At 26.3% G+C, this 57,335-nt stretch carries 54 protein-coding genes and 1 pseudogene (1 of these 55 cut by a window edge); 43 read left to right on the top strand and 12 right to left on the bottom strand.

Annotated features, from left to right (window positions below; genetic code table 11):
• The coding region (locus CSBG_RS12620) for a transposase (protein WP_008680072.1) at positions 1-201 on the bottom strand (201 nt) is incomplete at its 3' end.
• 720 nt (positions 202-921) lie between these two features.
• On the opposite strand from CSBG_RS12620, the gene CSBG_RS12615 reads away from it, so the two are divergent.
• Complete coding sequence (locus tag CSBG_RS12615) at positions 922-2,094, top strand: 5-bromo-4-chloroindolyl phosphate hydrolysis family protein (protein WP_008680070.1); 1,173 nt, start codon at positions 922-924, stop codon at positions 2,092-2,094.
• 27 nt (positions 2,095-2,121) lie between these two features.
• Positions 2,122-3,267, top strand: a complete 1,146-nt coding sequence (locus CSBG_RS12610) for a toxic anion resistance protein (protein ID WP_008680069.1) — start codon at positions 2,122-2,124, stop codon at positions 3,265-3,267.
• Positions 3,268-3,358: 91 nt separating this feature from the next.
• Here the strand turns inward: CSBG_RS12610 and CSBG_RS12605 are convergent, their stop codons facing one another.
• Positions 3,359-3,724: a helix-turn-helix domain-containing protein gene (locus CSBG_RS12605; RefSeq protein WP_008680067.1), complete on the bottom strand. Its 366-nt coding sequence runs from the start codon at positions 3,722-3,724 to the stop codon at positions 3,359-3,361.
• Positions 3,725-4,117: 393 nt separating this feature from the next.
• On the opposite strand from CSBG_RS12605, the gene CSBG_RS19035 reads away from it, so the two are divergent.
• From CSBG_RS19035 to CSBG_RS12585, 5 genes are all read left to right on the top strand, one after another.
• Positions 4,118-4,294, top strand: coding sequence for an aldo/keto reductase (locus CSBG_RS19035; RefSeq protein WP_311315509.1), 177 nt, complete (start codon positions 4,118-4,120; stop codon positions 4,292-4,294).
• Between the two features lie 289 nt (positions 4,295-4,583).
• Complete coding sequence (locus tag CSBG_RS12600) at positions 4,584-6,071, top strand: aryl-sulfate sulfotransferase (RefSeq protein ID WP_008680065.1); 1,488 nt, start codon at positions 4,584-4,586, stop codon at positions 6,069-6,071.
• A gap of 12 nt (positions 6,072-6,083) precedes the next feature.
• Entirely contained in the window at positions 6,084-7,004 is a 921-nt protein-coding gene (locus CSBG_RS12595; protein ID WP_008680063.1) for an ABC transporter substrate-binding protein, read from the top strand.
• Positions 7,004-7,732, top strand: a complete 729-nt coding sequence (locus CSBG_RS12590; RefSeq protein ID WP_008680061.1) for an ABC transporter ATP-binding protein — start codon at positions 7,004-7,006, stop codon at positions 7,730-7,732. The genes CSBG_RS12595 and CSBG_RS12590 overlap by 1 nt, the downstream gene beginning before the upstream one ends.
• On the top strand, positions 7,719-8,465 hold the full coding sequence (locus CSBG_RS12585) for an ABC transporter permease (protein WP_008680059.1): 747 nt from the start codon (positions 7,719-7,721) through the stop codon (positions 8,463-8,465). Before CSBG_RS12590 ends, CSBG_RS12585 begins: the two co-directional genes overlap by 14 nt.
• Positions 8,466-8,552: 87 nt before the next feature.
• Here the strand turns inward: CSBG_RS12585 and CSBG_RS12580 are convergent, their stop codons facing one another.
• Together CSBG_RS12580 and CSBG_RS12575 are read right to left on the bottom strand one after the other, a co-directional pair.
• Positions 8,553-9,206, bottom strand: coding sequence for an elongation factor G-binding protein (locus tag CSBG_RS12580; RefSeq protein ID WP_008680057.1), 654 nt, complete (start codon positions 9,204-9,206; stop codon positions 8,553-8,555).
• A gap of 96 nt (positions 9,207-9,302) precedes the next feature.
• Positions 9,303-9,578, bottom strand: coding sequence for a CD3324 family protein (locus CSBG_RS12575; RefSeq protein ID WP_008680055.1), 276 nt, complete (start codon positions 9,576-9,578; stop codon positions 9,303-9,305).
• Between the two features lie 604 nt (positions 9,579-10,182).
• Between CSBG_RS12575 and CSBG_RS12570 the strand changes: the two genes are divergently transcribed.
• The 5 genes from CSBG_RS12570 to CSBG_RS12550 all read left to right on the top strand — a co-directional run bounded on the left by CSBG_RS12570 (position 10,183) and on the right by CSBG_RS12550 (position 22,023).
• On the top strand, positions 10,183-12,162 hold the full coding sequence (locus CSBG_RS12570) for a fructose-specific PTS transporter subunit EIIC (protein WP_008680053.1): 1,980 nt from the start codon (positions 10,183-10,185) through the stop codon (positions 12,160-12,162).
• 83 nt (positions 12,163-12,245) lie between these two features.
• Complete coding sequence (locus CSBG_RS12565; RefSeq protein WP_008680052.1) at positions 12,246-14,867, top strand: glycoside hydrolase family 38 C-terminal domain-containing protein; 2,622 nt, start codon at positions 12,246-12,248, stop codon at positions 14,865-14,867.
• 61 nt (positions 14,868-14,928) lie between these two features.
• Positions 14,929-15,723 (top strand): MurR/RpiR family transcriptional regulator, encoded by a 795-nt coding sequence (locus CSBG_RS12560; protein ID WP_008680050.1) that lies wholly within the window; start codon positions 14,929-14,931, stop codon positions 15,721-15,723.
• A 448-nt stretch (positions 15,724-16,171) separates the two neighbouring features.
• Positions 16,172-19,465 carry a sensor histidine kinase gene (locus CSBG_RS12555; protein ID WP_008680049.1) on the top strand — a complete coding sequence of 1,098 codons (3,294 nt, stop codon included), beginning with the start codon at positions 16,172-16,174 and terminating at the stop codon, positions 19,463-19,465.
• Positions 19,466-19,800: 335 nt separating this feature from the next.
• Positions 19,801-22,023 carry a GGDEF domain-containing protein gene (locus tag CSBG_RS12550; protein ID WP_008680047.1) on the top strand — a complete coding sequence of 741 codons (2,223 nt, stop codon included), beginning with the start codon at positions 19,801-19,803 and terminating at the stop codon, positions 22,021-22,023.
• 120 nt (positions 22,024-22,143) lie between these two features.
• On the opposite strand, the gene CSBG_RS12545 is transcribed toward CSBG_RS12550, so the two are convergent.
• Positions 22,144-22,695 (bottom strand): TetR/AcrR family transcriptional regulator, encoded by a 552-nt coding sequence (locus CSBG_RS12545; RefSeq protein ID WP_008680045.1) that lies wholly within the window; start codon positions 22,693-22,695, stop codon positions 22,144-22,146.
• Positions 22,696-22,910: 215 nt separating this feature from the next.
• Between CSBG_RS12545 and CSBG_RS12540 the strand changes: the two genes are divergently transcribed.
• From CSBG_RS12540 to CSBG_RS12525, 4 genes are all read left to right on the top strand, one after another.
• The gene (locus CSBG_RS12540; RefSeq protein WP_008680044.1) at positions 22,911-23,612 is read left to right on the top strand and encodes an ABC transporter ATP-binding protein; all 702 of its coding nucleotides are present in this window, start codon (positions 22,911-22,913) and stop codon (positions 23,610-23,612) included.
• A 9-nt stretch (positions 23,613-23,621) separates the two neighbouring features.
• A complete protein-coding gene (locus CSBG_RS12535) occupies positions 23,622-27,029 on the top strand; it encodes an ABC transporter permease (protein WP_008680042.1) in 3,408 nt (1,135 codons plus the stop codon).
• Positions 27,030-27,359: 330 nt separating this feature from the next.
• Positions 27,360-27,902, top strand: a complete 543-nt coding sequence (locus tag CSBG_RS12530) for a hypothetical protein (protein WP_008680040.1) — start codon at positions 27,360-27,362, stop codon at positions 27,900-27,902.
• A 262-nt stretch (positions 27,903-28,164) separates the two neighbouring features.
• Complete coding sequence (locus CSBG_RS12525; RefSeq protein WP_008680038.1) at positions 28,165-28,707, top strand: hypothetical protein; 543 nt, start codon at positions 28,165-28,167, stop codon at positions 28,705-28,707.
• Positions 28,708-28,786: 79 nt separating this feature from the next.
• On the opposite strand, the gene CSBG_RS12520 is transcribed toward CSBG_RS12525, so the two are convergent.
• Together CSBG_RS12520 and CSBG_RS18055 are read right to left on the bottom strand one after the other, a co-directional pair.
• Positions 28,787-28,975, bottom strand: a complete 189-nt coding sequence (locus CSBG_RS12520; RefSeq protein WP_008680037.1) for a hypothetical protein — start codon at positions 28,973-28,975, stop codon at positions 28,787-28,789.
• Entirely contained in the window at positions 28,972-29,166 is a 195-nt protein-coding gene (locus tag CSBG_RS18055; protein WP_051005288.1) for a DUF3788 family protein, read from the bottom strand. Before CSBG_RS18055 ends, CSBG_RS12520 begins: the two co-directional genes overlap by 4 nt.
• Positions 29,167-29,430: 264 nt before the next feature.
• On the opposite strand from CSBG_RS18055, the gene CSBG_RS12510 reads away from it, so the two are divergent.
• From CSBG_RS12510 to CSBG_RS12495, 4 genes are all read left to right on the top strand, one after another.
• Complete coding sequence (locus CSBG_RS12510; protein WP_008680033.1) at positions 29,431-29,970, top strand: DUF4342 domain-containing protein; 540 nt, start codon at positions 29,431-29,433, stop codon at positions 29,968-29,970.
• On the top strand, positions 29,963-30,643 hold the full coding sequence (locus CSBG_RS12505; RefSeq protein ID WP_008680031.1) for a response regulator transcription factor: 681 nt from the start codon (positions 29,963-29,965) through the stop codon (positions 30,641-30,643). Before CSBG_RS12510 ends, CSBG_RS12505 begins: the two co-directional genes overlap by 8 nt.
• Entirely contained in the window at positions 30,636-31,886 is a 1,251-nt protein-coding gene (locus tag CSBG_RS12500; RefSeq protein WP_008680030.1) for a HAMP domain-containing sensor histidine kinase, read from the top strand. Before CSBG_RS12505 ends, CSBG_RS12500 begins: the two co-directional genes overlap by 8 nt.
• Positions 31,887-32,171: 285 nt before the next feature.
• Positions 32,172-32,528, top strand: coding sequence for a hypothetical protein (locus CSBG_RS12495; RefSeq protein ID WP_008680028.1), 357 nt, complete (start codon positions 32,172-32,174; stop codon positions 32,526-32,528).
• Between the two features lie 790 nt (positions 32,529-33,318).
• Here the strand turns inward: CSBG_RS12495 and CSBG_RS12490 are convergent.
• Positions 33,319-33,945: a hypothetical protein gene (locus CSBG_RS12490; protein WP_008680022.1), complete on the bottom strand. Its 627-nt coding sequence runs from the start codon at positions 33,943-33,945 to the stop codon at positions 33,319-33,321.
• Between the two features lie 229 nt (positions 33,946-34,174).
• On the opposite strand from CSBG_RS12490, the gene CSBG_RS12485 reads away from it, so the two are divergent.
• From CSBG_RS12485 to CSBG_RS18785, 6 genes and pseudogenes are all read left to right on the top strand, one after another.
• Positions 34,175-35,296 carry an SGNH/GDSL hydrolase family protein gene (locus tag CSBG_RS12485; protein WP_008680020.1) on the top strand — a complete coding sequence of 374 codons (1,122 nt, stop codon included), beginning with the start codon at positions 34,175-34,177 and terminating at the stop codon, positions 35,294-35,296.
• A 13-nt stretch (positions 35,297-35,309) separates the two neighbouring features.
• Entirely contained in the window at positions 35,310-36,059 is a 750-nt protein-coding gene (locus CSBG_RS12480) for a hypothetical protein (protein ID WP_051005287.1), read from the top strand.
• A gap of 177 nt (positions 36,060-36,236) precedes the next feature.
• Complete coding sequence (locus CSBG_RS18335; RefSeq protein WP_156804381.1) at positions 36,237-36,392, top strand: hypothetical protein; 156 nt, start codon at positions 36,237-36,239, stop codon at positions 36,390-36,392.
• 340 nt (positions 36,393-36,732) lie between these two features.
• Positions 36,733-37,002, top strand: a pseudogene (locus tag CSBG_RS18795) (glycosylase); the annotation flags it as partial.
• Positions 37,003-37,365: 363 nt separating this feature from the next.
• Positions 37,366-37,851 (top strand): hypothetical protein, encoded by a 486-nt coding sequence (locus CSBG_RS18790; RefSeq protein ID WP_008680017.1) that lies wholly within the window; start codon positions 37,366-37,368, stop codon positions 37,849-37,851.
• A gap of 18 nt (positions 37,852-37,869) precedes the next feature.
• Positions 37,870-39,225: an ATP-binding cassette domain-containing protein gene (locus CSBG_RS18785; protein ID WP_008680015.1), complete on the top strand. Its 1,356-nt coding sequence runs from the start codon at positions 37,870-37,872 to the stop codon at positions 39,223-39,225.
• 124 nt (positions 39,226-39,349) lie between these two features.
• On the opposite strand, the gene CSBG_RS12465 is transcribed toward CSBG_RS18785, so the two are convergent.
• On the bottom strand, positions 39,350-40,489 hold the full coding sequence (locus CSBG_RS12465; protein WP_008680013.1) for an SLC13 family permease: 1,140 nt from the start codon (positions 40,487-40,489) through the stop codon (positions 39,350-39,352).
• Between the two features lie 74 nt (positions 40,490-40,563).
• Here CSBG_RS12465 and CSBG_RS18980 point away from each other — a divergent pair, with 74 nt between their 5' ends.
• Positions 40,564-40,692: a hypothetical protein gene (locus tag CSBG_RS18980; protein ID WP_268875696.1), complete on the top strand. Its 129-nt coding sequence runs from the start codon at positions 40,564-40,566 to the stop codon at positions 40,690-40,692.
• Positions 40,693-40,786: 94 nt separating this feature from the next.
• Complete coding sequence (locus tag CSBG_RS12460; protein ID WP_008680011.1) at positions 40,787-41,425, top strand: nitroreductase family protein; 639 nt, start codon at positions 40,787-40,789, stop codon at positions 41,423-41,425.
• A gap of 60 nt (positions 41,426-41,485) precedes the next feature.
• Here the strand turns inward: CSBG_RS12460 and CSBG_RS12455 are convergent, their stop codons facing one another.
• On the bottom strand, positions 41,486-42,139 hold the full coding sequence (locus CSBG_RS12455) for a pentapeptide repeat-containing protein (RefSeq protein ID WP_008680008.1): 654 nt from the start codon (positions 42,137-42,139) through the stop codon (positions 41,486-41,488).
• Between the two features lie 368 nt (positions 42,140-42,507).
• Between CSBG_RS12455 and CSBG_RS12450 the strand changes: the two genes are divergently transcribed.
• The 5 genes from CSBG_RS12450 to CSBG_RS12435 all read left to right on the top strand — a co-directional run bounded on the left by CSBG_RS12450 (position 42,508) and on the right by CSBG_RS12435 (position 46,754).
• Positions 42,508-42,879, top strand: coding sequence for a PH domain-containing protein (locus tag CSBG_RS12450; protein WP_008680004.1), 372 nt, complete (start codon positions 42,508-42,510; stop codon positions 42,877-42,879).
• Positions 42,880-42,907: 28 nt separating this feature from the next.
• Positions 42,908-42,967, top strand: coding sequence for an SHOCT domain-containing protein (locus CSBG_RS18780; RefSeq protein ID WP_097033772.1), 60 nt, complete (start codon positions 42,908-42,910; stop codon positions 42,965-42,967).
• 304 nt (positions 42,968-43,271) lie between these two features.
• Complete coding sequence (locus tag CSBG_RS12445; RefSeq protein ID WP_008680002.1) at positions 43,272-44,804, top strand: membrane protein; 1,533 nt, start codon at positions 43,272-43,274, stop codon at positions 44,802-44,804.
• A 74-nt stretch (positions 44,805-44,878) separates the two neighbouring features.
• Positions 44,879-45,895: an oxidoreductase gene (locus tag CSBG_RS12440; RefSeq protein ID WP_008680000.1), complete on the top strand. Its 1,017-nt coding sequence runs from the start codon at positions 44,879-44,881 to the stop codon at positions 45,893-45,895.
• A gap of 148 nt (positions 45,896-46,043) precedes the next feature.
• On the top strand, positions 46,044-46,754 hold the full coding sequence (locus tag CSBG_RS12435) for an SDR family oxidoreductase (protein ID WP_008679998.1): 711 nt from the start codon (positions 46,044-46,046) through the stop codon (positions 46,752-46,754).
• Positions 46,755-47,136: 382 nt separating this feature from the next.
• On the opposite strand, the gene CSBG_RS12430 is transcribed toward CSBG_RS12435, so the two are convergent.
• Entirely contained in the window at positions 47,137-47,601 is a 465-nt protein-coding gene (locus CSBG_RS12430) for a GreA/GreB family elongation factor (RefSeq protein ID WP_008679997.1), read from the bottom strand.
• 122 nt (positions 47,602-47,723) lie between these two features.
• Between CSBG_RS12430 and CSBG_RS12425 the strand changes: the two genes are divergently transcribed.
• Together CSBG_RS12425 and CSBG_RS12420 are read left to right on the top strand one after the other, a co-directional pair.
• On the top strand, positions 47,724-48,434 hold the full coding sequence (locus tag CSBG_RS12425; RefSeq protein WP_008679995.1) for a hypothetical protein: 711 nt from the start codon (positions 47,724-47,726) through the stop codon (positions 48,432-48,434).
• A gap of 156 nt (positions 48,435-48,590) precedes the next feature.
• Positions 48,591-49,358, top strand: a complete 768-nt coding sequence (locus tag CSBG_RS12420) for an SDR family NAD(P)-dependent oxidoreductase (RefSeq protein WP_008679993.1) — start codon at positions 48,591-48,593, stop codon at positions 49,356-49,358.
• Positions 49,359-49,753: 395 nt separating this feature from the next.
• Here CSBG_RS12420 and CSBG_RS12415 read toward each other — a convergent pair whose 3' ends face one another.
• Positions 49,754-50,077, bottom strand: a complete 324-nt coding sequence (locus CSBG_RS12415) for a hypothetical protein (protein WP_008679991.1) — start codon at positions 50,075-50,077, stop codon at positions 49,754-49,756.
• Positions 50,078-50,310: 233 nt separating this feature from the next.
• On the opposite strand from CSBG_RS12415, the gene CSBG_RS12410 reads away from it, so the two are divergent.
• The 8 genes from CSBG_RS12410 to trkA all read left to right on the top strand — a co-directional run.
• Positions 50,311-50,859: an isochorismatase family protein gene (locus tag CSBG_RS12410; RefSeq protein WP_008679989.1), complete on the top strand. Its 549-nt coding sequence runs from the start codon at positions 50,311-50,313 to the stop codon at positions 50,857-50,859.
• Between the two features lie 58 nt (positions 50,860-50,917).
• Positions 50,918-51,289 (top strand): hypothetical protein, encoded by a 372-nt coding sequence (locus tag CSBG_RS12405; protein WP_316136668.1) that lies wholly within the window; start codon positions 50,918-50,920, stop codon positions 51,287-51,289.
• Positions 51,290-51,863: 574 nt separating this feature from the next.
• Complete coding sequence (yidC, locus tag CSBG_RS12395) at positions 51,864-52,502, top strand: membrane protein insertase YidC (protein WP_008679984.1); 639 nt, start codon at positions 51,864-51,866, stop codon at positions 52,500-52,502.
• Positions 52,503-52,651: 149 nt separating this feature from the next.
• Positions 52,652-53,380, top strand: coding sequence for a D-Ala-D-Ala carboxypeptidase VanY (locus tag CSBG_RS12390; protein ID WP_008679982.1), 729 nt, complete (start codon positions 52,652-52,654; stop codon positions 53,378-53,380).
• A gap of 19 nt (positions 53,381-53,399) precedes the next feature.
• Positions 53,400-54,092, top strand: a complete 693-nt coding sequence (locus CSBG_RS12385) for a response regulator transcription factor (RefSeq protein WP_008679979.1) — start codon at positions 53,400-53,402, stop codon at positions 54,090-54,092.
• Positions 54,082-55,203 carry a HAMP domain-containing sensor histidine kinase gene (locus tag CSBG_RS12380; RefSeq protein ID WP_008679977.1) on the top strand — a complete coding sequence of 374 codons (1,122 nt, stop codon included), beginning with the start codon at positions 54,082-54,084 and terminating at the stop codon, positions 55,201-55,203. The genes CSBG_RS12385 and CSBG_RS12380 overlap by 11 nt, the downstream gene beginning before the upstream one ends.
• A 179-nt stretch (positions 55,204-55,382) precedes the next feature.
• On the top strand, positions 55,383-56,183 hold the full coding sequence (locus CSBG_RS12375) for a Tim44-like domain-containing protein (RefSeq protein ID WP_008679975.1): 801 nt from the start codon (positions 55,383-55,385) through the stop codon (positions 56,181-56,183).
• 346 nt (positions 56,184-56,529) lie between these two features.
• Positions 56,530-57,335 carry the 5' portion of a Trk system potassium transporter TrkA gene (trkA, locus tag CSBG_RS12370; RefSeq protein ID WP_008679973.1) on the top strand. 571 nt of this gene lie beyond the right edge of the window, so 806 of the gene's 1,377 nt are visible here — the first part of the coding sequence; it begins with the start codon at positions 56,530-56,532; its stop codon lies beyond the right edge, outside the window.

Raw genomic sequence — 57,335 nt, 5'->3', positions numbered from 1 at the left:
CTTTTTTAATTCATCTGGAGTTTCTTTTCTTTCATATTTATTTCTACCTAAATGTTCTTCCATTTCTCCTTCTAATATATTTTCAAGAACATCTTTAACAAGCTTCTGAATAAGCCCATTTTTCCCCATAACATCATCAATAGTTTTACATTTCTTTACTTCCTCATTGTAATCAAAGTTGGTATTAATATTCTTTGTCATAATTTTTCCTCCTAAATTTATATAGTATATTATTCCAAAACCACCAGCTGTTCATACAAAAAAACAGTAGTTAGTTTTGTTTTTACACAAAACTAACTACTGTCCCGTTATTTTTATTATGTAGCAAGTACATCAATTCATAACTAATTAAGTTATCACTTTAAAATAATAATACTAAAGAAACATCCATAAAAGTATTTTATGTTCTAATATAGGTGTTTCTTTATAATGTTTTCTATTTGTAAGAATGCCAAAGAATAAATTTAATCTATAGAGTATCTTAACTAATAAAGATCTGGCTACTATTTAATTGCTTTTTTCTTTTTACTAATGTAATAGATAATAACAGCAATTAAAGCTATTATAATTAAACTAAATAATAGTATTCTGAAGCTACTATATATTTCATATTCAAATTGTAAATTTGTATTGTATATTATCTAACTATAAAGTATTTAGAATACAGTTATTAATTTGAGAAAATATAATTTAAATATTTTGTAACTAATAAGCTAGTTATCCCTGTTTACAATCAAGAAAGAGAACTATTATCTAGATATGATGATAGTTTTTTATTTATAGAGTATAGTTGTTATAAATTGTAATTGACCTAATAATAAGATATAATTAATTTGAAATATTATAATAAAGATATATTATAATATACATTTAAATTTATAATTTATATTGAATATAAGAAAATGATCTGGAGGAAGAACCATGGGTAGAAAAGATTTTTCTGATTTAGAAGATCAAATTGTATCGACAGTAAAAAGTGCACTTGATGCTATAGATTTTGTTAATTTGAAAAAGGACATTAGTAATAAAACAGAGGACACTTTAAATGAATTTAAATCAAAGCTAAAGGAATATAATGTAAAAGTAGAAAATAAATATGGATTTTTAAATAAAAAGCCTAAAAATGATATATCGGAATATATTAGCAAAAGGCCAGCGGGAAGTGTATCGGGAATACTTTATTCAATATTTGGCTTGATTGGAAGCGTAGTTTTTGGAGTTTTGGTATTTATATTCCTAATATTCATGTTATTTTTTAATGGAATTATACCAGGTACTTTTGCTACTTTTGGTGTTTTACTTGGATTTTTAGTATTAAGCTTAGGTTTGTTTTTTAGAGGAATAAATTTAAGAAACAGATTAAAGCGTTTTAAAAAGTATGTAAGATTTGTTGAAGATAATAGTTATTGTTTAATTAAAGATTTAGCTAGATTTGCTAAAGAAAAAGAAGAGTTTGTTCTTAAAGATTTAAATAAAATGATTGATTTAGGTATGTTTATAGAAGGACATGTTGATGAAGAAAAAACTTATTTTATATTAAATGATGATGTTTATAGTGACTACCTAAATTTAAAAAAGCAACAAATTGCTAAAGAAAGTAATAAAGAAAAATTAAATAAAAAAGAAGAAGCAAATGAAGGTTTAAGTGATTCAGAAAGAGAAGAAATAAAATCTATAATTGAAATGGGAAGAAACTATATTGAACAAATAAAGAAAGTAAGGAATGAACTTTATAAAGAAGAAATAGCTATAAAGTTAGATAAATTACAAAATATTGCAAATCAAATACTTGATTATATTGAGAAAAATCCTAAGAAGCTTCAAGAAGTTAATAAATTTATAAATCACTATCTTCCTATTACAATAAAACTTATTAATTCATATAAAGATTTAAGCAATCAATTAGTTCAGGGAGAAAATATAAAAAATGCTAAAATTGAAATTGAAAAAAGTATTGATATTATAAATAATGCTTTTGAAAATTTATTAGATGATTTATTTGAAGATATTGTTTTAGATATTTCTACAGATATTTCTGTTCTTAAGACTTTATTTAAACAAGAAGGATTAACAGAAGAAGATTTTAAAAAATAAGTTTAAAGTAAAAGGGAGGAATTTTAAATGAGCGATGAATTTAAAGAACCTATTAATATAAAACCAGAATTAAGCTTTGAACCATTTCAAGAGGAAGTTCTTGATGTAAAAGTACAGGAAGAAAAAATAGAAGAAGAAAAGGTTGATGAAATCCAATTGACAGAAGAAGAAAAAAGGATGGTAGATCAATTTGTAGAGAAGATAGAAATAAAAAATTCAAATTCTATTTTACAATATGGAGTAGGGGCACAAAAGAAAATATCTGATTTTTCAGAAACAGCATTAAATAATGTGAAAACTAAAGATTTAGGTGAAGTTGGGGATATGCTTTCTAATGTAGTTCTTGAGTTAAAGAACTTTGAAGAGTCAGAAGAGAAAAAAGGTATTTTGGGGTTTTTAAAAAAAGGCAAAGATAAGATTAATCAAATGAAAGTAAAATATGATAAGGTAGAGGATAACATTAATAAAATGTGTAACATCCTTGAAAAACATCAAATACAGCTTTTAAAAGATATTGCTATGCTAGATAAGATGTATGAAATAAATAAAGTGTATTTTAAAGAACTTTCTATGTATATCTTAGCTGGAAAAAAGAAACTTCAAATATTAGAAAAAGATGAACTTCCTAAACTACAAGAAAAAGCAAAAAGAAGTGGGCTGCCTCAGGATGCTCAAGAAGTAAATGATTTTATTGCACTTTGCAATCGCTTTGAAAAGAAAATTCATGATTTAGAATTAACAAAAATGATTTCTCTACAAATGGCACCTCAAATTCGTTTGATTCAAAATAATGATTCATTAATGTCTGAAAAAATACAATCAACAATTGTAAATACTATTCCGCTTTGGAAAAGCCAAATAGTATTAGCTCTTGGGGTTGCTCATTCTACTAATGCAGCAAAAGTTCAAAATGAAGTAACAAATATGACAAATGAACTTTTACGCAAAAATGCTGAAATATTGAAAACTTCGACTATAGAAACTGCTAAAGTAGCTGAAAGAGGAATTGTTGATATTGATACACTTAGAACTACTAATGAGTCATTAATTTCAACTCTTGACGAAATACTTAATATACAAACAGAAGGACGTCAAAAGCGTAGAGAAGCTGAATTAGAATTAAAAAATATTGAAGATCAATTAAAAAATAAGCTTTTAGATTTTAAATATTAATATTTAAATTTAATAAAAAATAGAATTTCATAAGAATTTAATAAAAGAAAAACGTCTATGTACAATATGATTACATAGGCGTTTTTAAATTTTAATTAGAATCCTTTGAAGAGGAATATTCGCAACTACCATTTAACTCAGGGTAATATTTAACAGACCAAGCTTCAAACTCCTTGATAAGTTTAGTCATTTCTTTTCCTTTATCAGTTAGATAATATTCAATTTTAGGGGGGATTTCAGCATATAATACCTTATATACTAATCCATCAGTTTCCAGCTCTTTTAAATTTTGATTTAAAATCTTTTGGCTTATGCCTTCAACCATTCTTTGAAGTTCTAAAAATCTTTTGGGTTCATTATATAAATTACATAGTATAAGAGCCTTCCATTTACCACGTATAAAATCCATCGCAAAATCTAATAAACAAACATATTTTTTGTTATTGAAAGAAATCATTAAATTAACTACTTTCAAATATTTTTACATAAAAAATTATACTAAAATTATTAATATAAATAAAGAATATTGATTATAGTAATAATTTATTTTCTTATGTGACTAAGATATTATAATAAATCTTACTTTTAGGTAAGGTATCTAACTTAAAAGTGCGTACTTGTTAAGTAATATAGGTGTTTACATAATTAGTACATAGGTTGAGCTAAAAAACAAAAAAAGGGAGATGTAATATATGAAGGTAGTTGCTTTTAATGGGAGTCCTAGGAAGAATGATGGTCACCTTTAATGGCTGGTAATGGATTATTAGAAAATGAAACATTAAAGGAAATAGCTAATAAGTACAATAAAACATCAGCACAAGTAGTATTACGTTGGGATTTATAAAGTCAAATAGTAACTATTCCTAAATCTACAAATGAAAGAAGATTAGTTGAAAATATAGATGTATTTAATTTTAATCTAAGTGATGATGAGATGGCTAAGATAGATAGTTTAAATAAAGATTTAAGAGTAGGACCAGACCCAGATAATTTTGACTTTAATTATAGTTTATTCTTTTTAGTTTAGTAAATTTAAATAAATAATTAATAAGCATAGGAGCGGTTAAAAATAACTGCTCCTATGCTTATTTGGGTATTTTTCAAGGTGCTAAAGAAATGGTTTTATATCTTTTATGTGTTGTCTCTAAAATTTTATAGATTGTTTATGTGATATATTAGAAATAAACCAATAATTAGTAAATTAATAAAACGTAAAAGTAATTGTAGTAAAAGTGTATAATATTTAGTTATTTTTTAGAAAATATAATCATGTTATAATATTAAGCGCTAATAATTAGAGTATAGTAGGTGAACATATGGAAGAGTTATTAAAAAAACAAAAGGATATAGAGCACAATATAGAGAGTAAGTATTTAGAAGGTAACTATACAGAAGAAAATCCTTTTATAGTATTGAATCCATTTGAAACTTGTCCATTATCAGCTTTAATGAAATTTAAAACTAAAGAAGAGTGTTCAGTAACTATGTTTATTGAAGATGATATTGAAAAAGAGTTTAAAGAATTAAAAAAGGAACATGAAATACCTATATTAGGTTTAATGGAGGATAAGGAAAATTGCATAAGAGTTATATGCAATTATAAAGATAATAATAAAAAGGAAGTTATTCATTATATAAAAACCTCAAAATTATCTATAGAATATCCTAGTATAGAGTTAATTAAATGTGATGAAAGTGGTATATATGATGGAATGATAGCAATGTCTTTAGGAAAATCAGAAGCTGTAAAAACTATAGAGCATTTATATTCTATCATAGATAATAAAGCAAGATTAAGATGGCTATACACAGGGGTATCCTGTCATGTGTTTATGAAACTTAAAAATGGAAACTTAATAGTAGATGCACCAATATCAAGCGGTATTTGTGGTGCTTATACTGCAGCTGGATTTATAGAAATTGATATGCTTGGAAGAATAAAAAATTTCTTTCCTATAAGGTTTGGTTTACATCATGATGTTATAGAATTAACAAATGGAAACTTTTTAGCTATTACTCAAAGAGAAAATACTAAACAAGATTTATTAGTCGAGATAGATAGAAAAACTAAAGAAGTAATTAATGAATGGGATTTTAGAAAAATACTAGATTTTAATAGAGAAACAGTAATTGATAAGATATCGGTAAATCATCCATTGGATTGGTTACATTTAAATTCATTAGTATATGATGAAGAAAGTAATTGCATAATTGCATCATCTCGAAATCAAAGTACTGTAGTAAAGTTTAACAAGGATACATCTGAAATAAAGTGGATATTAGCTCCTCATTATGGATGGAATAATAAGCTTAAGAAGTATTTACTTAATCCAATAGGTGATAATTTCGAGTTTAGCTATGCTCAACATACTCCTTCATTAACTTATAATAGAAATCTTGTTATATTCGATAATGGTAACTTTAGAAGCTATAAATTAGAGGATGCTGTTTTAGCACACAATAATTATAGTCGTGCAGTTGAATATGAAATAGATGAAGAAAAAATGACAGTTAAGCAAGTATGGCAATATGGTAAGGAAAGAGGTAACGAACTTTACTGTGCATATTTAGGGGCAGTGAGAGTTCTTGAAAATAATAATAGATTAATATGCTTTGGTGGTATAACTAAAGATATATTTGGTAATCCAATTGATGATATGAAGAGTAATAGAATGAAAAATCAAATAACTATAGTAGAAATAGCAAATGATAAAGTAGTTTTTGAAATAAAAATTAAAGATACAGATATAACTAAGCCAATAGGCTATAAATGTTATAGAGCAGAAAAAATAAATTTATACTAAAGGAGAAACATTATGAAGAATATTAAGAAAAGCTTATTATTAGTAGTGATGTCACTAGTTATGACAATTTCATTAATAGGATGTACTTCTAATAAAGTAAAAGTAGAAGAAAATAATACAATTAGATTAGGAGTAATGTCTGCAGCTGACTCAGCACCAATTTTATTAGCACAAGAAAAGGGATACTTTGAAGAAGAAGGTGTAAATCTAGAATTAGAAATATTTACAAATGGAGCTACAAAGCAAAGCTCAATTCAAGCAGGTGAGCTTGATGCTGCAATGCTTAGTATGATTCAATTTCTAAATAATGTTAAAGGTGGATTACAAGCTAAGATAACTACAACTACTGATGGAATGTTCCCAATTGTATTATCAAAGGATTTTAAAGAGAAAAAAGATGTTAAAGTTGGATTAATGGAAGTTAGTGTAATAAACTTTTTAGCAGATCAATATTTAACTGATTATAATGTAGAAAAAGTATTTATTAATGAAATGCCTTTAAGAATGCAAGCTTTAATGGAAAATAAGATAGATATGGCAGTTTTACCAGAACCTTTAGCTTCAAATGCAGAGCTTAAGGGATTAGAAAAGAGAGTATATGGAGATCCAGATGATTACACTCCAAATTCAATTATATTTACAGATGAATTTATAAAGAATAATCCTAATACTGTTAAGGGATTTCATAATGCCTATAACAGAGCTATTGAAGATATAGTAAATAATCCAAATGAAGCAAAGGATATTTTAATTTCAAAATTAGAGTTAAACCCACAAATAAAAGATTTAATTGTATTACCAACATATCATAAAACAAGAGTACCAGATGAAACTTACATAAAAGAAATTGAAGATTGGACTGAAAAATTACAAGGAAGTGAATTAAACTTAGATTACAATGATATAGTAACAAAGGATTATGTATCTAAGTAATGTTAGAAATAAATAATTTATATGTTAGTTATGAGAAAAGAGATATTTTAAAAAACATCTCTTTTTCTTTAGCTAAAGGTGAAACACTTTCAATAGTAGGTCCATCAGGATGTGGGAAAAGTACGCTTTTATTATCTATTGCAGATTTAAAGAATAATAAATCAGGAAATATTTTAAATAAATTTAAGGATACTAGTCTCATATTACAAAGTAATGGTCTTTTTCCTTGGAAGACAATTAAAGAAAATATACAATTAGGTCTTTTAATAAGAAATGCATCTAAAGAGGATATAGAAAAATATACAAAAAAGATAGTTAAAGAATTAAATATAGAACATATTTTAGATAAATATCCTTCTGAAGTTAGTGGTGGAGAAAAACAAAGGGCAGCAGTTGCAAGAGCATTAGTTTTAAATTCAGAATTATTATTAATGGATGAACCATCATCAGCACTAGATTCAATTAATAAAGAAAATTTTCAAAATTTATTATGTAAAATACAAAAGGAATATAACATGTCATATATTATAGTTACTCATAATATAGAAGAGGCTGTAATACTAGGTAAAAAAATAGCTATTATGATAGATGGAGAAATAAAAGAAATTATTAATAATCCATACTATGGGCAAGGAGAAGCAAGGAAAAGTTATAATTTCTTTGATAAGTGTAATGAAATAAGAACTATTTTAGAAAGGCTTGGAGATGGGACTTATGACAAGATTTAAAAAGGCATATAAATATATCTATGCTATATCAGTAGTATTAGTATTTTGGTATTTACTTCACATAATATTAAATTCATTTGTTGTTCCTAACCCAATTGATGTAATAAAAAAGCTATTTCAAGTAGGATTTAAAGTTATGTCCACTCATCTTGTAGCAAGTTTATTTAGATTGCTTATAGCTTTAACAATAACTATAACTTTGGGATATTTAATAGGATTATTAATTGGAATAAATAATAAAATAGACAATTTAATTAGTCCAATAGTATATTTATTTTTTCCAGTGCCTAGAATAGCGTTTTTACCAGTGTTTATGATTCTTTTTGGACTTGGTAATACTTCAAAAATAGTACTTATAATAGCCATTGCTATTTTTCAAATAATAATATCAGTTAGAGATGGTGCTAAAGAAATTTCAAAAGAGTTAATATTATCAGCAAAGTCTTTAAAATTATCAAAAGCTCAAATGATAAAGCACATATATATTCCAGCAACTTTGCCAAGATTATTTACATCTCTTAGAATAGCATTAGGTTCAAGTATAGCAGCGTTATTTTTTGCTGAAAACTATGCTACTAAGTATGGAATTGGATATTATATTATGAATTCTTGGATTAAGGTAGACTATGAAGGTATGTATGCTGGAATTATCTTAATAAGCCTTTTAGGAATAACCATGTTTAAGATAATAGATATTTTACAAAATAGAATTTGTAAATGGGAATCGAAATAAAAAAGTTACTTATAAATTTTTATGTTTCCAATAAAATACAAAGGAGGATGCCTCAAAATAATTTTAAAATTATTTTGAGATATCCATTTATTTTATATTATTAACAGTTTTTAAAAGATCTTCAAGCTTATCAATAGAAACTATTCTTTCGTTACAATCTTTACTGTTTAAACAGATATCAAATCCTATAGATTTATAAGCATCTTTAGATGATTGTTTACATATTGGTGAAACAAATGCCACTTCATTTTCTTTGCCAATATGATTACAAAGTACGCATCTATGAGAACTTTTAGGTTCTGGATTAGATATCCTACAAGCCATACCAACAAGATTTCCATTTAAATTATAAACAATAAATAACTTTCTTATTTGATTATCAATCCATCCTAAGTAAGTATTTTTGATATTGAAAATATCTTCACTAGGTAATTTAAATTTCTTTTCTTTTTTAAATAACCTATTGATTTGTGCATTTGTTATATTAGGTGATTCATATACGTAATTTAGTAATTTTTCTAAATAAAAATTAATTTGATATTGTTCTTTTATATTTGTTACATCAAGTAGATCTTTTTGGTCCTTAGATAAATTTGAAAAGTTATCTAAGATTTTTTGATTTATATATAATTTATTAGCTTGAATAATATCTTTATCTACGCAGGATACCAAAGAATTACTTAAATCCTTCATACACCTTTTTATATAATTAAATTCATGATTTTTAATAAAAGTTTCCATTACTTTTCCTCACTTATCAAACTTATTTTATGTTTTACAAGATAAGAATATAGTGGTTATAAGATATATTCAAGCTATTAAATGATTCTGCAATAATTATGAGCAATTTTTTTGCAGATAAATTATTCTTCTTATACTTTTTTCAGATAAAAAGTATTCTTCACATAATTCATGAATACTATAACCTTTAAGATATTTTTCATAAATTTCATCATTTCTAATTTTTAATGAGGCTTTTATGCCACTTTCTTCTCCCCAAGATTTATGCGTAGCACTCTTTTTAGGGATATAAAGATATTTTCCATCTACATATTTTTGTATTAATTCAATTATTTCATCTGGTAACACATCATTTGCTTTTGCATATTTCATTTTTCTTACTCCTTAATTTTTTAGTAAAGAATTAAGGCAAAGAATACAATAAAACTATGTGTTACAGAACTTAAAAAGTATAAAGCTTTCAGCTAATTAAACAGTTTAAGCTCTAAACAAAGCATAGCTGACTTTTGTAGTCCTTGCAAAGAGCAAACTGATTTAAGGTTGAACGTATTATAACCCTTCATTAAAAAACACCCCCTAATATAAAAAACTTAAAAATATTATAGCATAGTTAACAAATAATAATAAAAGCTTTTTATTATTTAAAATATAAAACTAGAATATATTTTGAAATAACAGATAAAAAAGTTAATTATGAAATTATGATGACTCAGAACATAGGCAATTTAGATTATAATAAAATAGAGTCTTATCTATTTTGAATAGCTATAGAAATGGTTATAGTTTATGATAGAAAATGTTTATATATGAAAATATTATTATGTTTTGCTTAAAAGATAATGAAAAAATAATAGAAATATGAAAATATTTTCATTAAAAAAATAAAAAAAGAAAACTTACACTAAAGGAGTTCAAAAGGTTTACATAAGACTTTAGTGATGGCATAATTGGAATTGTGATGAGGAGGTAATGATTTATGAATAGAAAAATTATAGCAGTTACAGCATGTGCAGCAGGTATTGCACATACATATATGGCAGCAGAAAGCTTAATTAAAGCTGGAAAGAAAAAGGGGTATAATTTAAAAGTCGAAACTCAAGGATCAATTGGAGCAGAAAATGTATTAACTGAAAAAGATATAGAAGAAGCTGATTTAGTAATCATAGCAGCAGATATAAATATTGATTTAATGAGATTCTCAGGAAAAAGACTTTTATCAGTAAAGTCAATAGATGCAATTAAAAATCCAGAGGGTTTAATTGATAGAGCATATAAAGAAGCAACAGTTTTTGGAGCTAAGGGAACTAAAGTAGGTAAAGTTACATTAGGAAAAACAGAAAGTAGTTTTGTTAAGCATATAATGAGTGGAATATCATATATGACACCAATGGTTATTGCATCAGGTATATTACTTGCAATTGCAAATATATTTGCATTCCAAGAAAATGAACTTGGTCAAATAGTAAATTGGGGATTTGATAAATCAACTCAAATTGGATTCTTCATGTCCAAGCTTTTTGAAGTTGGACAAATTGGATTTAAATTAATGATACCATTATTTGCAGCATTTGTTGCTAATTCTATAGCAGACAAACCTGCAATTGCACCAGCTATGATTGGAGCATATTTAGTTAATGATGCAACATATTTAGGAACTCAAACAGGTGGAGGTTTCTTAGGAGCAATTTTAGTTGCATTTATTGTTGGTTATTTAGTAAAAGGATTAAAGAAAATTAAATGGCCTAAGGTACTACAACCATTATTAGCAATAATGATAATTCCATTAATAGCTACATTAATAATTATGATTATAGTAACTTATTTAATTGGAAATCCAATAGCCAATTTAATGGATGGATTATATAGTGGATTAACTACATTAAATGAAACATTTGCTGGGGCTCCATTTATAATTGGAGCAATAATTGGAGCAATGATTGGATTTGACTTTGGTGGTCCTGTAAATAAAACAGCACTTATATTTGGTACAGCAGTTTATACAGATACAGTTGCTAAGTTTGGTATAGCAAATGCAAATTTTGTGCCACAAACAGCATCACAAGCAGCAATTTCAGTTGCACCATTAGGAATTTGGTTAGCATCAGTATTGTTTAAGAATAAATTTACTAAGGATGAAAAAATATCAGCAAGTTCAGCCTTTGGTATGGGAATGGTTGGTGTTACTGAAGGAGCTATTCCATTTGCAGCTTCTAATCCAGTTCAAATGATTACTGCATCAGTTGCAGGATCAGCATTAGCTGGTGGACTTGTTTCAATATTCGGAGTTAAGTTCTATGGTGGAATTGGATCACCTTTAGGAGCAATAATTGGATATATAGAACAACCAATTCCATTTATAACTTGGATTTTAAGTATATCAGCAGGTATTTTAGTAACAGCATTAATTATTGGTTTCTGGAGAAAGCCAGTTGAAGATGAAGAAATAGAAGAGATAGAAGAAATAGAAGTTGATACAAAAGAAATTATTGAAAGAAATATAAATTCAGATAAAGAGTTATTTGCGCAAAATCATATATATGTCGATGAAAATTCAACTACACAAGATGAAGCATTTAGGTTTATTGCTTCAATAGCTAAAAAACATGGATATGTAAAAGATGAAGAAGCTTTTTATAATGGGTTACATGAAAGAGAAAAAGAAGCAACAACAGGATTTAATGATGGAATAGCTATACCTCATAGCAAAAATAAAACAGTTATTGCACCAGGAGTATTTTTAATAAAGTTTAAAAATAAAATAGAATGGGATTCTCTAGATGGACAAGGAATAACAACAGCCTTTGCTCTAACAATTCCAGAGGACGGAGCAGAAAATCATCTTAAGGTATTAAGCACTATTGCTAAAGAATTATTAAATGATGATTTTAGAAACAATATCACTACAGAAACTGATACTAAATGTCTATATGACTTAGTAAAAGAAATAAAATTTTAATAAATAAGTAAATCCACTGGAGATTATTAATAATCCCTAGTGGATATTTAATATAGGACTATATTAAATAAAGGAGACCGATAATGAAAAAAATACACGTTTATCCACATACCCATTGGGATTACGAATGGTACTTTACTTCAAATGAATCAATTATACAATTAATTTATCATATGGATGAAGTAATGGAAGCATTAGAAAATGGTGAGTTAGAAACTTATCTTCTTGATGGGCAGTTAAGTATATTAGAGGAATATATAAAATTTATACCAAGTAATTTTGAAAGAGTAAAAAATCTTGTTGAATCTGGCAAGTTATTAATAGGACCTTGGTATACACAGACAGATGAATTAATTATAGATGGGGAATCAATAGTAAGAAATTTATTCTATGGAATTAAAAGTGCATCAAAGTATGGTGATTATTTAAAAATAGGATATTTACCAGATTCATTTGGTCAAACTAAAGATTTACCAAAGATTTTAAATGGATTTGATATTAATAGAAGTATTTTCTGGAGAGGGGTAGCAAATGATGTTTGCCCTAATAGAGAATTTATATGGAAAGGTGAAGATGATAGTTCACTTTTAGTTTATAACATAAAGAATGGATATTTTTATGGTGGAAATTTAATTTATAGTGATGATGTAGAAAAGCTTGAGAAAACTATTTTAGATGGATCTCAAACTGAAAATATTCTATTACCTGTTGGGGGAGACCAGAGGTATGTTGATTTTAACTTAAAAGAAAGAATTGCTTACTATAATGAAAGAAGTAAAAATAATTTTGACTATGCAGAAAGTGACTGTAATAAATTCTTTGATGAGCTAGAGAAATCTAAAGATTTAATAGAGGTACAGGGTGAATTTGTAAATCCATCTAATTCTAAAATACATAGATCAATTTATTCATCAAGATATGATCATAAATATTTAAATGATAAGGTAGAAAGAAAGTTAATTTATCATTTAGAACCACTTATGGTTATTGCTCAAAACTTAGGTATTGATCCAAAGGTAGAAATGATTGAAGAGATTTGGAAGAAATTATTAATGAATCATGCTCATGATAGTGCATGTGGATGTAATAGTGATAAAACTAATAGAAGTATTTTAGCAAGACTTATAGAGGCAGATCAACTGTCATATTCAGCTTGTGATTATATTATAAGAAAGATTAGCGAGTCTCTTAATTGCACTGAAGAGGACAATATAATTTTATTTAATACATTACCACACAATAGAGAAGAAGTAAGCAAGATTATAGTAACTACAAAGACTAAAAACTTTATAATTAAAGATAAAGATGGAAATATTATTGAACATCAGTTGCTTGAGAGAAAGAGAGAATATGCAGGAAGCATTAAAAAGGATGAATCTCAATATGATGATAGTTTATATTATTATGTTTCCAAAGTTGCTATAAAATGTTCTTTAGAGCCATTAAGTATAGAGGTATTGAAAGTAATTCAATTAGAAGAAGAAATAAATATAAAAGAAAAAGCTTCTAGTAATTTTATAGAAGATAATTTCTATAAAGTTGAAGTTGTAGATGGTAAAATTAATATCATAGATAAAATAAGCAATAGAGAATTAAAAGATTGCTTATATATTGAAGAATCAGGTGATGATGGTGATACTTATGACTATTCACCACCAGAAGAGCAGTATGATTTTAGATATAACTTAGATTTCAAAAATGCAAAAGTAGATATTAACAATGGAGAACTTTATAATGAAATAAAGATTTCAGGAGAATTTAAGGTTCCAATGAATCTTAAAGATAGAGAAAAGAATATAAGAAATACAGAAATACCATATGAACTTATATTAATGCTATCTAATAAAGAAATAGTAGAATGTCATTTAGAGATAGATAATAAATCTTATGACCATAGAATGAGAGCTGTTTTAAAAACAGATATTACTTCTAAAGAAAGCATAAGTGATACTTCATTTGGTACAATTAGAAGAGATAATGTTCCAGCTCATATTAATGATTGGAGAGAGCTTGGTTGGAAGGAAGAACCATCGCCAATATATCCAATGCTACATTTCGTTGGGATTGAAGAAGAAAATAAATCTGTATTTATGTTAGCAAAAGGAATAAAAGAATATGAAGTTCTAGAAAATTCAAATATTGCATTAACTTTATTTAGAGGTGTTGGATTCCTTGGTAAACCTGATTTAATTAGAAGACCAGGTATTGCTTCAGGGAATGAATTTAGATATATAGAAACACCAGATAGTCAATTAAAAGAAAAGCTTAAATTTAAATTTGCTATCACAATAAATAATGAAGTTAATATAACAAAGATAAATAAGATTTGGAAAAACTATAGTATTACAATTCCAAATTATCAAATTCAAGAAATAAATAGGTTTACTAATACTTTAAAATATTTTGTTATGCATCCATTAAAAGATAAGCTAGAAGAAGTAAAAAATATCGTAGATTGTAATGACTTAAATGATATTGTAGTAACTTCAATAATACCAGTAGATAAAAATTCATTTACTGTAAGATTTGTAAATTACACAGATAAAGTTATAGATGGTGGAAATATCAAAGTTTCAAAAGGCAAAAGCTATGAATGGGTAAATATGAATAATAAAGAAATATCTAATAAAGAAAATATAGATAGCTCTATTAATATTGGTAAATTTAAAAGTGGAGAAATTAAAACTTTAAAAATAAATATTTAGTTGATTAATTAACAAGAGACATATAACATTTAAGGTATAATAATTGTTTTTGGAGGATACTATGGAAAAAGAAATTATACTTAGAATAACTCATGCAAAGGTAAAATTCACTTATGTAGAGGAGCAAATAGCAGAGTATTTTTTGAGTAATAGAGAACCAAGATCAATAAATGAATTATCTAAATTGTTATGTGTCTCTCCTGCTTCTATAACTAGATTTTGTAAAAAAATAGGATTAAATAATTATAAAGAACTAATGTATTTATATAGTGAACACTTAAAAGAAAATAATGGCATAAGATCAAATAAAATATCCTCAGATTTACAAAATTCCTATTTTAAAATTTTCAATAATATTGATACAAATTTTGATAGGGATAAAATAGAGAAAATTTGTGAAGCTATACATAATAATAGATTTATGCATATATTTGCATTAGGGCTTAGTGCTACGGCAGCTCAAGATTTTAAGTTTAGATTTTCAAGAATGGGTAAGCTTGTAGAAGTAATATATGATAAAGAGGCAATAGAAATGGCATCAACTTTAATAAAAGAAGATGATCTTGTATTTATCTTTACATTAAGAGGAAATAAGCATCTTCAAAAGTGTGCTAAACTCTTAAGAGAAAAAGGCGCCAATATTATTCTCATTACTGGAAATAGAAATAGTAAGATAGTTGAATACTCAGACATTAGTGTAATAACAGATAATCTTTCAGGAGAGGAATCCACTGGAATGATATCTGCACAAATACCTATACTAATTCAAATTGATCTTATTCACTATTATTATGTTAGGAAGTATAGTGAAGTTCTTGATGAGTGGGTTTCAACAGAAAAGGTCTTTAATAAATAATAGATTTAAAAGGATAATATTATTTAATTAATTCCTTTTATAATCTAACAAAGATAGGAGGTATCTCAAAATGATTTTTAATTCAGTTTGAGATATCTCTTTTTAATTATACAATAGACCATTTATATTATATGAATAAGATGTTTTTATGAAAGTTTTCTATATTTGAAGAATTGCAATAAATTGTTAAATTATTTAAATAAAATTTGTACTAAGTTAATATATTATCTTTTTTATTGAAATTAATAATATTTATTATGAAAAGACAATTAAAAATATACAATATGGATATTGAGTATAAATTTAGATGAAATAATATAAAAATAATGTTATTATTATATGTAATATTGATATAATTAATATTTTACTAAATAGAATTATAATTATATTAATATAAAAGCGATAGTACCAAAGATATGCAAGAGTAAGAATGAGAGGTAGTAAATGCATGAAATTCAAATTGCTAATATTTATATTATTAACATCTTTTATAACAAATATTTTAATGTCTATAAAGGTGTCAGCAGAACCATTAAAAAAAGAACAGTTTGAAAATTTATCTATTGATGATGGACTTTCTAATGAATATGTAACAACAATCATGCAAGATAGTAAAGGATATATGTGGATAGGTACAGTAGATGGTCTTAATAAATATGATGGTGAAAGGGTAAAGATTTATAATTCTAGTAGCAAAAATAAAAATACTTTGAGCTCGCCATATATAAATGATGTAGAAGAAGATTTTTATGGGAATATATGGATAGCGACTGATTATGGACTGGATTTTTTAATTAGAGATACAGATACCATTGTTAGAATGAAAGACTTGCCAATAGATAAATATAATTGGGGGAGCTTAAAAATTACTTCTTTATTAAAGAGTAAGTATGAAGAAAATGTTATGTGGGTTGGTACTGAAAATGGATTAATGAAAATAAATATTAAAAATAATAGTATCAAATATTTTTATAATAATAAAGATGATATAAACTCATTAACTAGTTCTTTTATAACATGTTTAGAAGAAGCTGAAGATGGTTCAATATTTGTTGGGACAAACTATGGAGTGAATTTTATAGATAAGGACTATAGAATAATTCGGAAGGAAATAAAAGAAGATGATGGAAGACTATTTATTTATAATATAGAAAAGGATAATTTAGGTAACTTAATAATTGCCACTAAAGAAGGTATTTTTGTTTACGATATAGGAAAGGTTGCTGAATGTACAACTGATAATAATAGTAAAAAAATATATGAGGTTAAGGAAAAAAACTTTAAGTCTTTCTACACTGAAGAAATTAAAGAATCGGGTATTCTTAATAATAACAGTTTTATTATGGCTGATAGTAAAAATAATGTATGGGTATCTAGTAGTAATGGCATATTAAAATATTCAAGAAGTAAAGATGAACTTGACATATTGAGGAAAGATACTAACATTCCAAATTCTCTTAGTAGTAATGTTATAACGTGCTTTTATGAAGATTTTAATGGTACAATATGGATTGGGACAGAAAAAGGTGTAAATATATTAAATAACAATAAAAAATTTGGTCATGATCATGAAACATGGGATATACAGGATAAAAATGTAGTATCTATAATGGTGCATAATAAATACTTGTGGATAGCAACTAAATTTCACGGAGTATATATATATGATATAAAAACAAGTAATTTAATTAAGCATATATATCATAAGGATAGTATCGCAATTTCAAATAATGAATATATAAATAGTTTAGTAAAAATAAATGATGAGTGTATTCTTATTGTAACTAATAAGGGCTTAGTAGCAATTGATATAAAAGAGGGGACATGTGATTATCATTTAACTGACGGTGGATATTTTCCAGAATTAAGCTATATATATAGTGACGAAAAGCTTGTTTGGATAGCAACTACATCTAATTTTTATAGCTATAATATAAATACTAATAAAGTGATATATTATAATGAGGAATTAATAAAGTCTAATATAAATCCTAGTAATATTAAATATATATTGCCAGATTATAAAGATGAAAATATTATTTGGTTGGGTGGGATTGATACAGGAATAGTAAAATATCATAAGGAAAAAGGTGTTGTGGAAAACTATATAAATAATTATTTATATGATAACTCTTTAGGTTATAGCTATATAAATTCTATGGCATTTGATAATACAGGAAATCTTTGGATAGGAACAAATATAGGACTTGGTAAATTTGATACAAAAGAAAAGCAATTTAATTCTTATACTATAGCAGACGGATTAACTAATAATTTTATAAATTCAATTTTATTTGATGATAACGATAATCTTTGGATAAGTACTAATAAAGGGTTAAATAAATTTGATGTAGAAAAAGAAGAATTTATAAACTTTACAAAAAAGGATGGGATATATGGGTATCAATTTAATTCAAACTCAGGTATAAAGTTAAAAAGTGGAGCAATGATATTTGGCAGCACAAGCGGTTGCACGTATTTTCATCCAGATGATGTAGTTATACAGAAAGAAAATAAAAATAAAGTTGTAATTGGGGATATTTTTATTGGAGAAAATAAAGCTATTTATGATGGAAAAGAATTAGTTTTAGAATATAAAGATAGAAATTTATCTGTTAATTATTTCTTACCTAATTATGAAAGTTTAAATAGTACAACTTATGAATATATTCTTGAAGGAGTTGATTCAGACTGGATATTTATAGACTCTAAAAGTGAATTAGACTTTAAATCATTAGAGCCAGGTAAATATATTTTAAAAATAAGAGCTAGAGATTGTAATGGTGAATTAAGTGAAGAAGCAATGATTAAAATAATAGTAAAACAACCTATTTGGAAAACACCTTTAGCGTATTTTATCTATATATTTATAATAATAGCATTAATTATTTCTATATTAAGTTATGTTAAGATACTAAGAAAATTAATAGATAGAAAAACAATGAAACTAAATAAGCAACTGGAAGAAAATGAAAGATTAAGTAAAGAAATAATAGATAAAGAAAAGTTTAAAAATAGTTATTTTGTGAATCTATCTCATGAACTTAGAACTCCAATAAATGTTATAGCATCAACTGTACAGTTAATAAATAAACTTAGTCAGGATAAATCTATAACACAAGAAAAATCTAATAAATATATGAATATTATAAGTAAAAACTGTGACAATCTATTAAAAATAATAAATGATATTATAGATAGTTCTAAAATAGAGACAGGCAATTATAAAATTAATAAAAAAAATAATGATATAGTGTATATAGTTGAAGAAACTGCACTTAATATGAGTAAGTTTATTGAAGAAAAAGGGCTATCACTTATAGTTGATCCTGAGATGGAAGAAAAAATTATTTCTTGTGACAGTACCGAAATAGAGAGATGTGTAGTTAATTTATTAGCAAATGCAGTTAAGTTTACTTCTGAAGGTGGAGAAATACGAGTATTTATTAAAGAAATTGAAAATAATATTGAAATTATTGTAGAAGATACAGGTATAGGAATATCAAAAGAAGATCAAGAGTTTATATTTAAGCGTTTTTCACAAGTTGAAGGAGCAAATGTTACAAAAGTAAGTAGTAGTGGAATTGGACTTACTCTTGTTAAGTATGTAGTAGAACTTCATGGTGGATATGTTAAACTTGAAAGTGAACTAAATAAGGGAAGTAAATTTACTTTAGTACTTCCAAGTACATTGGAAAATAATGTAGGTAATTATGAAGATTACAATATTATGAAACTTTAATTACATTATATATTTATATTGCTTAGTAGTTGTAAATAAGTTTTAAAGTAAAGTCAAAATCTAATTGAAGATTTACTGAATAAGGCTAGATGAGTAATTAATAATTCATCTAGCCTATTTTTAATAAATATTAAGTCATAAAATGTCAAAAAAGAGATTTATAATATTAAAAATATATTTATCATTAATGGAAAAAAGTATATAATGAGTATGAAAAAAGTATTAATAAAAGTTGCAAAATGATTAAAAAATAAATAAATTAAGTGAGAAAATTATTTGGAAATAAGATTTAATTCTAAGGAGTAAAAGTTTGAGGATGGAGAGTATAAAATTTTATGATAAGTGTAGCAAAGTTTAATGATAAATATAAAAAAAAATTATGTATATCAATAAGTATCTTGTTTATTTTATTTCTTTTTATAGGGATATTTTTATTTAGATACCACAATGAGCGTTTAATATCTTTGATTGATAAAGAAGCAAGAGCAACACTTAAAAATGTTTCATCACAAAATGTTATTACCCTGCATACAGGAGTTGAAGCAAAGAAGAAGTTATTAGAATCTCTAGCTAAAAACATAGAAACACGTAATAATTTTGAAATCTTGAGTATAGTTGAAGACTTAAAAGTTTATAGTGAATCTTATGGGTTTTATAATATGGGTATAATTGATAAAAATGGTATATGTTATAATACTTTAGGAGAAGTATTAGATTTAAGTCAATATGATTATTATAAAAATGGAATAAAAGGAATTGCTAGCATATCTGAAAGTTACATTAGTGAAGATAAACAGCTTATGCTTAATATATTTACTTTTCCGATTTATAATGGAAATAATGTAGATATGATATTAACAGCAACATATAGATCAGATGATTTTTCTAAGATTTTAAATATTAGTTCTTTTAATGGAGAAGGAGAAAGTATTGTAATTGATAAATCAGGAAATTTGGTTTCTAATTCAAACAAATTTTATAATAGCGACTTTAATATATTTTATAATTTGAAAGAAGGGAATCCTGAGCTATATAAAACAGTCATTGAGAATATTTCTAGGGGAGGGAGTGGATATATTAATTATAGTAATTTAAATGGAGATTATTTGGCATATTATGAGCCTCTTAATATAAATGATTGGTATTTAGTATCTTATGTACCCAATAGGTGTGTATATCAAAATGCTAGTATAATTTTTAGAGGTATTCATCTAGAAAGTGTATTATTGTATATTACGTTTATTGCAGCTGCTGGAATATTTATTTTATCTTATAATAAATACCAAAAAAATATTTTTCACCTTATTTTTATAGATGAATTGACAAAAGAAAAAAATTATCAATATTTGAGATTAAATTTTGAAAATATGAAGCAGCATGATAGAAAAAATAAATCATTAGTAGTTTTTGATATAGATAAGTTTAATGTTATAAATATAATGTATGGAACCAATATAGGAGATGATGTTTTAAAATATATTGTTAGAATATTTAAGGAAATGCTACCTAATGACGAGTTGTATAAAGATAATGCAGATGGATTTATAGGAATTATATATCATGATGATAAAGAAGAAATAGTTAAAAAATTAAATATGCTTGATTATAGAATTAAAAAAGATATTGAAACAAATAAAGTAATACCTATAAAAATATCTATGGGTATATGTTCATTAGATAACTCTGAAAGTCTGCATAGAATTTATAGTAACGCTCTTATAGCCAAAAGAGAGATAAAAGACAAAATGAATCAAAGTTATAAATTTTTTGATGAGCGAAATAAAAAAACTATAATAGATAATCAAAAAATCGAATCTGAGTTTCTAGAAGCTTTGAAAAATGATGAATTTGAAGTTTGGTATCAACCCAAATATGATATGAGAAATAAGAAAATTTGTGGAGCAGAAGCACTAATAAGATGGAGAAAACAAGATGGATCATTAATACCTCCTGATAAGTTTATACCTGTATTTGAAAATAATGGACAAATTATTCAACTAGATGAGGAAGTCATAAAAAAAGTATGTAAAGATATTAAAGAAATGAGTTATTTAGGATATGAAATTCATCCAATTTCTATTAATTTATCAAGGCTTCATCTTGAACATCAGGGAATAGTAAAAAGAATTGAAGCTTTATTAAAAGAATATGATATAGATACATCTAAAATTGCTTTTGAAATAACAGAAAGTGTATTTCTTAATAATAATGATAAATTAAATAATATTGTTGATGAATTGCATAGATTAGGCTTTAAAGTAGAAATGGATGATTATGGAACAGGAATTTCTGCACTTAGTTCAATATCAGAATCAAGCTTTGATACTTTAAAACTTGATAAATCATTTATAGATAATATAGGAAATCTCAAGATGGATATTATTATAAAATCTACAATAGATATGGCAAAGAAATTAAATATGAAAATTATTGCTGAAGGAATTGAAACTCAAGATCAAGTTGAATTTCTGGTAGCAAATAATTGTTTTATTGCACAAGGATATTATTTTTCTAAGCCAATTTCCAAAAATGATTATTTTGCATTATTATCAAAATAAGTTGTTTATTCAATATTTAATTATATAGTTTTTTAAATGCTAAAAAACTCCATTTTTGAAAGATGGAGTTTTAGATTTTTATTAAGAAAATATTTTATTCCTGCTTTTTATATTAAAACATTAAGGATGGAAAGAAATAATATTATTTATAATTTTAGCTATTTCTTCAGGTGATTCCTTTAAATCTTTTTCTAGCCAGGTTTGAATAACTGAAACAACTCCACCTACAGTATATTTTATAAAATAATCTAAAAAAATATTATTAACATTTGAAGTTCCAAGCATCTTATCAATTTCAGATTTACTTGCTACGTAAATAATACGATCCATAAGGCTAGTTTCCATTTGTTTACTAAATAATATTTTACATAAATCTTTATTATCATAAATTAGTTCAAGGGCTTTAAGTAATAAAACGTCTTTGTAATCTTCTACAGGGGTCTCCTCAATATATATAGATATTTGATTAAATAGTTCATCTTGTATGGATTTAAGTAAATCATAAGCATCTTTATAATGAGAATAAAAAGTTCCTCTATTAATATCTGATTTTTTACATATATCAGTAACAGTAATTTCGTGAATTCTTTTATCTTGAAGTAAATCAATTAAGCTTTCTTTTATTATCTTTTTAGTATATAAAGTTCTTCTATTGCCTTTAATTCCTGCCATTTTACTCATCCTTTTATGTATTTATTTAAAAATTTTAATTATATGTTAATAAGTAAACAAAAATAACTAAAATGTATATTTAATAACATTAAGAAAATATATGATTATTGTAATTAGAGTTTAGATTATTTATACTTAATTATAGCATTAACTAAACAAAGTGTCTATTTAATAACATTTAGTATTTTGAGTAGATAAAGATAAGGGAGAGAGAGATGTCATATATAGAAATAAGAGATGAATATAAAAGATACAAAATTGGAGAAAACACTATTATAGCAAATAACGGTATTGATTTTTCAATAGAAAAAGGAGAATTTGTTATTATTTTAGGGCCTAGTGGAGCTGGTAAAACAACTGTATTAAATATACTTGGAGGAATGGATACTTGTGATGAAGGTAAGGTAATTATTGATGATGTTGATATATCAAAATTTAATAATAAACAGCTTACAAATTACAGAAGATATGATGTAGGATTTGTATTTCAATTTTACAACTTAGTTCAAAATTTAACTGCAAAGGAAAATGTGGAACTTGCTACACAAATTACAAAAAATGCTCTAGATGTTGATAAAACTCTTGAATTAGTTGGGCTTGGCCATAGAAAAGGCAATTTTCCATCTCAATTATCAGGAGGGGAACAGCAAAGAGTAGCCATAGCAAGAGCTATAGCTAAAAATCCTAAATTACTTTTATGTGATGAGCCAACTGGAGCCCTTGACTATAAAACAGGTAAGCAGATTTTAAAAACTTTACAAGATACATGTAAAAATACAGGAACAACAGTAATTGTTATAACACATAATTCAGCACTTGCACCAATTGCAGATAGAGTTATAAAAATTAAAGATGCAAAGGTTAGAAGTATTGAAGTAAATGAAAATCCTGTTTCAGTTGATTCTATAGAGTGGTAGAGGATAAAGATGAAAAATATAGCATATAAAAAATCAATAACAAGAGAAATATTATCTTCAAAAGCAAGGTTTATTTCTATATTAGCCATAATATTTTTAGGGGTAGCCTTTTACGCTGGAATAAAATCCAGTGGACCAGACTTAAAAGAGTCTATAAATGAATTTTTTAGTGAACAAAATTTAATGGATAGCAAGATAGTATCTAGTATAGGTCTTAACGACAATGATTTAAAGTTACTTGAAAATAACGATAAAATTCTAGATTACTATGCAACACATAGTGTAGATGTAAATTTAACTAATACAAATAATGTTGTTAGATTTATGGAATATGATTCAAGTGATTCTACTATTATGAATAAGCTTATTGTTACAGAGGGTAGATTACCTGAAAATAGTGGAGAAATAGCTTTAGATGAAAATTCCTTAAAGGAAAATAAAAATATAAAAATAGGTGATGATTATACAATAGAATCTGATGTAGACTTAGATGAATACTTTAATAAGAAAACTTTTAAGATTGTTGGATTTGTACAAAGTCCTATGTATATAGAAAATATATCTAGAGGGACAACTACTGTTGGAAAAGGAAGTATAGATTATTTTGCAATTTTAAATAGCAGTGATATATCTATGGATGTATATACTGAGATATATGTAAGATTTAAAAATGTAGAAGATATTGGATCATATAGTGATGAGTATAAAGAAAAGATGGAAGAAAATAATAAATATCTTGAAGGTTTATACTCAAATAGAGTTATAGAAAGAATTGAAGAAATAAAATTAGAAGCAAAAAAAGAACTTGATAAAGCTTATAAAGAAATAGAAGATGGTGAAAAAAAGCTTGAAGATGCACAAAAAGAAATAGATGATGGTAAGATTCAACTTAGTGACGGTAAAAATCAATATGAAGAAGCTATAGAAAAGTACAATCAAGAAATTAAAAATGGTGAATTGAAACTAATTGAAGGTGAAAAGCAATTAGTTGATGGGCAAAATGAACTAGAGAAGCAAAAAGAACAATTTTTAAGTGGTGAAATAAAGCTTCAATCAGCTAAAGTTGAACTTGATAATGCAAAACAAGAATTTTTAAATCAAGGAATTGACCCCACGAAAAGTACACAAGAATATGATAAACAAATAGATAGCTTAAATATTTTAATTACAACATATGATTCACTTTCTAAGGATATAAAAGAAACAACAAGTAATCTTAAAGAAGGTGACAAAATTCCAAATGAGAAAATTCAATATTGGAAAGGGATTATATCTAATCCTAGTTTAGGGCTAAATGGTTTAAGTGATTTAGTAAATGGATTAGAACAAAATCCAGAAAATATTTCTTTAGCACTTAATATTTCAAAGGCAGTAGAAGATGCTAACAAAACTTTAAGTGAAAATAAATCTAAGTTAGAAATTTTAGTATCTGGAATAATTAAGTATCAGCAAGGAGTAACTGCTTATGAAGAGCAAGTTAATATCTTTAATGAAGGTAAGATAAAACTTGAAGAGGCCGAGAAGCAATTAGATAATGGAAAAGAAGAAATTATAAAAGGAAAAGCAGATCTTGAAGAAGGTAAAAAACAAGGTCAGTTAGAACTTGATAAGGCTAAAAAAGAGCTTGAGGATTCAGAACAAAAACTTCTTGATGGAGAAAAAGAAATCAAAGAAAATAGAGAAAAGTTAATAGATGGACGAAAAGAAATAGATAAAGAAAAAGAAAAATTAAATGATTTAGACGATAGTAAATACTATTTCTTTGACAGAGAGGATAATCCTGGTTATTCAACTTATAAAGGTTCAATTGACAGTTTAGATAAAATAGCCTCAGTATTTCCTGTATTTTTCTTTTTAGTGGCAGCACTTATATGCTTAACTACAATGACTAGAATGGTAGAAGAAAATAGGGTGGAAATAGGAACACTAAAGGCTTTAGGATATAGAGATTTAGAAATAGCTAGAAAATTTATAGTTTATGCAGCATTAGCTAGTATCGTAGGAAGTGTTCTTGGAATAGTAATTGGAAGTAGTGCCCTTCCATATATAATTAAGCAAGCATATTCATCTTCATTTACTTTACCAGATGTAAATATATATTTCTATCCATCATATGTAATTCAATCTTTAGTAGCTTCAATAGTGTGTACAGTAGGAGCAGCATTAATTGTATTAAAAGGAGAATTATTAGAAAACCCTTCTAACTTAATGAGAACAAAAGCTCCAAAGCTTGGTAAGAAGATATTACTAGAAAGAATTACACCATTATGGGAAAGATTAAATTTTAATCAAAAAGTTACATTTAGGAATCTTTTTAGATATAAGCAAAGAATGTTAATGACAATACTTGGTATATCAGGATGTATGGCTATGCTTGTTGCAGGATTAGCTCTTGAAAAGTCAACTTCTTCAGTTATGGATATTCAATTTGGTAAATTAATAAAATATGATGCTATGGTTGTATTTAATGATAAGAATATTGAAAAAGAAAATGATGAATACAACGAATCTTTAAAGAACTTAAAAGGATATGAAAGTAGCTTAAATATTTACCAAGATTCAGTTACATTTAGTAAAGAAGGTATAAGCAAGCAAACTGCTACTATGTATATACCTGAAAATACAGATGACTTAAATGATTATATATTATTAAATGATAGAGAAAGTGGCACACAGTACAAACTATCAAATAATGGTGTAATCATAAATGAAAAACTTGCAAAAATTTTAAATGCATCTGTAGGTGATAATATAATTGTAACAGATTCGGATAATAATGATCATGAAGTTATAGTCGATAATATAGTAGAAAATTATGCTGGACATTATATATATTTATCACCATCATATTATAAAGAAATATTTAATAATGATCCAATATATAATGCACAGTTACTAAAATTAAATTCAGATAGAGAAGATGATAATAAAGTATCTACTACTCTTATGGATAATGATAAAGTAATAAATGTTACACTTGCTTCAAAGATGAGAAGTTTAAGTGAATCTGCTGATTTAGGATTAGTTATGATAGTAATAATAGTTGCTTCAGGAAGTTTAGCTTTTGTTGTATTATACAATCTGATAAATATAAATGTATCTGAACGTATAAGGGAAATATCAACAATAAAGGTATTAGGTTTCTATGATAGCGAAGTAGCAATGTATATATTTAGAGAAAATATAATACTAACAATACTAGGAATACTTGCAGGGTCATTCCTTGGAAAAATATTGTATGTATTTTTAGTAAGCACAGCAGAAATGGATAACATGATGATGATACCAACTGTAGACATGATTGGTTATGTGATTTCTGGCTTAATTACAATGTTTTTTGCTATATTAGTTATGATAATGATGCATTTAAAATTAAAAAAAGTAAATATGGTAGATGCATTGAAATCCATAGAATAAAAGTTATATTAAAGGGAGACGCGTTTCGCGACTCCCTTTATTTTTTATTTTGTACTGTCTATTTTGTTTTTGTAATAGACTTTACTAAAAATTAATACAAGGTTTTGTGTGATTAGCAGAAAAAAAGGCTCCGTTTGACATAGCTTTGTTTGACAAATATATTATCAATTTATTCTAACATAGCTTTTATTAACAATATGAAGAAAAATTAATTTGTTGAAATAATAAAATAATAATATGGAACTTAATATTAAAAATTTTAGTAACATAATTATAACTGTGTAGTATACTATAACATAAGGTTTTTCAATAATTTTGAGGTGATTCAATATGTTAAATGATTATTGCTTTAATAATGAATTAGAATTTAAGTCATTAATATTCAATGCTGGTAATATTAATGATGCTGAAGAGACATCACCTGATACTGTACCTCTTGGAAGTGCTAATTCTAGCATTAGGATATTAGGATGGCTTCTTCCTCAAGGGGATACAAACGAGTATTCACTAACTTTTAGTGTCCCAAGGGATGCTATTAGATCTTCAAGAGCTAGGGTGTTTGTTCATTTATTAACTGATAATTCAAATACTCCAACTGGAAATAGGTTTGCAATCAGACTTTCATCATTATTTACTAGAGCTAATGGAGTAGTAAATATAGCAAATTTAAGGACTATTAATAGAGTTAATATTCCAATACAAAACTCACCAGGAAATTTTCAATATAATCATTATGTATTAGAGTTTGAACTAAATAATGTTATTAGAGCTGAAGATTTTGCTCTTTTAAGTGTTGCACGTATTCCAAATAATAATGACTTTGCTGGTGCATTACTTTTAACAAGTATAGAATTTAGATATCTAAGTAATTAAGTAAAAAATATGCAAAAAGCTAATTAAAAATAATGGGGCTATCGCACAGTTAAAAATGTAGAATGTATAATGAATTTAAGCTTTTCATTATGAAACACTAATTTCATTTTAAGTTTTACATTAAATGGCTGTTTGTGATAGCCTTTGTTATTAAATTTTAATTTTTTAATCTAATTTTAATCTTTCTTATATTTTAGATTAATCTTCTAAAAGTATTATATAACCATGATGAATGATTAACAAATACATGGAGGTAAATCAAATGGAAAGAAATGAAATGATTGAAATTATAATTGCAAAGGCTAATATAACTAATGAAGAGGCTATAGAGGTATTGGAAAAATGTAATTGGGATGTTGTAGATGCTATTATACATTTAGAGAGAAGTGGAAAAATAGAAAATAATGAGACTACTACAATAATTGAGGTAAAAGAAGAAGATCAAAAGCAAGAAAAAAATGAGAAGAGTAAAAAGCATGAAGAAAGATATGGTGGAATTGGTGAAATAATAGGTAGAATATTTAAGTTTATCGGTAAATTTATAAAAAAGGGAAATGAGAACTATTTTGAGATTAAAAAAGAAAATGAAAAGCCAATAAGAGTATCAATAACTATATCAATACTTTTATTATTATTTTTATCTGTACCAACTATGGTATTATTAGTAATTGGATTATTCTGTGGATATAAATATTCATTAGCTGGTTCTAACATCAATTATGATGGAGTAAATAATGTTTTTGAAAAAGCATCAGAATCTGCAGACACTATTAAAAAGGACTTTAAAGAGGGCTACGAAAAGTAATGAAAAAGTGAAAGAATGAAAAATTAGAGGAAAATAAAAATACCGTATATTCTTTTTAAACAATACGGTGTTTTTTATCTTATTGATTAATTGGCTCAAATGATATAGCCACGTCGCCTTCGCCTACTATTCCTACTATTTGATTTATATGAAAACCGCGAATGTAGAGTTTATTTTTATATGGAAGATCACTTAAAAATTTAATATTCATTTCATCATCAAATATAATAAGTTTAGTTGGAACATCGGTATTCAACATTACTATCATATCAATATTAGTTGTATTATCAAACCTATAAAACCCTTCTTTTTTTCTTTTTCTTTTTTTCCAATTACCACTATCACAGTAAAATAATTTTCCCTAGGATATACTGTACATAACGTTTTTCCGGATTTCTTGAATTTAACATTCCATCTTGGTTCCCATGAACATTTACTAAACTCAAGATTAGGTTTCACATTGTATAGTTTAATTATTTATGCACAGAAATCATCAAATAATGAATTTCTAATATATCTACTTATCTCATCTATATCTGGGCAATAATTATAATTTTTTATATCTATCATAGTATAGCTCTTTCCAAATTTAAATTATATATTAGGTTTTATTTATAAAATTATAATACAATTTATTAAAAATCAATATACTTAGCACAATTTAAATAGTAAAATTAAAATAGTATATGTTATTTTTTATGCTATAGATAAGGAGGTTTATTTATGGATAAGCTTAAATTAATAGATAAACTAAGAGAAAAAGCAAATATAAGTTATGAAGAAGCTAAAATAGTTTTGGAAAATAATAATTGGAATATATTAGATGCTTTATTATATTTAGAAGAGAGTGGAAAGTTAGAAAAACCTTCTGTTAGCATTTTTTATACAAATGAATCAAGATATAGTGGCGAAATTCAAATAATAAAAAATAATGATGAATATAAGTATAAAGCTCAAAGTGGCTATCAAGGAATTTTTGAAGCTATATGTAAGTTTATAGATACATGTAATAATATTTCTCTAGAGATAAAAAAGGTAGAGAAAGTATTTTTGAAAATTCCACTTACAGTTGTTGCTATACTTTTATTCTTTATGTTTTGGATTATTATACCTTTAATTATTGTTGGATTATTTTTTGATATAGAGTTTTATGTATATGCAAATAGTATTAATACAAATAAGGTTAATAAAATATTAATGGAAGTTTCAGAGCATGTAAAAGATATAAAAGAGAAGTTTAAAAAGGATGTTAAGAATGATTAAGATTTTAATAGTTGAAGATGAAGAAAAATTAGCAAGATTTATTGAGCTTGAGTTAAAACATGAAGGGTATGAAATATTAAAAGCTAATAATGGTAGAACAGGTGTTGAAATTGCAGAAAAAGGTGAGGTGGATTTAGTTCTTCTTGACATAATGCTTCCAGAAATTAATGGTCTTGAAGTATTAAGAAGGATTAGAAGAAGCTCAGATATTCCAGTTATAATGCTTACTGCAAGAGATGCAGTTATGGATAAGGTATCCGGTCTTGATGCAGGTGCAGATGATTATATAACAAAGCCTTTTGCAATTGAAGAATTACTTGCAAGGATAAGAACAGCACTTAAAAAGAGAATAGTCACAGTAAAAAAAGATGAAGACATAATAAGATGTGGTTTATTGTCCTTAGATAAAATGAGACATAAAGTAATGTATGATAGCACAGAAATAGAGCTTACTAATAGAGAGTTTAATTTATTACAAATATTAATGGAAAACAAGAATATAGTTTTAACTAGAAATACACTTATGGAAAAAGTATGTGGATATGATTATATTGGAGAAACTAATGTTATAGATGTTTATGTAAGATATTTAAGAACAAAAATAGACGATGTTTTTAAGGTTAAAACAATAACTACAGTTCGTGGAGTGGGGTACGTAATTAAAGATGAGTAGAAAAAGTAAAAATAAAAATGTTACATCTATTGCAATAAAGCTAAACTCTATTTTTGTAAGAGATATGTTTTTCAAGTTTCTTTTAATTGATATATGTATAATTATTGGATTTATTGGAGTTTGGTGTATTGAAGGTGAACTAAACTTTTATGGGGAGTTTGTAAAAAATGCTCAAAGGTCATTTAACTTTTATCCTATAGAAACAGCAACTTATAAAGTTGTTTTTGATAATGGAAGTGTGATGATAAAAGAGGCTAGTACTTTTTTAAATCTTCTTATAAGAGTAATTGCTGTTATTGGAATTATAGAATTAATAATGTTGTTAAATGAAATGATATTTGGTACTTCAAAAAATAGAAGAGTTTTAAAACCACTTAATGAAATAGCAGAAACAGCAAGTAGGCTTAGTGATATGGCATTTGATGAGCAGAAATTTCATAGTCTTGAAGATGCAATATCTAAGATTAGTCCAATTGCATCAGATGAAAGAATTCATATTGGAGATAATGAACTTCAGGGGTTAGAGGAAGCAATTAATAATTTATTAGATAGAATGAGAGAATCCTATAGGCAACAAGCAAGATTTGTTTCAGATGCATCACATGAGCTTAGAACTCCTATTTCTGTAATTCAAGGTTATGCTAATATGCTAGATCGTTGGGGAAAAGATGATGAAGAAGTATTAGAGGAATCTATTGCAGCTATAAAAAGTGAATCAGAAAATATGAAAAACTTAGTAGAACAATTATTATTTTTAGCTAGAGGCATTAATGGTAAAACTCAACTTAAAATTGTAGAATTTTCACTTAATGATATGATGAAAGAAGTATTGGAAGAGTCTAAAATGATAGATAGATACCACACATACACATATATAGATTCAGAAAATATAAATGTTTATGGTGATATATCATTACTTAAACAAACAGCTAGAATATTAATAGAAAATGCAGCAAAGTACACAGATAAACGTGAAGAAATAATATTAAAATGTGGAAAAAATGATAATAATGAGCCTTATTTTTCAGTTCAAGATAATGGTATAGGAATGGATGAAAATGATGTAGTTCATATATTTGAACGTTTTTTTAGAGCAGATACTGCAAGGGTTAGAAAAAATGGTGGTACAGGGCTTGGACTATCTATTGCTAAATGGATTATTGATAGTCATAATGGATATTTTAGCGTATTGAGTAGGAAAGAAATAGGTACGAGAATAACTGTTTTTCTACCTATAAGATAATAAAATTTATTATTTGATGACTTTATGTGGTTATTAGATAGTTATTAATTTGAATCTTAAAATAGATTTAAATTATACATAGGCTGAAAATTAATAAGAGAGAAATCAATGTGATAGTTTTCTGCAGTAAAATGAACCTTTTAACAAAGTTCTATTAAAAAATTTATTTTAATTTGTAAGAGAATAAAATACTTAAAACAAACTAAAAATATATGTATTCAGTTTATTGGATTAAAATTAATCAATAATTAAAGATGATGTTGTTAAAAGGAGTGTAAATAAACAATGCAGAAAAAAATAGGTCGCTTCATAATATCTGTAATAATTTTAACATTCACTATTACTAATATTCCATATGCGCAACCAATAGAGCCACCAGCACCATATGGACCAAAAGTTGAGGATTTGAAAAATAAGGAAGAGCTTGTAAGAAATTTACGAGATATTGAAAGAATAAGAAAAAATTTAAGCGCTGTAAATATAAGTGCTGATTCAACCCCTGACGATTTGGAGGCTATTAATAAAGATTTAGAATATTATATACAACAATTTGAGGTTATTGAAAAAAATTTACAAAACCATAAAGTTTCATATAAAGATTCTTTTTCAGATATATTTTTTCAGAGCAAATTTTATTTGTAGCTGAAAGTTTTGTTATAAGCATAAGACAACAACAAAATTTAATAAGAGAATTAGGAATTAATAGAGAAGAAGCAAAAAAACTATTTTATTCATCATATTTAATACCAGTATATTATTACCTTACTTTAGGAGATAATATGATAGCTTATATTGAAACATATTTTAGGATAACTTAAATTTGTTTTTTAATTTTAATGACAATTAAATTTCTTTATAAATGCTTCTATAAAAATAATGACAACAAATATACTAATATAGTATATTTGTTGTCATTTTAATATTAATAAAAATTCAAATGTTTTTTATCAATTACAAAATTTGATATAACATTACTTTACTTGATTATTTCCCTTATCTTTATTATTGTTGTCCCTATTTTGGCCAAAGTTACTCTTGTTATTTTTATTCTTGTTATATTGAGAACTTCCCATATATATCACCACCTTACTTCAATACTTATTATTTGCGTAAAGAGTTTTTGATATTCCCCTAAAAGCAAGTGTAAATTAAAGCAAATTAGTAATATATAGTTTGTTTATTTTAGTGGGTGTGAAATTAGAATAGTAGTGGTTTTTAGTATAATTGTTATTAATTTTTGTATAATTAATTAAATACAATGGAATGAATAATTTTCTTCTAAATAATTATTTTGTAGGATAATTAGCAGCTCGGAACTAGGTACTATACTAGATAATTTTGAAGTGAGAAATAGTATGGGACTGTATAAAATAAAGTTTATACAGTCCTAGACTTATATATTTTAATATTATTAAATTTTTACATATTTACATTAATTCACGCCATCTCTAGTACAAGTATATTTAAAAGGTGGTTGAGTTTGAAGATAAAATCCATTTCTAACTTGAGAAATCCAATTTTGAAAAATTTGTAACCAAGCAGTACTATTAAAAAAAGCCTCTAAAGGTAAATTCGGATTCCATTCTAGCAATAAGAAAGGTCCTATTCCAAAGGACCAAATTCCAGTTTGTTCAACCGTTGATTCTCTAATTAAAAGCATAGGAAGACCAAATTGAAAAGCCATAGCAGGTTCAATTTGAGCAAAAGGACTACCTTCCCAAGTTGTGAAATTTAGGTCTTCTCCTAAATTGTTTTCTAATGCTCTAACTTCTCTTTGAGCGAGGTTAAGAGCTATAAAGCCGTAGCTTGATAATATCATTCTTCTTATATTAGTTAGTGGTGGTTCAGGATATTGTTCAGAAACTGGAAGGGTTCTAGGAAGTAGTAGAGTTTTTTTGATTTCTATAATGATAGTGCTTACAAATTCTTGTTGAATTGAATTTAATCTACTTGGATGGCTAAGAAAAACTGGTATTCTATATAAAAGACTTGAACATTCTTGTATTACATTATTGCCCGATGGTATAAAAGGATTTTCAGGATTTAATTTATTTAACATAGTTATCTCATCTCCATAATAATTATTATTTTATCTTTTGATTCATATTACAGTATATAAAATGTATAAATGAAATGTTAATTAAATTGAGTATTTTATGAGATCATTATAAGCAAATATTCAGATTTATATAGAAATAATAAGAAAATATATATTTTTTTTGATAAAAGATATACAATTGTATGTAAGATTTTAACAAGTTATATTGAAGTTTTTATGGAGGTTTAATATGGAGTATGTAATTACTAAAGAAATGATAAAGAACTCATTAGTTAGTAAAGGGGATATATCAAGACTTACTGATGTTTTAAAAAAAGCACAAAGTGGACAAGATATAACAGTAGCTTTTTTAGGCGGGTCTATAACTCAAGTATGTAATGCAACTAGACAGGAAAATTGCTATGCAAGTAGAGCATATTTATGGTTTAAAGATACATTTAACAATACAAATGTCAATTTTATAAATGCAGGTGTTGGAGCAACTGAATCAATTATAGGAGTTCATAGAGTTAAAAGACAAGTATTAGATAAAAATCCAGATATAATATTTATTGACTTTGCTGTAAACGATAAAAGTACTATTTATGACAAGGTAGCTTATGAAAGCTTAATAAGAAGTATACTATCAATAGAAAATCCTCCAGCTATAGTGGAAGTATTTATGAGTAATTTTGATGGAAGTAATGTACAAGCTCAGCAAATAGAAATTGGGAAAAAATATAATATTCCAATGATAAGCATCAGAGATACTGTACACTCAGAAATAGAAAAAGGAAATTTTAAATGGGTAGACGTGGCTACTGATGAAGTTCATCCAAATGATTATGGTCATTTCATAATATCAGAGTTATTAATTGATTTTATAAAAAGCGTATTAGATGATATTAATAAAACTGATAATACTAAGATTGATAAAAAAGAAATCGATTTTGAAAGCACAGTCTTTGGAGAAAAATATAAGAATGGATTTATAGAAAATAATAAGTGTCTAGAAGTTAGTAAAATAGAAGGCTTTATTAAAGATAATGAAGGCTTCCAAGTATTCCAGGATGGATGGAAATGCAATTTAGAAAAAGGAAAGACAGCGTCCTTATCAGTTAATATTGAAGGTAAAAATATATTTTTATTATATAAAAAATCAATTAAAGAAACAGCAGCTGAAATAGAAGTAATAGTAGATGAAAATGATCCGATTATAATTGATACTTACTTCGAAGATGGATGGGGAGATTATTCGGCAACAGAGTTATTAGTTGAATCTGAAAATATATCTAATAATAAGATTCAAATAAGTGTAGTTGATGAAGAAAAATTAACAGAAACATATATAATGGGATTTTTAGCATCTTAGGAGGCAAGGATTTATGTACTTAGAAGAATTTAATATGAAAGATTATAAATTTATAGAAGCTGATAATTCTCATTATAAATATATGGGAAGAATTGATTTTGAAAATTCGAAGACACCAACAATTATTTACGCTGGTAGCATGATAAAAATTAAATTTAGCGGGACAAGTTTAAAAGTTGCTTTAAAGAATTACCATAATCATTATGAAAATGCTATTGGATTTATTATTGATAATGAAATAGAGGACAAAGTTGTAATAAAAGAGCATTATAAAGATATAGTAATAGATATTGCAGAAGATTTAGAGGATAAATTACATGATTTAATTTTGTATAAAAGATCTGATTCAGCTCATTATTTTGACTTTTACGGAATCATAATAGATAAAGATTCTTATACTGAAGAAGCAAAGCAAAAATATAATAGAAGAATTGAGTGCTTTGGTGATTCAGTTTCAGCAGGAGAAGTATCTGAAGCACTTGATTATGTTGGTAAAGTAGATCCAGAAGGGCATGAAGGAATTTACTCTAATTCATGGTATTCATATTCAATGATAACAGCAAAAAACTTAGGAGCAGAAATTAATAATAATGCTCAAGGTGGAATTGCAGTAATGGATGGAACTGGTTATTTTAATACAGATAGGGGGTATTTAGGTGCAGAATCTACTTACGATAAGCTTAGATATAACCCAGAGCTTGGATATTGTAATGATTGGGATTTTTCAAGATATACACCACATGTAGTAATTATGGCACTATGACAAAATGATGCTCATCCTGAAAATTATATAGATAAGAATAGAGAAAAAAGGGAAATATGGAAATCTAAATATGCCGAGATAATAACAGATTTAAGAAGTAAATATCTAGATGCTTTATTTATAGTTATAACAACTATTTTAGGTCATAATAAGGGTTGGGATGATGCTCTTGATGAAATGGTTGATAAGTTAAATGATGAAAAGATAGTTAGATATAAGTTTAAGAGAAATGGATGTGGAACTCCAGGTCACATAAGAATTCCGGAAGCAGAGGAAATGGCAAATGAATTAACTAGCTATATAGAATCTTTTGGAGAATGTATATGGAAGTAAGTTTGTTATTAAAAAATATAACATTATTACAGAAATATAAACAATAATAAAGTATAAACAGCTTAAATATAGAAATTAAATTTAATAGATAGTAAATTTAATATGTAATTGTTAACAAGTTTGTTTAGCTAGTAAAATTATTAATTTATATTCAATATAGGAATATTTAATTTGAAAACAGTAAGATTGGGAGGAATTTTATGGAAAAAGTAAAGATATTTGGAGAAAAATTAAGTAATATGCCTTGGCAAGATAAGCCAGAAAGCTTTGATGGGGTTTTATATGGAGACATGATGGTAATCCAATTATAAACTAGAATCCTACAAAGAAATCAGCAAGAATATTTAATAGCGCAGTATTACCTTATGAAGATGGATTTATAGGAATATTTAGAGCAGATCATAAAAATGGTAAGCCACAACTACATGTTGGTAGAAGTAAAGATGGACTAGCTTGGGATATTGAAGATGAAGAAATTCATTGGAAAGATGAAGATGGAAATGATTATCAACCAAACTATTCTTATGATCTAAGATTAGTTAAAATTGGAGATACTTATTATATTGTTTGGTGTGCTGAATTTGGCGGAGCTGCACTTGGGCTTGGAACAACAAAAGACTTTAAAGAATTTGTTAGACTTGAAAATCCATTTATTCCATTTAACAGAAATGGAGTTTTATTCCCAATTCACAGGGGTATCTGGTTCTGGAAAGTCATCTATTGTTTTGAAACAGTTGCAAAGGAAGCACAACGTCAATTAAATGAGACATTTAGTGCTTTCATAAGAAATTTTTTACCTAAGTATGGAGAAGCTAAGGCGGATCATATAGAAAATTTATCAACGCCAATTATTATTGATCAAAGTAGACTTGGAGGTAATTCAAGATCAACTTTAGGTACTATTACAGATATAAATTCATATTTAAGAGCTTTATATTCAAGATTTGGAAGTACTTATATAGGAAAAGCCAATATGTTTTCTTTTAATGATATTAATGGAATGTGCTCAGAATGTGAAGGACTTGGGAAGAAGTTAGTTCCTAATATGGATGAAATACTTGATATGAATAAGTCATTAAATGAAGGAGCTATTTTACTTTCAGGCTTTGGAGTAGGTTCTTGGCACTGGAAGATATTTGACCAATCGGGTTATTTTGATAATGATAAGAAAATAAAGGATTATACAAAGGAAGAATTAGAAAAGTTTTTATATGGAGAGTCACATAAGATTCAAATAGATGAAACAGGTACAACAAATATAACCTATGAAGGATTAATGAATAAGTTTAATAGATTATATTTAGGTAAGCAAGGTGATACATCTGAAGCAACAAAGAAAAAGTTAAGTAAGTTACTTATAGAAGACAAATGTCCTCTTTGTCAAGGAAGAAGACTTCATCAAAGAGTTTATGATTGCTTAATTAATGGATATAATATTACAGATTTAACTAGTATGTAAATTGATGAATTAGTTAAAGTGATAAAGGAAATAAATGAGCCAGAAGCAGAGCCTTTGATAAAAGGAATAGTAGAAAAATTGAATAACATAATTGATATAGGACTTGGGTACTTAACTTTAGATAGAGAAACATCAACATTATCTGGTGGGGAATCTCAACGTATAAAAATGGTAAAGTACTTAAATAGTAACCTTATAGATTTAATGTATATATTTGATGAGCCAAGTGTAGGGCTTCATCCAAGAGATGTACATAAATTAAATGATCTTTTGATAAAATTACGTGATAAAGGTAATACAGTAATAGTTGTTGAGCATGATCCAGATGTTATAAAAATTGCAGATCATATTATTGATGTAGGACCAAGAGCAGGAAGATATGGTGGAGAAATTGTATATGAAGGAAGCTATGAAAATCTTCTTATATCACGGACTTTAACTGGAAATGCATTAAATAAAGCTTTAACTATTAAGGAAAACGTAAGAGAGCATAAGGGATACTTAGAAGTTGTAAATGGTAATAGGAATAATTTGGAAAATGTATCGGTGACAATACCTAAAGGAATATTAACTTTAGTAACAGGTGTTGCAGGTTCAGGGAAAAGTACATTAATTAAATATGAATTTTTAAAACAAAATAAAGATGCTGTACTTATAGATCAAAGCCCTGTATCAGCTAATTCCAGATCTAGTTTAGCAACATATAGTGGAATTATGGACAATATAAGAAAAGCCTTTTCAAAAGTAAATAATGTTAATGTATCATTGTTTAGTTCGAATTCAGAAGGAGCTTGTGAAAACTGTAATGGAACTGGAGTTATAGAGACAAATCTTGCATTTATGGAAAATATAAAGAGTACTTGTGATGTTTGTGAAGGTAAAAAATTTAAAAAAGAAGTTTTAGATTATAGATTCCAAGGAAAGAGCGTAATAGAAGTTCTTGAAATGTCAGTTACAGAAGCAATTGAATTTTTTCATATAAAACCAATAAAGACAAAGCTACAATCTATTGAAGATATGGGAATTGGATATTTAACTTTAGGTCAAACACTTGATACACTATCTGGAGGTGAGTGTCAAAGGTTAAAGCTTGCGAGTGAGTTACATAATAAGAGTTCAATATATATTTTAGATGAACCTACAACAGGTCTTCATATGTCTGATATAGAAAAGTTTGTTAATATAATAGAAGGCATTGTAGATAGCGGAAATACAGTTATAATAATTGAACATAATATAGATGTAATAAAAAGAGCAGATTGGATTATTGATATGGGACCTGAGGGTGGAACAAGAGGTGGAGAAATAATATTTGAGGGAACACCAAAGGAACTATGTAACTGTAAAGAATCATTAACAGCAAAATATATTTAAGTTATCTATTAGAAATATAAAAAGACAGAGATATGTCTTAGCTATATTTAAAATATAATTTGAAAAAACTATATAAAAAGTTCTTACTTGTATTTAAACATAGTAAGAACTTTTTTCTATTAACTTATATTTTATTAATAAAATATATCAGTGGAACTAATATTAATAATCCGCAAAGGTTATATAAGGTAAAGCTTTTTAAGAAATCTTTACTACTTTCAGGATATTCTTTTATATAAAGTTTATATGAAATAACACTAGCTAATGAAGCTATAAGTGTGCCAAGTCCCCCTATATTAACTCCAAGTAAAAGTTCTTTATAATATGGAGTAAATCCTGAAATAAGCATAGTTGCAGGTACATTACTTATACCTTGACTTACAATTATTGATGAAAAATAAGTACTTTTACTAGAAGAAAGTATTGTTTCCATAATATTTTTAATATAATCCATTGAAGATATATTGCCTATAAATATAAAGAAACAAATGAAAGTTAATAGTAAAGAGTAATCAACTAACTTGAATAGTTTTTTATTTAAAAAGAATACTGTACTAATAGTAAAAATAAAAGTAATTTTATAATCAATAACATGAAAAACAGAAAGTAGTATTATTAAAAGCAATATTAAGTATATTGCAAATTCCTTTAAATTAGAAATTTTTATAGTTTCTACTGTAAAGGAGTATGGCTTATTTTTACTCTTGAAAATTATTGCAATTAAAAATAAAGTTGAAAGTACTACTAATGGAATAGTTATTTTAAAGAACTCTAATGGACTAACTTTAAAAAATGAATAAATAAAAAGATTTTGAGGGTTACCCATAGGAGTTAAAGAGCTCCCTAAATTAGCAGCAATCGTTTGAAATATTATTATTTTAAAAGGATTTATTTTTATCTTCTTCCCAATTACTAACGTTAATGGCACAAATGTAATTAAAGCTACATCATTTGTAACTATCATAGAAGAGAAGAAGGTTAAAAATATCAAAGTAAAACATATAGATCTATGGCTTGTACATTTAGATAGTAATGATGTAGCAAAGCAATCTAATACCTTTAATCTCTTAAAAGCAGCTACTATAAGCATTAAATTAAATAAAAGAACCAAAACCTTAAAATCAATGTATTCTAATTTAGGCATAGAAAAAAAGGAAGACACTATTGCTAATGTTAATGCGATAACTAGTAAAATATCTTTTTTTATAAATACAGTAATTTTTTCAGTGAATTTAATTTTTTCTGGATTGAATATAGAATTCATTTAAAACCTCGCTGTTAAATTTATTTATGAAAAATACTTAATAAATTTTACACTAATGAAGTTATTAAATTCAAGTGGTAAGAATAATATACATTTTAGTTTTTGAAGATGGGAAAATAGTTCAAAGTGGAAAGCATGAGAACTTATTAGAAGAAGGTGGACTTTATAAGAAGTTATATGATACTCAATTTAGAAAAGTTTAAGTTATAAATTATATTCAATATTTAAAAAGTTGACGTAAAATACCTTTTTAATTATAATTTCTTTATAATTAAACTTTATAAGGAGAAATAGCTAATGACAAACTTAGATTTTATTTATAATCGTAAAAGTATAAGACAGTTTAAGGATATACCAGTGAAAAGGGAAGATATATTAGAGATAATAAAAGCTGGAACTTATGCACCGTCTCCAAAGCATCAACAAAACTGGAATTTTGTTGTATTACAAAATAAAGAAGTGATAAATGAGGTAGCTAAGATAGTTACTAAAAGCCATGAAAGAATCGGACAACTTGCAAAAAATGAAAAAGATTTTAAAAGGCATATGAGTGTAATAAATTATTATACATGTTTTAAAGATGCACCTGTTGTGATATTAGTATATGGCAGTGAATACAAAATGATAGAGTATAAGATATTAAAAGAAAATAATGCACCAAAAGAAGTTTTAGATGTATTATTATCACCACAATCAGCTGCCCAAGGAATAGGAGCAGCAGTGGAAAATATATTATTGGCGGCAACAGAAATGGGATATGGAACTTGTTATATGACAGGGCCTACACATGCAAAAAGTGAGATTGAAAGTTTAATTAATTTTAATAAAGAGGGTTATGAGCTTATGTCTATGGTTGCTTTAGGTGTACCAGAAGAAAATACTCCAAAACAGCCACCACGTAAACCATTAGAAGAAGTTATAACATTTATAGATTAATTACAAAGGGGCAGACCCAAACGCGAGCCCCTTTTAAGAAAATTTATTATTCAAGAGCTATTATTTTTCAGATACTGGAATATTTTTAATAAGCTTTATTATATAACTTAGTGTATAAAATTCTCTATTTAATTCATTAGTAATAAAATTCAATCCTTTAATTAATGTTTCTTCATCAAAGTTTTCTAAAAGAATCATAATGTTTAAGTAATTAAGATCCCCATCTTTTGTGTCTAGAATTCTTGAAGCTTTTATGTATTTATTATTGAAAGTATTAAAAGCTGCATTTTTAAGTTCTTCGCTTATTTCTATTTTAGGCATTTCATCAAAGATTCTTATTCCTGGATTATCAATATCTAAATTTTTTGCTTGACTTATGTCTGTGGATACAAATATAGTATTTACAAATTTAGCATCTTTAAAGTCAACGTCTTGTAACTTAGCTGAGTCAAATATAGTGTTTTCAAAGGTTGCATTTTTAAAATTACTTTTTCTAAAATTTGTTCCTATAAATTCAGACCATTTAAAACTACATTTTAAAAAGCTAGATGATTTAAAATGTGCTCCTCTAAAATTTACATAATCAAAATTTGAGCCTGCAAAGTTACAGTTATAACAATTACTTTTCTCAAGATTTTGATACATGAAGTTTTTATCTTTCTTTTCTATATTATTATAATGAAAATTTCTTTTTACGTTTTTATTTATAGCCATTAGTGCCTCCATCTTAATCCATTTGGATATAATAAGTTTTATTTTGGACATATTCAGTCTAGTTAATATTATCATACTGTTAATATTATTACTAATAAATAATAAGAACTGATTAGAAAGTTAGAAATATTACACTTAATTCAATTGTAGAATCTAATATAGGTTTCAAGCATGATAATGTTTACTCAATGGTGATTTGATGATAGTATAAATTATAGTGTAAATATAAGTTATATTAAAAGATATACTTAGAATAGGAGCGGATTTAAAGTGAAAGAGTATAAGGGGTATAGCGGAAATAAAGAGCCTTTACAAGTTACTGTAATTATAAGAATAAAAAGCATGGGATTTCTAGAAATGCAAATGATATGTATAAATACTGTATAGATAATAATTATGGAATGGGAACAGATAAAAGTTGGGCACTAAAGCATTTTCAATTAATAGAAAAATCTTTAGGTTCAGATGAAGAAATACTAATGTGTTTTATTGGTCTTCATAATTATATTAGCAGTAGTAAACATGATTCCAATTTTGCTTATGCTGTTACAAATAAAAGAATTATAATGGCACAAAAGAAGATGCTAGGAGAAATAATTCAAACCGTATCATTAAAAAATGTTAATGATATTACTATGACCACAGGTGCAATAACTGGTATTATTACTATAGATACTGTAAAGGAAACTTTTAATGTTGCAATAAATAAAAGTGGAGCAGACCTACAGTTCAGTAGATGAGATTTTAAAATTTAAAGAATTGTTTGATATGGGTGTTATCACAGAAGAAGAGTTTAATATTAAGAAAAAACAAATCCTAGGTATTTAATTTACCTGTAAAACTATCAGCCATATATAAGAATGGTTTATTAGGTATAAGTATAATTTTATATTGCAGATATAAAATAAGCCCATGAGAATCTCAATAGTAGATTTTCATGGGTTAAACTCATTATTTTGATAATATTTTATTAGAACTATAATTATTAATTTTAGTAAAAGCTAAGTTATTTCAGCTAAATAGAGAATAGAAAAAATATAAGATAAGAGTAATAAAAGGTTTTATTCTGTAAATTGGGAAATGGTGTATAATTTATTTATATTAATTGTTTACAAGGAGGAAGAGTATTGGAATGAAAAAAAGTAAACAGATCACGATTTTTAGTAAACTATTATCTATAATAATTAATCCAATATTTATACTTGTATATTGGATATCATTTTATGAATTATATACTTTGTGTAGGTTTGGAAGAGTTGATCATAATATTACAATTTTATTTATATGTATGTTATTCTTTTTGGCTTGCATTATTTATTTAATAGTTGCTGTTAGAAAGAAAAATATGATTTCTCCACAATATCCTACAGATGATTATACTTTTGATGAGAACAGTAAAAGGAAGTGGAGTAAATCTTCTTTAAAAACTATTTGGACATACATAGCTATAATTATTATGGTTATTATAACAGTATTTTATGGAGCAAAAATATATCATAGTGCAACAAACTTTAGGGGAAAGCTTTCGTGGGTTTTACATGATTTAGGTCATAAAAAAGAAATAAAACTTGAACATAATAATATATATGAAGATGGTATAGAAGGATTATTTAATGATATTAATGACAAAGTTCATATGCCTGAAACTTTATATGTTTCTGACAACTTTAGCCTTGAGTTTGATTCTGATGGAACAATTCAGTCAATTTATGGTTTTCTTTATGGAAAAAATGATAAAGATGAATTAGAAAGTTATTTAATTTGTTATGATAGTAACAAATCTAAAAAGATTATTATATCTTTAAATGGCTATGTTAATGCAGATTTTAATGAGGATAAGCGTTTAGAACCATTAATTGATACAATGAAAGCTATTCCCCTTAAGGAAACGGTAAGTAATTGGAATGAAAATCAATATGGTATTCTTTATTATGGGAAAAGAAGCTTTGGTTTTAACAAAGAAGGAATTGTTTATATAGACTCTGAAGGAAATACAAAGTCACCAGGTGAAATACATTCTGAAATAATAGGATATACAGTTTCAGTATATGTTCCAGGAAAAGAGGATATATATATTCCTGTTAGATATAACTTAGTAGAAGATTTAAATAATATAAAAGGCGATAAGCTAAATAAAAATGAAAATAGAAAACCTATGAGTACAGCAAATAGTGAAGATAAAGAATTTTATTTATCTGATAGTATTGGATATAAATTAAGAGTTGTTGGAGCAGCAGCAGGTAGTAGGTTTTATTCTTTAGAAGGAACTAAGGATGGGGGAGCTACATGGGATATTATAAATGAAGATCCATTTATGGGAAGAGGTGGCGGAGCATCAGGTGTAGCCTTTATAAATGAGAAGCTTGGATTTATAGCTTTATCTCATAGTGGTGGTAGTTATGGTGAATTATATCGTACTGAAGATGGAGGATTATCTTTTGAGATAATAGATATTCCTAAAATAGATGTAACTCTTAATAATGGAAGTGTTATTTCTCCATTTGATTTTCCGAAAATGCCTTATGAAGAAAATGGAGTTTTAAATGTGTTAGTTGGTCAAGGTTCTGATGGAGACTATAATGGAAATTCTAGTGTATTATATCAATCAAAGGATAATGGAATCACATGGGAATATATTGAAGAAGTTAAGAAGGTAAGAGAATAAATAATAAAAAATATAGAAGCTGATAAATATAATGGTATAATTTCAATAAAATATAAATATTATGGAGGACAAATATGCTTACAATTGGTTATATTGGAAATGGAAAAAGTACTAATAGATATCATTTACCATTTGTTTTACAAAGAAAAAATATAAAGGTTAAAACAATATATCAAAGAAATCCTAAAAATGAAGCTTGGGGTAGAGTAGAAGGAGTAAACTATACGTCTAACTTAGATGAATTATTAAATGATAAAGATATACAATTAATCGTAGTTTGTACAAAGCAAGATAGTCATTATAATTACGCAAAATTAGTATTGGAGCATAACAAGCATTGTTTAGTTGAAAAGCCATTTATGAAAACTTATGAAGAAGCAAAAGAAATATTTGACTTAGCAAAGGAAAAAGGGCTAATAGTTCAAGCATATCAAAATAGAAGGTTTGATAGTGACTTTTTAACAGTTCAAAAGGTAATAGAAGAAGGTAAGCTTGGAGATTTGCTAGAGCTTGAGATGCATTTTGATTATTATCGTCCAGAGGTGCCAGAATCAACTAATAGTTTTTCACCTTATGATTCATATTTATATGGTCATGCTTGTCATACATTAGATCAAGTTATAAGTTATTTTGGAGAACCAGATAAAATTAATTATGATGTTAGACAATTACTAGGAACAGGCAGAATGAATGACTATTTTGATTTGGATTTATATTATGGAGTATTAAAAGTATCTGTTAAATCTAGTTACTTTAGAATAAAAGAAAGACCTAGCTTTGTTTTATATGGCAAAAAAGGATGCTTTGTAAAAGAAACTAAAGATAGACAAGAAGAGCATTTAAAGATGTTTTATATGCCAACAAATGAGGACTTTGGAGTTGATACCTTTAATCATTATGGAACATTAACATACATGGATGATGAAGGAACAATTCATGAGGAAAAAGTTAAATCTGTTAATGGTGATTATGGAAGAGTGTATGATGATTTATATGAAGCAATAGTAAATAATAAAGATAAAACTATAACAGATGATCAAACTTTACTGCAACTAAAAATATTAGAAGAGGGAATTAAGAATTTAAAGTAAGATAATATTGTAGATATCTTTAAACGTAGTAGATTAAAGATATCTTTTACTTTAAACTTTATATTATTATAGTATACATTCAGATAGTATGTGAATATATGGCTCTGAAGTTGTGAATTTATAAGTTAGTAGGGAAGGGGATGGTTATATGAAAGTTGCATTAATTACAGGAGCAGCAAAAGGAATAGGATACCACTTGGCAAAAGGCTTTGCTGATAAAGGCTATAAAGTGATTGCAATTGATATTTTAGATGCTAAATACAATAATGAAAATATTGATTTTTATAAGGCTGATTTGAAAAGTGAAAGTGAAATAAAAGAAGTTTTTTCTAAGGTTATTGAAAGGTATGGAGCTATTCATATATTGATAAATAATGGAGCAATAAGTTCATATAGTAAATCTATATTTGATATAAATGTAGAAGAATTTGATAATGTTCTAAATACAAATTTGAGAGGTAGCTTTATTTGTTGCAAAGAGTTTGTAAAAGCAAATAAAGGAGAAAGTTTTGGAAGGATTATAAATATATCTTCAACTAGATATAATCAAAATGAAGCAGATTGGGAGGCCTACGGAGCTTCAAAAGGTGGAATAGTTTCCTTAACTAACAGTTTAGTTATATCTTTATCAAAGACACCGATAACTGTAAATGCTATAAGTCCTGGATGGATACAAGTAGATAAATATGAAGAACTTAGAGAAATAGACCATAAGCAACATCCATCTGGAAGAGTAGGAAAGCCAAGTGATATATTAAAAACATGCTTGTTTTTATGTGAAGAAGATAATGATTTTATAAATGGAGCAAATATCATTATAGATGGTGGAATGACAAAAAAGATGATCTATGAAGAATAATTTTTATAAAATGTAAATTAATCATAATAATATGTATTAACTTTCCGATTTTCATATAATATCGAATACAATTCTAAATTTAAGATAGCTAAGACGGCTAAATTTTTATAACTCGCTACGCTCAAACAATAAAAACTTTTAACACAATCCTAGCTATCTTAAATAAGAATTGTAGTTTCTCATTATAATAAAATCTCCAATTTAATACATATCATTAATGAGGTTAATTCTTCATTTGATAATTTAAAGTGGCGAAATATAAGTTGGCAAAGATAAATAGAATATGTGAAATAAGCCTAGTACTTCTTTGCGTAGCTATTTAGCTTATGGAACATATCTAGTTATCGTAGCCTTTATATTTGTGCTACAGGCATTTTTGCTATTATAAGATTTCTAATATCTCAACAGAGTATTTATCTTCAGGAGCATCAACTTCAACAATATCTCCAACTTTTTTACCTTTTAAAGCTAATCCAAGGTCTGATTCTATGCTTATACACATATTTTCAGGGTCTGAATCCATAACAGTAACTAGAGTAACAACGTCTTCAAAATCATCTTCAATGAATTTGATTTTAGCCTTACTATTTATTCCTAAAGTAGATTTATCGATTTCTTCATCATCTATAATAGTTGCTGTTGAAATCATATTTAATAAGTATTGAATTCTATTATCATTTTCTCTATAGTTTGCACAAGCTTCCTTGTATTCTGCATTTTCAGATCTATCACCATGTGCAGCTGCTATTGCTTTTTCTTTTGCAATTTCAGCTCTTTTTACTGTCATTCTATATTCTAGTTCTTCTCTTAATTTTTTTATATTTTCTTCAGTTAGCGTATTATTCATAAAACTAAACCCCTCTCAAAAGATATCATGCTAATATTATATAATATATAGAAAAAAATAAAAGATTATTTAGATAAAAGCAATATAATATATTATGTAAATAATTTTAAGGAGGAGAAAAAATGAATAAGAAATTAGCAATAATAATAGTTTCCATAGTTTCTGTATTAATTATATTTGGAGTTATACTATTCAATATGATTAATAGAAGTAAAGATGAAAATGTAAATGAGAATAAATATGAAGCAAATAATATAGAAACGACAGAAAATCAAAGCAAAATAATTAACTTTATAAGTTCAATAGCTGGTCTTCAAGCAAGTAATATAGAAGTAATAAATGATCCAATAGGAATTAAGGGTGAGTTATTTGCCCCAGAAGAAACTATATTAAATGGAGTAGATTATTTTTTAGAAAAAACTAATAATGAAAAAATGAAAGATATAAAAATAAATATAGAAGAAGGAGATATAAGTATTTATGTAAATTATGAAGTATTAAATAACATAAAAACACCTGTTGAAGTAAAAGTTAAGCCAAGCATTAATGATGACGAGGATTTAGTAATAACAATAGATGAAGTAAGGTTTTTAGATTTAAAAATAGCAGATTGGATAGTTAATTTAGCTTTAAAGAGTTTCGTAAAAGATTGGTTTCCTGAAGACGGAAAAATAAATGTAAAATTCAATAAAGGAGATGTAATAGTATATAAGGATAATTTTAAGGGAGTTAATTTAAAATCAGTTTTATTAGAAGAAGTTGGCCTTAAAATAAATGCTATTATAGATTTAAAATATGTTATTAATGATTCAAAGTTAATTAATAAAAATTAAGATATAGTATTTTAAAGTTAATTTCTATAATACTAATAATGAATGCTAAATAAAAAAATAAAATTTACATAAACTATAACTAAGACTTTTTAAAAAAGAAGTATATAATATAATGTATAAATAAATTCGTACATTAAAATTATGGGAGGTATAAATATGTTTGACTTAAAGGGGAAAATAGCAGTTGTTACAGGTGCATCAAGTGGACTTGGAAGAGATGCAGCATTAGCATATGCAAAAGAAGGTGCAAATGTTTGTGTATTAGCAAGAAGAATTGAAAAAATAGAAAGCTTAGCAAAGGAAATAGAAGCTTTAGGAGTAGAGTCCATTGCTATTAAATGTGATGTTACTAATGAAGAGGAAGTTAAAGTAGCAGTAGAAACTATTGTTAATAAATTTGGAAGAGTGGATATTTTATTAAATAATGCAGGAATAGCAGTGCGTGGTGGAGTGGAGACACTTAGTGAAGAAGAATGGGATAAGAGTATGGATACTAATGTGAAGGGCATTTATTTAGTTAGTAAATATGTGATTCCAGTTATGAAGAAGCAAAATTATGGGAAAGTAGTTAATGTTAGTTCTATTAATGCATTATTAGCAGATAAAGCTGATATATTTATTAGACACTCTTATAATGCATCTAAAGCAGCAGTTTTAGGATTGTCAAGAGGTATGGCGGCATCCTATGCTCAATTTGGTATCACCGTAAATTCTGTTTGTCCAGGGTTATTTGAATCTGAAATGACTGAAGATACATTATTTAAATCTCAAGAATTTTTAAAGAGCTATAATACGCTTTGCCCAGCTTCCAGACCTGCTAAAAAAGGTGAGTTAAATGGGACTATTTTATACTTCTCATCTGATGCATCAAGTTATGTAACAGGACAGCATATTGTAGTAGATGGTGGATTATCAATAGTTTAAAGTAGATAGAAATAATTTTAAAGAGCACATTAAATAAATTGTGAGTTAAACTTAATGATATGTATTAACTTTCCGATTTTTATATAATATCGAATACAATTCTAAATTTAACTGTGTCAAGTGACAGAATATAAGTTGGCGAAGATAAATAGAATATGTGGAATAAGCATATAGCGAGCAATTAGAAGTACTTGGCGTAGGAAAAACTACTAGGCCTTAGTGTTGTTGGTTTGTCTGAGCGTAGCGAGTTAACCAAAACTCTTGGCATAGTAGTTATTCCGAGCCTAGTACTTCTTTGCGTAGCTATTTAGCTTATGGAACATATCTAGTTATCGTAGCCCTTTTATTCGCAATTTATAACAAGGGCGAATAATCGCCCTTTATTTTTTTATAATTTAAAAGATTCGCTTTGAGTTGAGGAATGAAAATAGAGAATTACGTTCAACAGAAGAATCCCATACTTTATCATAGATACAGCTTATATTATCACCAATTAAAGGTGCAACTTTATAGACTCCAGGCACATCGTAGTAAGATGCGATAACATGAAATACATTACTGATAGAATTATCTTGATAAAGTTGTAAACCAGCATAATATCTTGAATATTCTTTTAGAAGATAACTATTTAGTTTTTTGCTAAAATCTATATAAGAAGATTCAAGTCCAGGTCTGACGATAATTTCATTTACATTATAGAATAAATTTTTGTTTTTCATATGAAACACCTCTTAAATGAAGTTGTTTTATTATAATTTATAATATGTAAAATATTTATTTAAAGTGATGGTTTCTTAGGATTTTATATAATTATTTTAATTATGATATAAATAGAGAAATATATTTATTATAAAGTTATTATGGTAGAATAATGTTATTAAATTAATATCAAGGATACATATTACGATATTTGAAAATGATAATAGAGATATAAATTGGGGAGGAATTTAAATTGAAAAAATTATTAGTAGTTATTGATTATCAAAATGACTTTGTTAATGGAACATTGGGATTTGAAAAGGCTATATCTTTAGAAAATGGAATTTATGATAAGGTAAATAAATATCTAAAGGAGAATAATAAGGTATTATTCACTTATGATACGCACTTAGATAATTATTTAGATACTAGAGAAGGAAAAAACTTACCTGTTGTTCATTGCCTAAGGGGGACTGAGGGTCATGGACTATATGGAAAGTTAAAAGAGTTTTCATATAAAGAAAATACAATTCATTATGAAAAATATGGATTTGGAATGGCACCGATTGATATGATTAAGCTTGCAAATGAAATAGGTGATGATATCAATGAGATAGAGATAGTTGGAGTAGTTACTAATATATGTGTAATAAGTAATGTGGTAATGTTTCAGTCACAATTTAGAAATGCAGAGGTAGTAGTTGATGGAAGCCTTTGCGCTAGCTTTGATGAATCATTACATGAAAAGACTTTAGATGTAATAGAAGGATTACAAGGTAAGGTAATAAACAGACAAAAATAATTTAATCTTTTTGTTTATTACCATGGTACAGTTGGCTCTGGAAGTGAATATCATAGTCATGAAAGGAGTTGATAAAAAAATGTCTTTGGAAAGAATTGATTATTACAGAGACTTACAACCATTACATGATAAATGCAAAAGGCTTATATCTTTTCATGTTATTATTACATTGTCAGATGGAAGTACACTTGACGGAATTATTGAGGATGTAGATAGAGAGCGTATTATAATATTGGTTGGAGAAGATGTAATGGAATCAGAAAATGAAAATGAACCTGAGCAACAACGCCAATTCCCTGGAGGAGGCCGTCAAAGAAGAAGATTTAGACGCTTTAGGAGGAGAGGTTTTCCACTAGGTAATTTAGCTGCAGTGGCTTTATTAGGCTATCCTTATTTTATTCCACCATTCCCATTTTTCTATACTTTCTAGATTTATTAGAGAAAACACTTAATTAAAAAAGACTTAATTAGAAAAATAATTAGAAATATAATTAGAAATAGAAGAACATAAGTATTGTTGTTATACACGGACAACAGATTTTCTAATAATAACTGGAAGCGATTTTTATTTAAAAATTGTTTTCAGTTATTATTTTATATCTAGAATATTTTATTTAGAAAGTTTATATAAAAGTTATTTAAATTTATTCCATATATTAATATTTAGTATTTAACAATATATAATGAGTTATAACATAACTCATAGGAGGCGAAGCATATATGAAATTTGATATGCTGTATCTAATTCAATTAGTTTCTATTTTTAGTATTGCAACTTACATATATATATGCTTTAAAGGCTATATTTATAAGAATAAGGGGAAATTTAATAAAGTCATTTTTAATAATTTGATTAACAAAGAAAAATTGGATTTTTCTAAAAATTTAAATTCTGATAAATATAAAACCTATGAGAAAATAGATATATGGCGGTATTGTACTTTATTTTAAAATGATGTCTTATAAATTAATTTTAAATTGTTTAAATAATTAGGAGGATTTTTATGGACATCATTATAAATATATTTAAAACTATGATAGAGTTTGCCTTTCAAATAACAGGGGATTGGGGGATAGCTATAGTATTGCTAACAATAACTGTAAAGCTATTAATGCTACCTTTTTCTATAAAACAAAGAATTGCTATGAAAAAGCAGATAGTTTTTTCTAAGGAAATAGAGGCTGTTAAGAAAAAGTATAAAAATAATAAAAAAAGGCAAGATGATGAGTTAAATAAGCTTTACTTAAATAACTCTAAAGGAATGTTTGGATGTTTTCTTTCATTATTACAATTGCCAATAATATCGGGATTATATATGTCTATATCAAGGCTTCCAGTTGAAGCTATGATAATGCTGATTCCTTGGGCTATGAATATAGGTAGTACAGATGATAAGTTTATTGTTCCATTAATATATACTATAGTTTCGATATTACCAAGTATAATTTCATACTTGAAGATTTTTAATAGTAATGAAAAACCTATAAGTATAAAATCTATTATTCCAATGTTAATATTTGGATTAGTTATAACAGTAAAAGCACCTATAGGACTTGGAATTTACTTTATAACTTCAAGTATATTCACATTATTAGAGGATATTGGTTTTAAAATATATAGTAAAAACAAAGTTTTCGCTTAAATTAAAAAGGATTTAAAGTTTTGCTTTAAATCCTTTTATTCTTTTAACCAGCTTTTATAAAACTTAAGGTTTCGTAAGAAATTTTTATAAGAGTCGTAAGGTATGTAATTTAAAATTAGCACTATAAGGTTAGAAGAGGAGTGTAAAACATGAAAAGAGGATTAAAAAGATTTTTAATATTTATTTTAGTAGGTTTTGGAGTATTGTACTTATCAAAAAGTGATATTTTATTTACAAAGGGTTTAATTTATAATGAAAATAAGAGTAATTTAAATAAGAGTGATAAGCTATCAAATGGAAATAATATTAATATAAATAATGATGTTGATTTAAATGATTATTTACTATTAGTAAATAAAGATCATGAATTAAGTAAAAATTATAAACCTAAAAATTTAATTATTCCTGATATTCCATTTACTGATTTAGTAAATACTGAAGAAAAACACGTTGCAGGAGTTATTGCTAAGCCATTAGAAAATTTAATTAATGAAGCTAAATATGAAGGTATAATATTAATAGGAAATTCAGGGTATAGATCGTATAAATCACAAAAAAATATATTTAATGATAGAGTAAAATCTCAAGGAATAGAAAATGCTGAGGCATATGTTGCTAAGCCAGGATTTAGTGAACATCAAACAGGGTTATGTATTGACATCACTAATGAGGAAAATTTTTTAATTCAAGGAACAAGAGAAGGAGATTGGCTTGCAGAAAATTCTTATAGGTTTGGGTTTATTATAAGATATCCATTAGGAAAGGAAGATATAACAGGAATTGAGTATGAGCCTTGGCATATAAGGTATGTAGGTGAAGAAGCTGCTAAATATATATATGAAAATGGAATTACCTTGGAGGAATATTTAGGAAGATAGTTATTTAGATGGAGGGCAAATGAATAATAATATATTAGTGATAGATGATGAAAAGGAAATAAGGGATTTACTAGAAATAAATCTTAAAAATGAAGGATATAATGTTTTTAAGGCAAGTAATGGCGAAAAAGCATTAGAAATATTAGATAAAGAAGAAATTCATTTAATGGTTTTAGATATAATGATGCCGGGTATGGATGGATTAGAAGTTTGTAGGAGGGTGAGGGAAAAATATAATATACCAATACTTATGTTAAGTGCTAAAACAGAAGATATGGATAAAATACAAGGAATTATGACAGGTGCTGATGATTATGTATGTAAGCCATTTAACCACTTAGAACTTACAGTTAGGATAAGAGCATTACTTAGACGAGCATACTTTTTAAATACTAAAATGCAAGCTTTAGATAATATAATAAGAATTGAATCGATGATTATAGATAAAAGTAAACATAAGGTAACAATAGATGATAATGAGGTGTCATTAACGGCAAGGGAATTTGAAATTTTATATTTGTTAGCGTCAAATAGAGGAAGAGTTTTTAGTACAGAAGAAATATTTGAGAAAGTTTGGAAGGAGAGATACTACCAATCTAATAATACTGTAATGGTACATATGAGTAGACTTAGAGACAAATTAGAGCAATATATGGAGGGAAATAAAATAATTCATACTGTATGGGGAGTTGGTTATAAAATTGAAAAATAAAAGGATATATAGAGTATGGCTATATTCAGTAACTGATATAGTAATTTCTTTAATATTAACTGTCTTGACTTTTTTTATTGCAAAAATTATATTAAATTATTTATACGTAAACAATGAATATGAATTTGTATGGCATATTTGGAGGCTTTGGCGGTTTATAAAGTATGAATTTTTAGATGGATTTATAGCTATAATTATAGGAATAGCAATATTTACAATATTTTATTTATTGGTAACTTATAAAAAAGCTAAGAGTTTAGTAGCTATAATAAATGAGACCGAAATTATAGCTAAAGGGGATTTAGATAGATCAATACAAGTTAATTTTAAAGGGGATATAAAAGTCTTAGCAGAAAATATAAATAGTATTTCAAATCAACTTAAAAATAGAACTATAGAGGAAAGAAAGGCTCAAAAAACTAAAAATGATTTAATAACAAATGTATCACATGATTTAAGAACTCCATTAACTTCAATAATGGGGTATTTAGAAATTATTGATAGTGATAAATATTATGATGAAGTAACTCTTAGATATTATGCTAATATAGCATATGAAAAATCAAAAAGTTTAAACTTACTTATAAATGATTTATTCGAACTTACTAAAATGCAAAATAACACTATAAAATTAGATAAAAATGATATTAATTTAGTTGAGTTATTAGGTCAAGTGGTTGCTTATTTTGAAGTACAGTTTAAAAACTCAAATATGGAATCAAGGGTTAACTTTTCAGATGATAAGTTGATTGTTAATGCAGATGGAGGAAAATTAGTTCGAGCATTTGAAAATTTATTATCTAATGCAATCAAATATGGTGAAGACGGTCATTATGTTGATATAGTTACAAAGGCTGAGGAAGAAAATGCTGTAGTTCAAATTATAAATTATGGGCAGTCTATACCATCAGTGGATTTACCATATATATTTGATAGATTTTATAGGATAGAAAAATCAAGAAATAGTAATATAGGTGGCTCGGGATTAGGTTTATCTATAACAAAAAATATTATAGAGCTTCATAATGGAAATATATCTGCATATAGTGATGATTATAAGACTATATTCGAAGTAAGATTACCAATAAAAACTAATTTAAATAATAAATAATTATTATGTAAATAAATTTGTTTTGTAAAAAATAGTATGTGTTAAAATATATATAAGTTTGATGAATAGCTTATACGTAACTCAAGAATGCATGTAAATAATAGTGGTTAAGTATGATTAGCATTAAAAAAATTATGTAAGTAAACAATAAAGATTAGACTTTTAAAGGGAAGAGAGTAATGAATAAATTTAAGATTAGTGATTTTATAAAAAGAGTTTTAGTAATAATACTGGTAATTTTAGTTGTCAATGGACCACTAGTTGCTTATGCTAGAGCCGGCGGTGGAGGCGGCGGAGGCGGCGGAGGTGGTGGAGGTGGCGGCGGAAGTAGCAGTTCATCTCACGGGGGTTCAGCCGGTGGAAGTTATAGAGGAAGAAGTAATCCAATAGCTTCAATAATTAATCTTAGCATGTTTGCTATTATTGGATCAGCAGGAACAATTGTTTTAAAGTTAAGACTTAGCAAAAAGAAAGCAAAAAGTATTTCTGCTATAAAAAATTTATCTAAGATGGATTACAATTGGGATTATGATAATATAAAGAATGATATTGAAGAAGCATTTTATAAAGTTCAAGTTGCTTGGATGGAAAGAAATCAAGATTTAGCTAAAGAATATATGAGTGAAAAATTATACATAAGGCACAGATCAAAAACAGAATGGATGAAAGTAAGAAAAGAAAAAAATATACTAGAAAAAATAAAACTAGTAAGTGCTATTCCTATTGCATTACAGGATAAGGATGGAACTAATGAAGATTCCTTATGGGTTCATATAAAGGCAAAATCAATTGATTATACAATAAAAGAGGAAACAAATGAAATAATAGAAGGCAATAAGTATAGAATTACTCATTTTGAAGAGTATTGGAAATTTATAAAAAATGAAAAAAGATGGGTATTAGATGAAATAAGGCAAATTGATGATATTAATAATTTGGATATCTTTGATATAAATATCAAAGATAAAGAATCTAAGTAACATTAAATATTTTATCTCATTAAAAAGAATCCACCTATAATATTTTTATTGTAGGTGGATTTTTTTAGTTCACTGAAGATTTAGTAGAAGTATCATGTATTTAAAGTAGTTACTTTAAATCTCTTTTTAGTAACTACAAAAGTTATAAAATTTTTTGAAAAATAGAAATTTAAAATATATATTAATTAAAAAGTATATATTAATTAAAAAGTCTTAACTTTAATAACAAATAAGAACTTATATTATTAATATTTTTATAAATTTAATGACTATGATTAATATTATTTGTAATGTATAATATGAAGTATTACATATATGAGTAACATTAGTAGCAAGGAGAAGGAAAATGAACATTATTATAGTCGGTGCAGGTAAAGTAGGATATACCTTAGCCAAATATCTATCTACAGATGGAGACAATATAACTATTATAGATAATAAAGATGCGGCTTTAGAACATATTAATAACAATTTAGATGTAATGTGTGTTAAAGGAAATTGTACTAGTTTAAAGGTTCTTGATGAAGCAGGAATAAGAGGTGCTGATTTATTAATTTCAGTAACTGATAGTGACGAATTAAATATGCTTTGCTCTTTAGCATCTAAGAAGTTAGGAGTTAAGCATACTGTAGCCAGAGTTAGAACCCCAGATTATGATGAAGATATAACTTTACTAACTGAAGCTGTAGGAATAGATTTAGTAATAAATCCAGAAAAAGCTGCGGCAATAGAAATAGCTAAGTTAATTAAATATCCATCAGTATGTAGTATAGATAATTTTTCCGATGGTAAAGTAAATTTAGTTGGATTTAAGGTATCTGATGATACAGCTCTTGAAGGTAAAAAAATAAGTGATATTACCTTTATTAGAGGAAATGTACTTTTTTGCGGTATTGAGAGAAATGATGAATTTATAATGCCTAAAGGAGACTATATTTTTCATAAAGATGACAGAGTATATGTTATAGGTGAACATAAAGACATTCAAAATTTATTCAATAAATTAGGTAAATATAAGAAAAAGGTAAAGAGAGCCATGGTTATAGGTGGGGGTAAAATAGGATATTACCTTGCTAAAATTATTGGTGAAGTTGGAGTTAATTGTAAGATAATAGAAAAGGATCTGAATATTTGTGAAGAGCTTAATAATCT

The organism is Clostridium sp. 7_2_43FAA (assembly GCF_000158375.2).
Lineage (GTDB): Bacteria > Bacillota > Clostridia > Clostridiales > Clostridiaceae > Clostridium > Clostridium tertium.
Note: the sequence above shows the minus strand (reverse complement) of the source record. Positions and strands in the feature narration are given on the sequence as shown.

Excerpts from the sequence above, each read along its gene's own strand:
- CSBG_RS12615 (WP_008680070.1), top strand. The coding sequence starts at position 922 with ATGGGTAGAAAAGATTTTTCTGATTTAGAAGATCAAATTGTATCGACA.
- CSBG_RS12610 (WP_008680069.1), top strand. The coding sequence starts at position 2,122 with ATGAGCGATGAATTTAAAGAACCTATTAATATAAAACCAGAATTAAGC.
- CSBG_RS12605 (WP_008680067.1), bottom strand. The coding sequence starts at position 3,724 with ATGATTTCTTTCAATAACAAAAAATATGTTTGTTTATTAGATTTTGCG.
- CSBG_RS12600 (WP_008680065.1), top strand. The coding sequence starts at position 4,584 with ATGGAAGAGTTATTAAAAAAACAAAAGGATATAGAGCACAATATAGAG.
- CSBG_RS12595 (WP_008680063.1), top strand. The coding sequence starts at position 6,084 with ATGAAGAATATTAAGAAAAGCTTATTATTAGTAGTGATGTCACTAGTT.
- CSBG_RS12590 (WP_008680061.1), top strand. The coding sequence starts at position 7,004 with ATGTTAGAAATAAATAATTTATATGTTAGTTATGAGAAAAGAGATATT.
- CSBG_RS12585 (WP_008680059.1), top strand. The coding sequence starts at position 7,719 with ATGACAAGATTTAAAAAGGCATATAAATATATCTATGCTATATCAGTA.
- CSBG_RS12580 (WP_008680057.1), bottom strand. The coding sequence starts at position 9,206 with ATGGAAACTTTTATTAAAAATCATGAATTTAATTATATAAAAAGGTGT.
- CSBG_RS12575 (WP_008680055.1), bottom strand. The coding sequence starts at position 9,578 with ATGAAATATGCAAAAGCAAATGATGTGTTACCAGATGAAATAATTGAA.
- CSBG_RS12570 (WP_008680053.1), top strand. The coding sequence starts at position 10,183 with ATGAATAGAAAAATTATAGCAGTTACAGCATGTGCAGCAGGTATTGCA.
- CSBG_RS12565 (WP_008680052.1), top strand. The coding sequence starts at position 12,246 with ATGAAAAAAATACACGTTTATCCACATACCCATTGGGATTACGAATGG.
- CSBG_RS12560 (WP_008680050.1), top strand. The coding sequence starts at position 14,929 with ATGGAAAAAGAAATTATACTTAGAATAACTCATGCAAAGGTAAAATTC.
- CSBG_RS12555 (WP_008680049.1), top strand. The coding sequence starts at position 16,172 with ATGAAATTCAAATTGCTAATATTTATATTATTAACATCTTTTATAACA.
- CSBG_RS12550 (WP_008680047.1), top strand. The coding sequence starts at position 19,801 with ATGATAAGTGTAGCAAAGTTTAATGATAAATATAAAAAAAAATTATGT.
- CSBG_RS12545 (WP_008680045.1), bottom strand. The coding sequence starts at position 22,695 with ATGGCAGGAATTAAAGGCAATAGAAGAACTTTATATACTAAAAAGATA.
- CSBG_RS12540 (WP_008680044.1), top strand. The coding sequence starts at position 22,911 with ATGTCATATATAGAAATAAGAGATGAATATAAAAGATACAAAATTGGA.
- CSBG_RS12535 (WP_008680042.1), top strand. The coding sequence starts at position 23,622 with ATGAAAAATATAGCATATAAAAAATCAATAACAAGAGAAATATTATCT.
- CSBG_RS12530 (WP_008680040.1), top strand. The coding sequence starts at position 27,360 with ATGTTAAATGATTATTGCTTTAATAATGAATTAGAATTTAAGTCATTA.
- CSBG_RS12525 (WP_008680038.1), top strand. The coding sequence starts at position 28,165 with ATGGAAAGAAATGAAATGATTGAAATTATAATTGCAAAGGCTAATATA.
- CSBG_RS12520 (WP_008680037.1), bottom strand. The coding sequence starts at position 28,975 with ATGATAGTAATGTTGAATACCGATGTTCCAACTAAACTTATTATATTT.
- CSBG_RS12510 (WP_008680033.1), top strand. The coding sequence starts at position 29,431 with ATGGATAAGCTTAAATTAATAGATAAACTAAGAGAAAAAGCAAATATA.
- CSBG_RS12505 (WP_008680031.1), top strand. The coding sequence starts at position 29,963 with ATGATTAAGATTTTAATAGTTGAAGATGAAGAAAAATTAGCAAGATTT.
- CSBG_RS12500 (WP_008680030.1), top strand. The coding sequence starts at position 30,636 with ATGAGTAGAAAAAGTAAAAATAAAAATGTTACATCTATTGCAATAAAG.
- CSBG_RS12495 (WP_008680028.1), top strand. The coding sequence starts at position 32,172 with ATGCAGAAAAAAATAGGTCGCTTCATAATATCTGTAATAATTTTAACA.
- CSBG_RS12490 (WP_008680022.1), bottom strand. The coding sequence starts at position 33,945 with ATGTTAAATAAATTAAATCCTGAAAATCCTTTTATACCATCGGGCAAT.
- CSBG_RS12485 (WP_008680020.1), top strand. The coding sequence starts at position 34,175 with ATGGAGTATGTAATTACTAAAGAAATGATAAAGAACTCATTAGTTAGT.
- CSBG_RS12480 (WP_051005287.1), top strand. The coding sequence starts at position 35,310 with ATGTACTTAGAAGAATTTAATATGAAAGATTATAAATTTATAGAAGCT.
- CSBG_RS18335 (WP_156804381.1), top strand. The coding sequence starts at position 36,237 with ATGGTTGATAAGTTAAATGATGAAAAGATAGTTAGATATAAGTTTAAG.
- CSBG_RS18790 (WP_008680017.1), top strand. The coding sequence starts at position 37,366 with ATGTTTTCTTTTAATGATATTAATGGAATGTGCTCAGAATGTGAAGGA.
- CSBG_RS12465 (WP_008680013.1), bottom strand. The coding sequence starts at position 40,489 with ATGAATTCTATATTCAATCCAGAAAAAATTAAATTCACTGAAAAAATT.
- CSBG_RS12460 (WP_008680011.1), top strand. The coding sequence starts at position 40,787 with ATGACAAACTTAGATTTTATTTATAATCGTAAAAGTATAAGACAGTTT.
- CSBG_RS12455 (WP_008680008.1), bottom strand. The coding sequence starts at position 42,139 with ATGGCTATAAATAAAAACGTAAAAAGAAATTTTCATTATAATAATATA.
- CSBG_RS12450 (WP_008680004.1), top strand. The coding sequence starts at position 42,508 with ATGTATAAATACTGTATAGATAATAATTATGGAATGGGAACAGATAAA.
- CSBG_RS12445 (WP_008680002.1), top strand. The coding sequence starts at position 43,272 with ATGAAAAAAAGTAAACAGATCACGATTTTTAGTAAACTATTATCTATA.
- CSBG_RS12440 (WP_008680000.1), top strand. The coding sequence starts at position 44,879 with ATGCTTACAATTGGTTATATTGGAAATGGAAAAAGTACTAATAGATAT.
- CSBG_RS12435 (WP_008679998.1), top strand. The coding sequence starts at position 46,044 with ATGAAAGTTGCATTAATTACAGGAGCAGCAAAAGGAATAGGATACCAC.
- CSBG_RS12430 (WP_008679997.1), bottom strand. The coding sequence starts at position 47,601 with ATGAATAATACGCTAACTGAAGAAAATATAAAAAAATTAAGAGAAGAA.
- CSBG_RS12425 (WP_008679995.1), top strand. The coding sequence starts at position 47,724 with ATGAATAAGAAATTAGCAATAATAATAGTTTCCATAGTTTCTGTATTA.
- CSBG_RS12420 (WP_008679993.1), top strand. The coding sequence starts at position 48,591 with ATGTTTGACTTAAAGGGGAAAATAGCAGTTGTTACAGGTGCATCAAGT.
- CSBG_RS12415 (WP_008679991.1), bottom strand. The coding sequence starts at position 50,077 with ATGAAAAACAAAAATTTATTCTATAATGTAAATGAAATTATCGTCAGA.
- CSBG_RS12405 (WP_316136668.1), top strand. The coding sequence starts at position 50,918 with ATGAAAGGAGTTGATAAAAAAATGTCTTTGGAAAGAATTGATTATTAC.
- yidC (WP_008679984.1), top strand. The coding sequence starts at position 51,864 with ATGGACATCATTATAAATATATTTAAAACTATGATAGAGTTTGCCTTT.
- CSBG_RS12390 (WP_008679982.1), top strand. The coding sequence starts at position 52,652 with ATGAAAAGAGGATTAAAAAGATTTTTAATATTTATTTTAGTAGGTTTT.
- CSBG_RS12385 (WP_008679979.1), top strand. The coding sequence starts at position 53,400 with ATGAATAATAATATATTAGTGATAGATGATGAAAAGGAAATAAGGGAT.
- CSBG_RS12375 (WP_008679975.1), top strand. The coding sequence starts at position 55,383 with ATGAATAAATTTAAGATTAGTGATTTTATAAAAAGAGTTTTAGTAATA.